Genomic DNA, 54,733 nt, shown 5'->3' with positions numbered 1-54,733 from the left:
CGTTCCCGCCGCGCTTTGCGCCCTCCTGGTCGCCGGCGCGGCTCTTCCCGCCAGCGCCGAGCCGTTCCATGGCGGCGGCTGGGGCCATGGCGGCTCCGGTTGGGACCATCATGGCTGGGGTCATCGCGGATGGGGCGCAGGAGGCGCGCTCGCCATCGGCGGCCTCGGCCTGGCGACCGGCGCGCTGATCGCCGACGCGTATGACCGGCCGGGCGTCTATGTCGGACCGAGCTGCGGCGAGACCGTGCGCACGCATTATGACGCCTATGGCCGCCTGGTGAAGGTCATCACCCAGACCCCGTGCTGAGCCGCCCGGAGGAGCGAGCGGCGGCTCCCGCCGCGCGGCGACCCTCTCGCCTTCGGCGCCGGCTCCGCCTCAGTAGATCCACTGCTCCGGCAGGGCGATCGTGACGGGGCCGGGGCAGGCGCGGCCGGCGCGCTCCACCGTGGCGACGAGGCCCCGCAGCCGCTTCGCGATCTTCGGGAAGCTCAGCTCGTCGCCGGGGCGCTCGGTGTGGCGGGCGATGGCGCGGCCGGCGATGCGGCAGGGCGCGTTCTGGCCTTCGACCACGATCACCGCGCCGCCCTCGAGGAACAGCCGCGTTCCCATCGGCAGGAAGGACAGCCGGGGCACGCCCGAGATCACCAGATTGGCGCCGATCCAACCGGCTTCGATCGGCGGCAGGCCCATCGCGTGACCGATCTCCCAGAGCTCCTCCGTGGAGACGACCGACAGCTGACGGCCGGAGCGGATTTCCGTTCCGCGGCGGTGCCAGGGCTCGCGCGCGCCGGCCGGGCGGGTGAAGCCGGCGTGCCGCTCCCCCGTCGCGCCGTCCAGCGCGAGCGCGAGCTCGGCGACCGCCGTGGTCTCGATCCCGTCGGGATCCAGGGTCGTGAGCGTCGCCGCGAGTTCGGCCGCAAGCCGCCGGCCGGGATGGATGACGACGGAATCGAGCAGGTGGCGCGTCATGGGAGGCCCCTGCGATGTCAGCGCCGCGTCGCCACCAGGAACAGGCGCGGGAAGCGGAGCAGCGCCTTGCCTGTGGCGCGTTCGGGATAGTACGCGCGCAGCCGCTCGACGTAGAGAGCGAGGAAGCGCTCGCGCTCGTCAGGATCCAGGGGATCGAGATAGGGGCGCAGCCCGGTCGCCCTGCACCAGCCGGCGATCGCCTCGGCGCCGTCGAGCGGGTGGACATAGGTCGTGCGCCAGACGTCGACCGTCGCATAAGGCGCGAGCAGGTCGAAATAGGCCTCCGCCGACAGGATCGCCGTCCGCTGCTCGCCGGCATGCGCGATGCGCGCCGCCCAGGCGCCGTCGCGCGCGACCTCGGCCATCGCGACATGGCTGGGCTCGGACAGGTTGTCCGGCATCTGGACTGCGAGCGCGCCGCCCGCGGCGACGGCGCGAAGGAGCCGCGGCATCAGCGTCTCGTGGTCGGGCAGCCATTGCAGCACGGCGTTGGCGAAGACGACGTCCGGGGCCGCGTCCGGCCGCCAGGACGCGATGTCGGCCTCGACGAAGCGGGCGTCCGGCATCCGCTCGCGGGCGGCGGCCAGCATGTCGGGGGAGGAGTCGACGCCAACGATCTCAGCCTCAGGAAAGCGCTTCGCGAGCAGCTCCGTCGAATTGCCCGGCCCGCAGCCGAGATCGACGACGCGGCGCGCGTCAGTGAGCGGCACCCGCGCGAGCAGGTCGGCCGCCGGCCGGGTGCGCTCCTCCTCGAAGCGCAGATAGGTCGCGGCTGACCAGTCCTCGCGCAGGCTCACGCCCAGATCACCGGCACGCCGTAATGCTCGAAGGCGCGGTCTCGCGTGATGATCGGCAGGCTCCGACGCTTGGCCTGCGCGATGATCATGCGATCGAACGGGTCGCGGTGATGCGGGGGAAGGGAGCCGGCAAGAACCGCGTCCTCGATATCGATGGTGATCAATGTGAGGCGATTGGACAGGAACGAAGGCCAGTCGAGCTCGACCTTCAATTTGCCGCTGCCGCGGCTGATTTCCAGTTCCCAGATCGACGCCAAACTGATGTGCAACTCGTCTGCGTCTTCGAGCGCGGCTGCAGCGGCGGGGGCCACGATGTCGAGATCGAGGCCCCAGAACAAGAAGGCGTTGCTATCGAGGAGCATCAAAATCCTCGGGCAGCACCTTTCCGTTCTCGAACAGGTTCGCGAGTTCGTCGTCCGGCTTCCACCAGTCCGGATCGACGATCTCGACCTTGCCCTTCAGGGCGCCCCTGAGGCGCATGCCGGGCGTGTTCTTCTCGCCCGCAGGAACCAGCGGCGGGGCGATCGGCACGATCCGCGCCACGGGCTTGCCGTTGCGCGCAATGATCGTCTCCTCGCCACGCTCGGCCGCTTCGACGAGCTTCGAAAGATTGGTCTTGGCGTTGTGGATGTTGACCGTGTTCACAGCAGCGCTCCGCGGTTAGCTAACCTAGCTAACACAAATCGCTGCAAAGGTCATCCCGCGACAGCGGCGACGTCATCGCCGGTCTCAGCGCGTGAACTGGCGGTACTTGATGCGCTTCGGCTCCACCGCGTCGGCGCCAAGGCGGCGCTTCTTGTCCTCCTCATAGTCCTGGAAGTTGCCCTCGAACCATTCGACGTGGCTGTCGCCTTCGAAGGACAGCATGTGCGTCGCGATGCGGTCGAGGAACATGCGGTCATGGCTGATGATGACCGCGCAGCCGGCGTAATCCTCGAGCGCCTCTTCCAGAGCCCGCAAGGTCTCGACGTCGAGGTCGTTGGTGGGCTCGTCGAGCAGCAGGACGTTCGCGCCCGATTTCAGCATCTTGGCGAGATGCACGCGGTTGCGCTCGCCGCCGGACAGGTCGCCGACCTTCTTCTGCTGCGCCGCGCCCTTGAAGTTGAAGGCGCCGACATAGGCGCGGGAGTTCACCTCGCGCTTGCCGAGATAGATCACGTCGGTACCGCCGGAGATCTCCTCCCAGACGTTCTTGTTCGGGTCGAGCGAATCGCGCGACTGGTCGACATAGCCGAGCTGCACGGTCTCGCCGACCTTGATCTCGCCCTTGTCGGGCTTGTCCTGGCCGGTGATCATGCGGAACAGGGTGGTCTTGCCGGCGCCGTTCGGGCCGATCACGCCGACGATGCCGCCGGGCGGCAGCTTGAAGGTCAGGTCCTCGATCAGCAGCTTGTCGCCAAAGCCCTTCGACATGTTCTCGAAGTCGACGACGTTCGAACCGAGCCGCTCCGCGATCGGGATGACGATCTGGGCGGTCGTCGGGCCGACCTCGGACGCCTTCTTCACGAGATCGTCGTAGCGCTGGATGCGGGCCTTGTTCTTCGCCTGCCGGGCTTTCGGGCTGTTGCCCATCCACTCCTGCTCGCGCTGGAGCGTACGCTGAAGCGCCTCCTCGACGCGGCCTTCCTGGATCATCCGCTTCTGCTTCTGGACCAGCCAGGACGAGTAGTTGCCCTCGTAGGGGATGCCGCGGCCGCGATCGAGCTCGAGGATCCAGCTCGTGACGTTGTCGAGGAAGTAGCGGTCATGGGTCACGATCAGGATCGCGCCCGGATAGTTCTTGAGGTGGTTTTCGAGCCACGCCACCGTCTCGGCGTCGAGATGGTTGGTGGGCTCGTCGAGAAGCAGCAGCTCGGGCTCCTCCAGCAGCAGCTTGCAGAGCGCGACGCGGCGCTTTTCGCCGCCCGAGAGCTTGTCGACGTTCCAGTCGTCCGGCGGGCAGCGCAGCGCGTTCATCGCCTGGTCGACCTTTGAATCCAGGTCCCACAGGCCAAGGGCCTCGATCTTGTCCTGGAGCTCCGTCATCTCGTCGGCGGTTTCGTCCGAGTAGTTCATGGCGAGCTCGTTGTAGCGCTCGAGGATCGCGGTCTTGTCCTTGACCCCCTCCATGACGTTCTCGCGGACGGTCTTGGTCGAATCGAGCGGCGGCTCCTGCTCGAGATAGCCGACGCGCGCGCCCTTCGCGGCCCAGGCCTCGCCGGTGTACTCCTTGTCGATCCCCGCCATGATCTTGAGCAGGGTGGACTTGCCGGAGCCGTTGACGCCCAGGATGCCGATCTTGGCGTCCGGGTAGAAGCTGAGGTGGATGTTGTCGAGCGTCTTCTTGCCGGCGCCGAACTGCTTCGACACGCCGCTCATGTGATAGATGAATTCGCGGTTGGCCATGGGTCCTGTCGCGCTCGCTCGGGGCGGCGCGGCGAGAAACAGGCCGGCGCGCCGCAGGAAATGATGGGGTCGGCGGCGTTGTAGCCCGGCGCGCGCGCAAGCGGCAAGGGCGGCGCGGGCGGGGACGGCGCGAAATCCGTCCGCCGAGGGCCCGACGCCGCTGCGCCGCACCCGGAGCTCCGCGATCACGTTCGCGCGGCGGCGCTTCCGTTCCGGCCCCGGGCGCGCTATGGCGCGGTCCGCGGACGGAGCCACGAGATGATGTCGAACGTCACCCTGCCGGCGGTGTTCGGCGCCGGCGCGCTAAGCTTCCTCAGCCCCTGCGTGCTGCCGCTGGTGCCGCCTTATCTGTGCTTCCTCGCCGGCACGACGCTCGAGAAGCTGACGTCGGAGAGCGCTCCGCGCGCCGTTACCGGGCGCACGCTCGGCGCCGCGCTGTTGTTCGTCGCCGGCTTCGCCACCGTGTTTGTGGCGCTCGGCGCCACCGCGTCGGCGGTCGGCGGTCTGTTGCTCCAGAACGCCCCTCTGCTCGCGACCGCCGCCGGGCTCGCGATCATCGTGATGGGGCTGCATTTTCTCGGCCTGTTCCGCATTCCGCTGCTGATGCGGGAAGCGAGGGTCGACGTCGAGAAGCCCGTCGGCCTGTGGGGCGCCTATGTCATGGGCCTCGCCTTCGCTTTCGGCTGGACGCCCTGCATCGGCCCGGTGCTCGCCGCCGTGCTCGCGGTCGCCGCCTCCGAGGCGACGGTCGCGAAGGGCGCGGGCCTGCTCGCGGTCTACGCCGCGGGCCTCGGCCTGCCCTTCCTGATCGCGGCGCTTGCGATGAAGCCCTTCGTCGTCTTCCTCAAGCGCTTCCGCGCCCATCTCGGCAGCGTCGAGAAGGTGATGGGCGGCCTGCTGGTGCTGACCGGGATCGCCTTCCTCACGGGCTGGACGACGACGGCGTCGTTCTGGCTGCTGGAGACCTTTCCGGCGCTGGCGACGCTGGGGTGAGAGGCGGGCACTGAACGAAAAACGTTACGTCTTCGCCCCATTCCCCCGTCACGCCTTCTTCAAAAACTCCGTTCGCAGCACGAGGCCCTTCACCTGCTTGGTGCTGCACTCGATCTCGTCGAGCTTGGCGGTAAGGCGGATGTTCTTCACGAGCGTGCCGCGCTTGATGGTCTCCGACGACCCCTTGACCTTGAGGTCCTTGATCAGCGTCACGCTGTCGCCGTCTTTCAGCTCCGCGCCGTTGCCGTCGCGGGTGATCTCTTCGTCGCTCACGGGCGACTCCCTTTCTGTCTTGCGGATCGCAGGCAAAGAAAAAGGCCCGCCTGACCGGCGGGCCTCGCTCGTGCGCCAGACGGCCGTTCACATGCCGAGCTGGGTGTAGCCGCCGTCCTTGAACTCGTAGAACGTGAAGCCGGCCACCGTCGGGTCGCCCTTGTCGTCGAACTTGATCGGCCCTGCGACCGTCTTGAATTCCTGCTTGTCCATCTCGGCCGCGACGTCCTCGGCCTCGGTGGATTTCGCAGCGTTCGCGGCGGCGGCCCAGATCTGCAGCGCGGCGTAGCTGTAGAGCGTGAAGCCTTCCGGCTTGATCTTCTTGGCGGCGAACTTCTTCACGACCTCGGCGGCCTCGGGAAGCTTGGTCTGGTCCGGCGGGAAGGTGAACAGCGTGCCTTCGCCGGTCTTGCCGGTGATGCCGAGGAACTCGCTCGACTGCAGCGCGTCGCCGCCCATCAACACCGCCTGCAGGCCCTGGTCGCGCATCTGGCGCACGATCAGGCCGGCCTGCTGGTAGTAGCCGCCGAAATAGACCACGTCCGCTCCGGCCTGCTTCAGCTTCGAGACGAGCGCCGAATAGTCCTTTTCGCCGGCTGTGATCGCCTCGACCAGCACCGGCTTGCCGCCGCCGGCCTCGAAGGTCTTCTGCGTCTCGTCGGCGAGGCCCTTGCCGTAAGAGGACTTGTCGTTGACGATCGCGACCTTCTTGCCGGCGTACTTCTCGAGGATGTACTTGCCGGCGATGCCGCCCTGCTGGTCGTCGCGGCCGCAGACGCGGTAGATCGTCTTGCCCGGGCGCTTGTCGGTGAAGGCGGGGTTTGTTGAAGCTGGCGAGATCTCGATGATGCCCTCTTCGGCGTAGACCGCGGAGGCCGGGATCGACGAGCCCGAGCAGTAGTGTCCGACCACGAGCTTCACGCCGTCGCCGGCGAGCTGGTTCGCGACGTTGACGGCCTGCTTGGGATCGCAAGCGTCGTCGCCGATCTTGATGACGAGCTTCTCGCCGTTGACGCCGCCGGCGGCGTTGATGTCCTCGACGGCCTGCGTCACGCCGTTCTTGATCTGCTCGCCGAAGATGGCGTTTTCGCCCGTCATCGGGCCAGCGACGCCGATCGTCACGTCCGCATAGGCCGGCGCCGCGAGCGCGAGGGCCAGTCCAAGGCCGAGACCGGCCGCAAGATGTCGCTTCACCATGGAAATCCCCATCAGTTGCCAATGACCAAGATGTTTCGTCGGCTCATGCGGGATGTTCCTCCCGCCTCGCCAATAGTCTTGTCCTGTCCGCCGCCGTCTGTCACGCCCCCGAACGCGGCCGCCAGGCGAACGGGCCGGCGCGCTCGTAGAGCCAGGCGTATTGCCGGACCATCGCCTTGGTGATCGCCTTGCGGTGGCCGAGATAAGCGAGAACCATAAGCGCCACGAGGTCGACGAGATAGAAGCGCGGCGTCAACAGGCTGCCCGAGAACAACGCGTAGTGGATGAAGCGCGCCGCGGCGGCGAGCGGGATCATCCAGGCGACCGCCTTCCAGGCCGGCTCCCAGGCCCGCCCGATCGCGCGGCCGGCGAGCCAGGCTCCGCCGCCGCCCAGAACGAGCGTCACGAAGGCGAATTCGGCGAGCGAGACCTCCCAGACAACGCCGAGCAGCGACTGGTTCAGCGCGCGATAGGCCGAGGTGATCGCGTCCATGTCAGCGGCCCCCTTCGAGATAGGCGGCGCGCACCTCTGGGCGCTCCAGCAATTCGCGGCCCGCGCCGCTCATGGTGATGGCGCCGTTGACCATGACGTAGCCGCGATGGGCGAGCTTGAGCGCGTGATAGGCGTTCTGCTCGACGAGGAAGACGGTGAGCCCCTCGCTCTCGTTGAGCTCCTTGACGACGGAGAAGATCTGCTTGGCGATCAGCGGGGCGAGCCCGAGCGACGGCTCGTCGAGCAGCAGCAGGCGCGGGCGGCTCATGAGCGCGCGGGCGATCGCGAGCATCTGCTGCTCGCCGCCCGACAGCGTGCCGCCGCGCTGGGCTGAGCGTTCCTTCAGGCGCGGGAAAATGTCGAAGACGCGGCGCAGATCCTCGTCGAAATGGGCGAACTGGGTGATCGCCGCGCCCATCTGAAGGTTCTCGAGCACGGTCATGCGCGGGAAGATGCGGCGCCCCTCGGGCGATTGCGCGATCTTCATCCGCGCGATCTCGTGGGTCGGCGTCCGCGTGATGTCGCGGCCGTCATAGACGATCGAGCCGTCGCGGGCCTGCGGGCTGCCGAAGATCGTCATCATCAGCGTCGACTTGCCGGCGCCGTTGGCGCCGATCAGCGTGACGATCTCGCCGCGGGCGACGTCGACGTCGACGCCCTTCAGCGCCGCGATCGCGCCGTAATAGGCGGTGACGCCGCGCAGCGTGAGCATGGCCTCGCTCACGTCGCGGCCCCTTCGATCTCGCGCTCGACCGTCTCGACCTCCTCGTCCTCGACGCCGAGATAGGCGGCGATCACCTTGGGGTCGTCGCGCACCGCCTGCGCGGAGCCGTCCGAGATCTTCTTGCCGTAGTCGAGCACCACGACGTGGTCGGAGAGCTCCATCACCACGCTCATGTCGTGCTCGATCAGCAGGATGGCCGCGCCGTCCTGCGCCCGGATCGAGCGCAGCAGGTCGTTGAGTTCGGCGCTCTCGCGCGGGTTGAGGCCGGCCGCCGGCTCGTCGAGGCAGAGCAAAGCGGGATCGGTGCACATGGCGCGGGCGATCTCGAGCCGGCGCTGGTCGCCATAGGGAAGGTCGGCCGCCGGATCGTCGGCGCGGTCGAGCAGGCCGATGCGGTCGAGCCAGCCGCGCGCCTTCTCGATCGCCGCCTTTTCCGCGTTCCGGAAGCCGCCGACGCCCAGCAGCCCGAGGACCGTCAGCCCCGAGGCCGCCATCAGCGGCGCGTGCTGGCCGACCAGAAGGTTTTCGAGCAGCGTCATGCCGCCGAACAGGCGGATGTTCTGGAAGGTGCGGGCGACGCCGGCGCGGCGGGAGATCTGGTGGTCGCGCAGGCGCTCCAGCAGCCAGACGTCGCCTTCGCCTTTCGCCAGGGTGAGGCGCCCCACGGTCGGCTTGTAGAAGCCGGTGATGCAGTTGAACACGGTGGTCTTGCCGGCGCCGTTCGGGCCGATCAGCGCGGTGATCTCGTCGCCGCGGACGTCGAAGGAGACGTCGTCGACGGCGACGAGCCCGCCGAAGCGCATGGTCAGATGCTCGACGCGCAGCATGACGCCGTCGGGCAGAAGCGGGGCGTCGGTCGGCTTGATCGTCACCCGTGGCCCTCCTGCACGAGGGCGCCGGAGATCGCCTTCTTCTCCTTCAGGAACACGGACGGCGTGCGCGAGGAGACCAGCCCGCGCGGCCGCCAGACCATGATCAGCACCATGACCAGGCCGAACACGATCATCCGGTAGTCCTTGAACTCGCGGAACAGCTCGAAGCCGCCGATCATCACGACGGCTGCGACCGCGACGCCGAACTGCGAGCCCATGCCGCCGAGCACGACGATCGCGAGGATCAGCGCGCTCTCCATGAACACGAAGCTCTCCGGGCTGATGAAGCCCTGGCGGGTGGCGAAGAACGAGCCCGCGAAGCCTGCGAACATCGCGCCGATGGCGAAGGCGGTGAGCTTGGTGTTGACGGTGTTGATGCCGAGCGAGCGGCAGGCGATCTCGTCCTCGCGCATCGCCTCCCAGGCGCGCCCGATCGGCAACCGGCGCAGGCGGATCGTCACGAAGTTCGTGAGAAGCGCCAGCGCGAGGATCAGGTAGTACATGAAGATGATGCGGTGAAGCCCCGAGAACTTCAGGCCAAAGGTCTGCGCGAAGCCGTCGGGGCCGGAGACGAAGTCGATCCCGAAGAAGCTCGGCTTCGGGATGCCGGTGATGCCGTTCGGGCCGCCGGTCACCCACCACCAGTTCAAGAGCACGATGCGGATGATCTCGCCGAAGGCGAGCGTCACGATCGCGAGATAGTCGCCGCGAAGCCGCAGCACGGGAAAGCCCAGGATCACGCCCCAGAACGCGGCGAGGATTCCGGCGAGCGGCAGGCAGATCCAGAACGACAGCCCGAAATGGGTCGAGAGCAGCGCGTAGGAATAGGCGCCGACGGCGTAGAAGGCGACGTAGCCGAGGTCGAGCAGGCCGGCGAGGCCAACCACGATGTTGAGCCCCCAGCCGAGCATGACATAGGTCAGGATCAGGATGCCGAGATCGACCTGGTAGCGCTCGACGCCGGGCAGGAAGGGCAGGGCGATCGCGATCGCGATCGCGGCCGGCGCGAGATAGCGCGCGAGCTTCATGAGCCGCGCTTCCATGCGCGGCGAGACCACGGTCTTCGGCTTGCGGACGCCGGGCCGCCACAGGGTCAGGTTCAGCACGAAGCGCCCGACGAACACGACGGCGACGGCGATCGCGACGCGGGGCCAGTGCGGCTCCAGGCCGAGCGACCCCGCGTCCTGCACCGTCACCAGACCCATCATCGGCAAGGCGAGGCCGAGCGCGATCAGGGCGGTGACGAGGGCGTCGCGAAGGGCTGCGGCGAGGGCCGAGGGTCCGGCTGAGGTCGAAGCGGCGGCGTCGGTCGCAGCCGCCATCAGACCTTCTCGACTTCCGGGCGGCCGAGCAGGCCGGAGGGCAGGAAGATCAGCACGACGATCAGCACCGAGAACGCCGCGACGTCCTTGTATTCGACCGAGAAATAGGCCGACCAGAAGGTCTCGATCAGCCCGATCAGCAAGCCGCCGATCATCGCCCCGGGCAACGAGCCGATGCCGCCCAGCACGGCGGCCGTGAAGGCTTTCACGCCGGCGACGAAGCCGATGTAGAAGTCGATCACGCCGTAATAGAGCAGGTACATCAGCCCCGCGACGGAGGCGAGCATGGCCCCCATCACGAAGGTGAGCGAGATCGTCCGGTCGACGTCGACGCCGAGCAGCGAGGCCATCCGGCGGTCCTGCTCGCAGGCGCGCTGGGCGCGTCCGAGCGGCGTCCGCGCGACGATCACCGAGAACAGCACCATCAGCGCGGTGGTGGTCAGCACGATGATGACCTGGACGTTCGAGACGTTGACGATGAAGCCGCCGTCGCCGCTCGACTGCCAGAAATAGCCCGTCACGATCGGCGGCAGCGGCTTGGCGCGCGCGCCTTGCGCGACCTGTGCGTAATTCTGCAGGAAGATCGACATGCCGATCGCCGAGATCAGCGGCGCCAGCCGGAACGAGCCGCGCAAGGGCCGATAGGCGATGCGCTCGACCGTCCAGCCGTAGAGCGCGGTCAGCGCCATCGCGACGACCAGCACGATCAGCAGCGCGAGCGGCACGAAGGTCACGCCGATCGCGACCAGCGCGAGATAGACGATCAAAGCGAGGAACGCGCCGATCATGAACACGTCGCCATGGGCGAAGTTGATCATGCCGATGATGCCGTAGACCATCGTGTAGCCGATGGCGATGAGCCCGTAGATCGAGCCGAGGGTGACGCCGTTGATGAGTTGCTGCGCGAAATACTCCATCCGCGGCGTCTGAGCTCCTCGATCGGGTCCGGGCGCGGCGCATGCGCCAAACGCCGTGGCGGAGGCGCTTTCGGCGGCGTCCCCCCGCTAGTCTTAGCAAGTGCGGCGCCGGGCCACAACGCAGGCGAGCGTCCGAAGGGCCTTCCTCTTGCGGCCTCGCCGCGCGAAGTTCGACGCGCTTGGCGTCCTCCCTCTGGCCCCACCATAATTTCGGCCCATCTGCACCCTTCACATGCCCGCGAGCCCGCCCGCCCGCACTTGTCTTGTGACCATGCCCGACCGAACGCTGACCTTCGCTCCCCTGAACCGCGCTCCGCCTTCGTCGAGCGCCGCGCCGCCGCGGCCGAAGGGCGTCGTCGCGCGGCGCGTGGAACGGGATGTTTTCGAGCGCCCTCGGCGTGCGGGCCGCCGCGGCCTGGCGGCGACGCGGGCGAGAGCGACGGCGGGCGCGGGAGGCTTGGCTTAGTCGGGCATGGCGAAGGGGGCGAAGTTTCTTATCCTGTCGGCGGTCGCCGCGGCGATCGCCGCCCCCGCGGGGCCCTTGCGCGCGCAGGGGCCGAACGATCTGCGCTCGGCTTTCGGCGAGGCTTTCGCAGGCGTCGAGGCCTGCGCCGCCTTGCGCGACGTCGCGCCCGGCGCCCAGGCGGCCCTGTCCGACGAAGCGGTCTGTGGCCGCCGGTTGCCGCCCTGCGCGACCTTCGACGTCGCGGCGACCGTGATCGCACTCGACCGAGGCGTCGCGCCGGACGCTCTCGCTCCGGTCAAGCGCAACCCGCCGGTCCAGGGCGACCCCCCGGACGGCGTCAACCTGCGCGACGCCATGCGGCAGCCCGTGCCTTGGGTCTATGAGGAGATCGCCCGCCGCATCGGCGCCGACGCCTTCGCCAAATCGCTCGGCGCGATGCGCTACGGCAACGCCGAATCCGGCGGCCCGCTGGAACGGATCGGTCGCGGAGGCGGCGGCCGGGCGCTGGCGCTGAGCGCGGTCGAGCAGCTCGATTTCCTCGCGCGCCTCAAGCGAGGAGAGCTTCCCACCAGCGCGGAATCACAGGCGCGCACGGTGGAGACCCTGCCGGTCGAGCGGGCGGGGGACGTCCCCGTCGTCCTGAAGACCGGGGCCTGCGACGGCGCGGCCTGGGCGATCGGCTGGGTGGAGCGCGGCGAGCGCAGCACACTGTTTGCGGTCGTGGAGAGCAATCCGGCGCCGGATTCCGCGAACGACGTCGCGGCGCGCACCCGCAAGCTGCTGCAGGATCTCGCGCTCACGCCTGCGGTCCCGCGCTGACGGCTCCCCGAGCGTCATTGTAGCCCGCGGCCCACGGCTCTATCTCTGAGCGGGATGAGCGCCCCCCACGCCGCAGACCCCGATCCGCTCGCCGTCGCCGAAGCCTGGGCGCGGGAAGGCCGCGCGCTCGCGCTGGCGACGGTCGTCGAGACGTGGGGCTCCGCGCCGCGGCCGGCCGGCAGCTGCCTGGTGATCGACGCCGACGGCCGGTTCGAGGGCTCGGTCTCCGGCGGCTGCGTCGAGGGCGCCGTGGTGGCGGAGGCCGCCGAGGTGATCGCCTCGGGCGCCCCGCGCCTGCTGGAGTTCGGCGTCGCCGACGAGACCGCCTGGCGGGTCGGCCTCTCCTGCGGCGGCCGCATCAAGGTGTTCGTCGAGCCGCTTGCATGAAGCTGTCCCTGCTCTCGGAACTGAACGCAGCCCGCGCCGCTCGCAAGGCCGCGACGGTCGCGACGAACCTGCCCGGCGGCGAGCAGCGTCTGATCCTCAATCCCGCGGGGGACCCGCTGGAGGAGCCGGTGCGCGCCGCGCTGAGAGCTGGCAAGAGCCGCACGATCGCGACGGCCGCGGGCGACGAGGTCTTCCTCGCGGTGCATATGCCGGCGCCCCGGCTGGTGATCGTCGGCGCGGTCCATGTCTCGCAGGCGCTGGCCCCGATGGCGGAGGCGCTCGGCCATCGCGTCGCGATCGTCGACCCGCGCACCGCCTTCGCGACGCCCGACCGCTTCCCTGAGATCGATCTGCGGGCCGAATGGCCGGAGGTCGCGCTGCCGGACCTGGTGCTCGACCCCTTCACGGCCTTCGCGGCGCTGACCCACGATCCCAAGATCGACGATCCCGGGCTGATCGAGGCGCTCCGCGCGGGCTGCTACTATGTCGGCGCGCTCGGCTCGCGGAAGACCCACGCGGCGCGGCGCGAGCGGCTGCTCGCCGCCGGCGTGCCGCCCGCCGAAATCGACCGCATCCGCGCCCCGATCGGGCTTCCCATCGGCGCCGCGTCGCCGGGCGAGATCGCGCTCTCGATCCTCGCCGAGATCACTGCGGCGCTCAGACTGCCGGGGCCCGCATGAAGTTCGGACCGATCCCGCTCTCGCAGGCGGAAGGCGCGGTCGCGGCGCACGCCGTGCGCGCGGACGGTTTCGTCCTGAAGAAGGGCGTGCGCGTCACCGCGGCGGACGTCGCGGCGCTCGCCCGCCGCGGCGTGACGGAGATCGTGGCCGCCGAGCTTGCCGACGACGACGTGCCGGAGAACGAAGCGGCGCACCGGATCGCCGTCGCGCTCGGGGGCGCGAATCTGCGCGTCGAGGCGCCCTTCACCGGTCGCGCGAACCTGTTCGCCGAGCGAGCCGGCGTGCTGCTGGTCGATCGCGCGGCGATCGAAGACCTCAACCGGATCGACGAATCCGTCACCTTCGCGACGCTTGCGGAATACGCGGCGGTCGTCGAGGGCGCGATGGCGGCGACCGTAAAGATCATCCCCTTCGCCGTGCCCGAGGCGGTCGTCGCCCGCGCCGAGGCGCTGGGGCGCGAGCGCGCGCCGCTGATCCGGATCGCGCCCTTCGCCCTGAAGCGGGTGGCTGCGGTGTCGACGCTGCTGCCGGGGCTCGATTCGAAGGTCGTGGACAAGACGATCGCCGTGCTCGAGAAGCGCCTCGCGTCAGCGGGCGCGCGTCTCGTCGCCGAGCGGCGCGTCGCGCATGACGCCGGTCGGCTGGCCTCAGCCTTGCGTGAGCTGGCGGCGGAGAAACCGGACCTCACCATCGTGTTCGGCGCCTCAGCGATCACCGATCGGCGGGATGTCGTGCCGGCGGCGATCGAGGCCTCGGGCGGGACGATCGACCGTCTCGGCATGCCGGTCGATCCCGGCAATCTGCTTCTGCTCGGCCGGCTCGACGGCAAGCCCGTTCTGGGCGCGCCGGGCTGCGCGCGCAGTCCCAAGGAGAACGGCTTCGACTGGGTGCTGAACCGGCTGCTCGCCGAGGTGCCGGTTCGCGACCGCGACGTGACCGCCATGGCGGTCGGAGGACTTCTGATGGAGATCGTCTCGCGGCCGCAGCCGCGCGACCGCCCCGACGCCGAGCCGCGGGCGCGCCGGCCGCGGGTCTCCGGGCTGGTGCTCGCCGCCGGCCGCTCGACGCGGATGGGCGGGCCGAACAAGCTTCTGGAGCTCCTCGAGGGCGCGCCGCTCGTGCGACACGCCGTCGACGCGGCGCTTGCGGCCGGACTGTCCGAGGTCGTGGTGGTCGTGGGCCATCAGCAGGCCGCGGTCGCCGCCGCGCTCGAAGGGCTGCCGGTGCGATTCGTCGTCAATGAGCGCTTCGCCGAAGGGCTTTCGACCTCGCTCGCGGCCGGCGTAAAGGCGCTGCGGCCGGACGCCGACGGCGCCGTCGTGCTGCTCGGCGACATGCCGCGCGTCGGGTCGACGCTGGTGCGGCGGCTGACGGACGCCTTCGCGCCGCAGACCGGCGGCCATGTCGTCGCGCCGGTGCGCGCCGGCCGGCGCGGCAATCCCGTGCTGTGGGGGCGCCGCTTCTTCGACGAGCTCATGCGGGTCGAGGGCGACGTCGGCGGCCGGCGCCTTCTCGAGATCTATCCCGACGCCGTCCGAGACGTCGAAGCCGACGACGAGGGCGCGCTGATCGACGTCGACACGCCGGAGGCGCTGGCCGCGCTGATCCGAGACGCCTGAGCCGCTTCGCTCCCGCCGTTCGTCGACGGGCGCGGCGTCCCGCGCGCCGCTATCGGGCGGCCGGTTTCTCCCGTGCGGCGCGACGACAGCGGTCCGAGCAGTAGCGGACCTCCGCCCAGTCTTTCCGCCATGCCTTCCGCCATGCGAACGGCCGTCCGCAGACGGCGCAGGCCTTGGTCGGGAGATCGGCCTTTGCGACGCGCTTCGGCATGTCTCGTCCATCCGAGTCCTGAACCGCGAGCGGTCGCCCGCCGTAGTCCTCCGAAACGGAGTCGTGATGGCCGGATCGATCCTGATCTACGGCGGCGGCGGCGCCGTCGGATCAACGCTTGCGCGCTTACCGGCGAGCTCGATGCGGGCTGGACCGGCGGTGACTTGAGGGCGACGCGATGGCGACGAAGGCGCTGCGGCTGATTCTGGGCGACCAGCTGACGCGCGGGCTGGCGTCCCTGAAGGATCTCGATCCCGCAATGGACGTGGTCCTCATGGCCGAGGTCATGGAGGAGGCGTCCTATGTCGCCCACCACAAGCAGAAGCTGGTCTTCGTGTTCTCCGCCATGCGCCGCTTCGCGCGGGAGCTGCGCGAGGAGGGGATCACGGTCGACTACGTCGCGCTCGACGCGCGGGAGAACGCGGGCTCGCTCGGCGGCGAGCTGAAGCGCGCGGTCGCGCGCCACGGCGCCGGCCGGGTCATCCTCACCGAACCCGGCGAATGGCGCGTGCGCGAGATGTTCGACGACTGGCGCGAGGAGCTCGACTGCGACGTGCTCATCCGTGAGGACGATCGCTTCATGTGCTCGCGCGCGACGTTCGAGGCCTGGGCGGGCGGTCGCAGGAGCCTCCGGATGGAGTTCTTCTACCGGGAGATGCGGCGCGCGACCGGCCTGCTGATGGACGCCGACCAGCCGGAGGGCGGGCGCTGGAACTTCGATCCCGAGAACCGCAAGAGCCTGCCCAAGGGGCACGCGCCGCCGCGACGCCGGCGCTTCGAGCCGGACGCCGCGACCCGCGAGGTGATGGCGATGGTGGAGACGCGCTTCCCCGACAATTTCGGGAGCCTGGAGGGGTACGGCTGGGCCGTCGGCCGGGTCGAGGCGCTCGAGGCGCTTCGGGAGTTCGTCGCCGACGCCCTGCCGGTCTTCGGCGATTATCAGGACGCGCTGAAGCAGGGCGCGCCGTTCCTCTATCACGGGCTGATCTCGCCCTATCTCAACGCCGGCCTTCTCGCGCCCCGGGAGGTCTGCGACGCCGCCGAGGCGGCCTATCGGGAGGGGGCCGCGCCCCTCAACGCCGTCGAAGGCTTCATCCGCCAGATCCTGGGCTGGCGCGAATATGTCCGCGGAATCTACTGGCTGAAGATGCCGGAATACCGCGAGATCAACCGTCTCGGGGCGGACCGCAGGCTGCCCGATTTCTACTGGACGGCCGAGACCGACATGAACTGCCTCGCCCAGTGCGTCGGAGACACGCGCGACCACGCCTACGCTCACCACATCCAGCGCCTGATGGTGCTCGGCAATTTCGCGCTGCTCGCGGGCCTCGCGCCGCGCGAAGTTCAGGACTGGTATCTGCTGGTCTACGCCGACGCCTATGAATGGGTGGAGCTGCCCAACGTCCACGGAATGGTCTTGTTCGCCGACGGCGGCCTGCTGGCCTCGAAGCCCTACGCCGCGTCCGGAGCCTATATCGACCGCATGTCGGACTATTGCGGGACGTGCCGTTACGACGTGAAGGCGAAGATCGGCGAGAACGCCTGCCCGTTCAATTATTTGTATTGGGATTTTCTGGCGCGGAACGAACAGGCGCTGGCGGGAAATCAACGCCTCGCCATGCCCTACCGCACGCTCGCGAAGATGGCGCCGGAGCGCGTGGAGGCGATCCGCCGGGACGCCGCGCGGTTCCTGGACGCGCTCCCGTCGACCTACGAGCGGTGATCCGCTGGGTCACGGCTGCTCGAACGTCGCCGGGAGCGGATGGAGGTGCTCCAGAACGACGCCGGTCAGCGCGGCCTCGACGCGTTCGGCGACCATCATGCGGTGGCAGTGCTCGGGTTCGCGCTCGAAGCAGAGCAGGCAGAGCTTGCGGCCGCCGCGCGCCAGTTCGATCAGGCCGGCCAGATCCTCCTGCGCGGCGTCGGTCTTGAGCTGCTCGGCGAAGATCGCCTTCATCTCGGCGTGCCGCCCGGCGCGGGCGGCGGCGCGGCCTTCCGCCGGCGTGCCGAGCGCGCGCAGATGGAGGTAGCCGAGCCCGCGCTCGTCCACGCTCGCCGCCAGCGCGCGCTTCGAGAAGCCCGGCCGGCGCGAATTCGCGACGGCGCGGACGTCGACCAGCACCTCGACGCCGGCCGTCGCCAGCGCGTCGCCGAGCGCGCGCGGCGTCGCGCCTTCATAGCCGATCGTGAAGAGGCGGTTCATTTCACCGGGCACGCCCACACCTTCCGCACCTTCGCCGCGAAACGGACCGCGGGGTAGCCGTCGAAGAAGGCGGGGATGACGAACACCCCTTCGCCGGCCGGCGGGACCAGCCCCGTGCCTGTGAAGCTGACCTCGTTGAGGTCCATGTTCTGCGCCGACACCTCGATCTTGGTGATCGCGCGGTCGGGGAACGGGTTCTTGAAATCCCAAATGAACACGTTGGACTGGACGTAGTAAGAGGCGGTTTCGCCGCGCAGCTTGCGCAGCTCGGCCAGCGAAAGCTCCTCGGCGCGGCAGTCCTTCACCTGGGCGTAGGCGCCGGTCTCGGTCATGGCGTCGCGAACCTCGGCCTCGCAGACCTCACGGCAGGTCCGCGCGGCGTCCTTGATCGCGATGTCGTCCGAGGTCGCGGCGATGCGGGAGCCCAGGCAGTCACGGAAGCAGGTGGCGTTCGCTGGGGCGACGCAGGCGACGACCGCGGCGAAAGCGAGAACGAGGCGCATGCGGCGTGACTCCCGGGTCGCGGCGTCTGACGCGCCGTCGACGATGGACATAGCGCGCCGCGGCCGGCCGCCACGCCCCGGACGACTTGCGTTTCGCACGGTCGCGCGCCTCAGACGGCTTGTCATTTGTTGGCACTCATCAGCATTGGCTGCCAACAAGCTGATCAGTAACACATTTTTAATGACGCAGGATTGTCATGAAGCTGTGAGGCGTCACAGACTGCACTGTACGGCGCATGGCGACTGCGCCGTCGATCAGCGATGGAGCGCGGGCATGAGCGGATGCGAGCTGACTTCTTCTGACAGGCCGACGAGCGACGCGGCGACGGTTTCCACGGACTTCAAGCGGCAGATCGAAGGCTACGGCCTGACCACGGCCGAAATCCTGTACCGCATGCCGGACCACCCGGCGCTGCTGCAGGCCTTCCTCTGGCAGCAATACGACCGGGCCCCGGACTACCCGCTGCTGCGCGGCTTCCTCGACTGGTGGCGGCGCGAGATCGAGGGCGTGCTGCATTCGGTGCGGGTCGGCCACAAGGCGCTGATCGGGCCGGCGGATTTCCAGCCGGTGCGCGCGCAGTTCCTGCTGAACTGACGAGCTCCCGGCCGGCGAAGCGAGCCGGCGCCGCGCTCAGGGACGGTAGTCGACGGTCGTCGACTTCAGCTCCTCGGCGTTCGGCCCCGTCATGATCTCCACGGGGCCGGCCGTCGCGCCGTAGGCCTGCGCGGACCGCCAATAGGCGAAGGTTTCGGGCGTCACCGCCATCTCGACCGTGCGGGCTTCGCCCGGCTGCAGCGTCACGCGCACGAAGCCGCGCAGCTCCTTCGCCGGCCGCGCGATCCGCGCCAGCTTCGGCCGGACGTAGAGCTGGACGACGGTCGTGCCCGCCCGCTTGCCGGTGTTTGCGACCACCACCGAGGCGACCGCCGTCTCGCCGTCGCGCAGCGCCGCGCGATCGAGCTTCGGCGCGTTGTAGGAGAAGTCGGCGTAGCCGAGCCCGAAGCCGAAGGGGTAGAGCGGCGTATAGGCTTCGTCGCGGTAACCGGTGGTGTAGGGGTCTTCCGGGTCGAAGGGGCGGCCCGTCGGGCGCATGTCGTGATGGATCGGGACCTGGCCGACTGCGCGCGGAAAGGTCATCGGCAGCCGGCCGCTCGGGTTGACGTCGCCGGTCAGCGTGCGCGCGAGCGCCGTCCCGCCCATGGAGCCCGGCTGCCAGGCGTAGAGGATCGCCGGCGCCTTGGCGGCGAGCTCCGTCAGCACCAAAGGCCGTCCGGCGAAGATCACGGCGACCGTCGGCTTGCCCAGCGCCAGCACGGCGGTCGCGAGCTTCATCTGGTCGCCGGCAAGTTCGAGATCGGCGCGGCTCGAGCCCTCGCCGGACTGGTCGAAGCGCTCGCCCAGCGCCAGCACGACCATGTCGGCGTCGCGCGCGCTCTCGACGGCCGCCGCGATCTCCTCGTCGCGCGAGCCGTCCGTCGTCCCGCCGGGCGTGAACGCGACCTCGACGTCCGGTCCGAGCCGGCGTTCCAGCCCCATCTTCAGCGTGACGGTCTCCTCCGGCTCGCCGCGGCCGGCCCAGGGGCCGAGCGTGTCTGCGGGCGAATTCCCGAGCGGCCCGATCAGCGCGAGCTTGCGGATGTCGGGCGAGAACGGCAGCACGCGTTTCTCGTTCTTCAGCAGCACGAAGCTCTGTTCGGCGAGCGCCTGCGCCGCCGCCATGTTCTCGGCCGCCGGAGGTCCGGCCGGCGCGTCCGGGCCGGCGCCGCGCATCGGATCGTCGAACAGGCCGAGCTCCGCTTTCAGCGTCAGCACGCGGCGCACCGCGGCGTCGAGGGCGGCCTCCTTCACGACGCCGTTCCGCACCAGATTCGGCAGCTCCTGCGCATAGGCGCTCGACTGCATGTCGATCTCGGCGCCGGCGGCAAAGGCGAGGCGCGCGGCGTCGCGCTGATCGGCGGCGTAGCCATGCGCGAGCAGTTCGTCGATCGCCTCGAAGTCGCTCATCACGACGCCGCCGAAGCCCCATTCGCCGCGCAGGATGTCGGTCAGCAGCCGGGGGTTCGCGATGCTGGGCACCCCGTCCGGCGCGTTGAAGGCCGCCATCATGCAGCGCGCGCCGGCGTCGACCGCGGCCTGGAACGGCGGCAGATAGGTCTCGCGGATGGCGCGTTCGGACAAGTCGGCCGCGGTGTAGTCGCGACCGCCCTCGACTGCGCCATTGGCCCCGAAATGCTTGACGCAGGCCACAGCGGCGTCTTTGGCGCGCAAGCCGTCGCCCTGGACGCCGGCGACCCGCGCCTCGGCGATGCGTGAGGCGAGGAAGGCGGATTCTCCGACGCCCTCCACGACCCGACCCCAGCGGGCGTCGCGGGTGACGTCGAGCATGGGGGTGAGCAGCATGTTGACGCCGTCGGCTGTGGCCTCCGAGGCCGCGATCCGCTCGGCGCGGCGGATCGCCTCCATGTCGAAGCTCGCGGCCTGCGCGAGCGGCGTCGGGAAGATCGCGCGGTAGCCGTGCACGACGTCGAGCGCGAGAAACAGCGGGATCTTCAGACGGCTCTCGCCGGCGCGCTCCTGCATCCGACGCGCGGTTTCGAGGCCGTGGACGTTGAAGAGGCCGCCGATCGTCCCGTCTTTCAGGCCTTTCGCGATGGGCTCGAAGCTCGTCTCGTGCGTGGGCACGAAGGAGACCATGTTGAGCTGGCCGACCTTCTCCTCAAGCGTCATCTGCGCGATCAGCGCCTCGACCCGCTCGTTCCGCGCAGGCTCGCCATGGGCGCCTCCGCCCCAGAGGCAGGCGAGCGCGAGAGCGGCGAGATGGACGCGACGCAGGGGCATGGGTCGGCGGTCTCCGGACATGCGGGGGGAGGGCGGTCGTTTGGCGACAGCTAGCACGGCGGGGCGTGGAGGCGAGAGGCCGTCGCCGGGAACGCTGGCCGATCAGACGGCGTCCTGGCGCTCTGCGCCGCGCCTTGCGCATCCAAGCGGCGGCACGCGATAAACGTGGCCCGAAAAGCCCGGAGCGTCTTCATGACCCGTCTCGCCCTCCTCGGAACCGGCCTGATGGGGGCGCCGATGGCGCGGCGCCTGCTCGGCGGCGGCTTCCCCGTCGCCGTCTGGAACCGGACGCTCGAGAAGGCCGAGGCGCTCGCGGCCGACGGGGCGACGGTCGCGACCACCGCAGCGGCGGCAGTCGCGGGCGCCGACGTCGCGATCACGATGCTCTCCGACGGCGCGGCGGTCGAGGACGCGCTGTTCGGCGCAGGCGGCGTCGCGGCCGCGCTCGCGCCCGGCGCGCTCGTCGTCGACATGAGCTCGATTCCCCCGGCGACCGCCCGCGACCACGCCGCCCGTCTCGCCGCCATGGGGCTCCGCCATCTGGACGCGCCGGTCTCCGGCGGCACGCGCGGCGCGGCGGAGGGGACGCTCGCGATCATGGTCGGCGGCGATCTCGCCGCCTTCGACGAGGCCGCCCCGGTCTTCGCGCCGATGGGGCGCGCGCTGCGCGTCGGTCCGTCGGGCGCGGGACAGCTCGCGAAGCTCGCGAACCAGGTGATCGTCGGCGTCACCATCGGCGCGGTCGCGGAGGCTCTGCTGCTCGCGGCCGCCGGCGGGGCCGATCCGGCCGCGGTGCGCGAGGCGATCCGCGGAGGCTTCGCCGGCAGCCGCATTCTGGAGGAGCACGGCCGCCGCATGATCGAGCGCGACTTCCGTCCCGGCGGCAAGGTGAAGACCCAGGTCAAGGATCTCGAGACCGCGCTCGCCGCCGCCGCCGAAAGCGGCGTCACGCTGCCCCTGACCCAGGACGCCCGCGACCGCTTCGTGACGTTGCGCGACGCCCTCGGCGGCGCCGACTACGACCACGCCGCGCTTCTGCTGCAGCTGGAGGCGGCGGCGGGCGGCGCTCGGGTGGGGACGGCGCAGGACACGCTGCCGACGTAGGCCCCGCGCCGCTTGCCGGCGCTACCGCGCGTTGTATGCTCGGGAGAGCCGGTCAGCCGCGACCATCGCCGCCGCCGGGGCCTGGGGGGAACCGTGCTGGCGTTTTTTCGCGGCGTGACGCTCTTCATCGTCGGCGGCGCGGCGGCGCTCGCCTGGCCCGTTCTGGCCGCGGAGAACGCGGCGCCGCAGAGCAAGCCGAACATCCTCTTCGTCATCCTGGATGATCTCGGGATCGATCAGCTGGCCACATTCGGTCATGGCGGCGTGAACCCGCCCAAGACGCCTAATATCGATCTGCTCGCCGAGCGCGGCGTCAAGTTCACCAATGTCTGGGCGATGCCCGAATGCTCGCCGAGCCGGGCGGCCATGTTCACCGGACGCTACCCGGCCCGGACGGGCGTCGAGGCGGCGATCATGGAGAACCATCTGCCGCAGTCCTACATGTCATCCTTCGAAGCGACGCTGCCGCGGGTGCTGGAGAAGGCCGGCTACGCAAGCGCGCTGGTCGGAAAGTACCATCTCGGCAATGAGCAGGATCCGGCGCAGGACTGCGCGCCCTCGAGCCGGGGCTGGTCGTTCTTCCAGGGCGCCATGACGGCCGGGCTGCCCTCGGTGGACGTCACCGCGGGCGGCATGGATCCGAGCGGGGCGCAGGCCTGCGGCTATTTCCAGACCTCGGCATCCGGCGCCTGCTACTCCCGGCCGCTGCGGCCGAAGCTCTGCGAGTTTATCACGCCGGCGACGGCCGATCCCGGCGCGAGCCCTTCGCGCACCTGCCTGCAGCGGGGCGGCCTGTTCTCGCCCAACGAAGCCTGCGGCGCCCGCCAGCCGACGGCGGCCGATTTCGAGCGGCTCAACGGCTACTATGTGTGGCCGAAGACGACGATCACCGAGGCTCGCGATCCGCTCTACGTGGACACGGCGGATGCCTGTCCGTCCGAGATCGACCGCGCCTACGTCACCAGCGAACAGCGCATGGACGCGATCCGCTGGTGGATACGGCAGGACGGGCCCCGGATGCTGACGCTCAGCTTCAACGCCATGCATACGCCCTTCCAGAAGGCGCCCACCAGCGTGGTTCCCGATCCGCTGGACCGCCGGTCGAGCTGCAGCAACAGCCAGCCGCCCCGCGAACTCCTGAACAACGTGCTGGAAGGAGCCGACGCGGAGATCGGCCGCGCCGTGGCCAGGATGGGTCTCGGCCAGTTGGCGGCGGACGGGCGGACGCTCAAGTCGCTCGACCTCGCCGACACGGTCCTCGTTCTGATCGGCGACAACGGCAGCCAGGGCCCCGCCGTCCGCGCCGCGGACGGCTTCGACCCGACGCGCGCGAAGACCTCCGTCTACCAGACGGGCGTCTGGGTGCCGCTGATCGTCGCCGGGCCGGTGGTCGCCGCCCCCGGCCGCAGCGTCGACGCGCTCGTCAACGCAGCCGATCTGTTCCAGCTGTTCGGCGACATCGCCGGCGTCAAGGTGGCTGAGATCGTGCCGCCGAGCCGGCCTTTGGACAGCAAGCCGCTGCTTCCCTACCTGAGCTCGCCGGACGCGGCCCCGATCCGCACGACCAATTTCACGCAGAACGGCGCGGCGACCTTCACCTCCGATCCGGAGGAGCGCAGCTGGCCGTGCCGCATCGGCAATTTCTGCAATGACTCGCTGTTCGACAGCGCCGAGTTCTGCGCCGACAATGGCGGCGTCTGGTACGGGCCGGGCGCGGAGACCCAGCTGTCATCCTGCTGCGCGGTGAAGGCTGCGGTCGGCGACGACGTGACGATCGCTCCCGTCCGGCAGCGCGCGGCGCGCGACGTCCGCTACAAGCTCGTCGAGGCGGAGCGCTTCGACTGCTCGGCGCCGGTGCCGGCCAACGCCAAGGGGGCCGTACCCTGGGCCGATTTCAAGACCCGGCTGGAGCGGGAGTTCTATGATCTCCAGCCGACCAAGACGAACCCGAACGGCGTCGACTTCGCCGGCCTCGACCTGCTCAAGGATTGCCCGGCCGGCCAGGCCCCAAAGACCTGCCTGAAGACGAAGGTCGAGCGAGCGGCCTTCATCGCGCTTTCGGCCGAAGTCCTGTCGATCAAAAGGGCCGGCGCGGCGCAGGAGGCCTGCCGCAAGAAGGGCGACGGCGATCTCGACATGCGGGTCACCCGCGCCGATCTCAGGGGCTGGCGCGCCTTCTCCGGCGCCGGCCCCAGCGTCTACGACATCAATCTCGACGGACTGACCGACGCGGGCGACCGGGCGATCATCGCCGCCAATCTCGGCGTCGACTGCATGGACCGCTGCGTCCGCGCGGACCTCGACCGGAACGGCCGCGTCGGCGCCGAGGATCAAGCCATCCTGAACGCGCAGACCGGGCCGTGCGACGACCCGGCGCTCTGCGGAGGGGACCTCAACGGCGACGGCGCGGTCGGTCCGGCCGATGTCAAGCTGATGACGACCGCCCGCCGGACCTGCGCCGCCTTGTGAGCGCGGCCCGGACGAGCTTGTCCGGCCCGCTCAGTTCGGTTTCGGGCCGGGGCCGCGCAGTACGGTGCGGAAGCCGACATGGGAGGCGCCGAGATCGGCCTCCTGCGGCTGACGGGCGGTCGGCCGGTAGCGGAGGCAGAAATTGGGCGAGCACAGCCAGGATCCGCCCTTGATGACGTGCGACGGCCCGCCCGCCGTCGGCGCCGGCTGATCCGGGCCTGTCGGACCGCGCTGGCCCTCCGCGAAGCGGTGGTTCGGCAGGTACCAGTCCGTCGCCCACTCCCAGACATTGCCGATCATGTCGTAGAGGCCGTAGCCGTTGGCGGGAAAGCACCCGACCGGAGCCGTGCCGTGATGGCCGTCCGCGCCGTCGTCCTTAAACGGGAAAAACCCCTGCCAGGTGTTCGCCATCCATTCGCCGCCGGGCGTCGGCTCGTCGCCCCAGGCGAACTCGCCCTCCGGCGCGCCGCCGCGCGACGCGAACTCCCATTCGGCCTCCGTCGGAAGCGAGCGGCCCCGCCAGGCGGCGTAGGCCTGCGCGTCCGCATAGGTGACCTCGACGACCGGGTGGTTCTCCTTGCCCGCGATCGAGCTTCCCGGTCCGGTCGGGCTCCACCAGTTCGCGCCCGGCACGTAACGCCACCATTCGCCCATTTCGCCGCGCGCCTCGGACCCCTTCGGCTCGAAGAACACCATCGCGCCCGGCACCAGCGCGGCCGGCGGCAGGTTGGGATAGTCCTCCGCGCGCAGGCCGCGCTCGGCGACCGTCCGGTAGCCGGTGGCGGCGACGAAGGCCGCGAACTGCGCGTTGGTGACCTCGTGGCGATCCATCCAGAAGCCGTCCACCGTCGCCGCCCGGCGCGGCCCCTCTTCGGGATAGGCCGTGTCGGACCCCATCAGGAAGCGGCCGCCGGGGATCCACGCCATGCCTTCCGGTCCGCGGGAGCCCGCATCGGATGCAGGCAATCCGGAATATCCCGCGCAGAGCCGCTCTGACCTGGCGGCCGCGGCCGGGCCGGCCCCCGGCCCCGCCTGGGCGGCGACGCCGGACGCGAGCGCCTGGGCGCCCAAGATGAAGGCCGCCATCACAGGCAGGGCGCGAAGCGGGCGCGTGTCTCTGGCCATAGGATCGCCGCGAAGGAGGCGCGAAGCGCGTCGGCGTACAGATTGTTGACCGGCCGCCGCGTCACATGAGGTCGTCGTGATAGATCGGCGTTCCGCCGAGGTCGGCGCGCGTAATGTCCTCGACGTCGGCGTGGAGCAGCCTGATCGAGCCATAGGCGTTGAACACCGTTCCGAAGCCGCCGAGGTCAAGCACATTGCCGACGGTGACGACGACCGCATCGCCGACCTGCTCCAGCGATGCGACGAGGTCGTTGATCCCGTGCATGCGGATCACGTCCACGCCGTGCCGGACGTCGGCGATGGTTCCGAACGCTCCCTCGTGGTCCGTCGACAGGGTGAAGTCGAACACGTCGCGGCCGGCGCCGCCCACGGCGTAGTCCGCCCCCTGGCCGGCGACGAAGACCAGCAGGTCGTCGCCGCTTCCGCCGTCGAGGCGGTCGACGCCCGCGCCGCCGCGCAACTCGTCGTTCCCGACGCCGCCCAGGAGCGTGTCGGCGCCGGCCGCTCCTTCGAGCAGGTTCGCACGGGGGTCGCCGGTCAGCGTGTCGCCATACTTGCTTCCGACCAGGTTCTCGATGGAGGTATAGGTGTCGCCCTTGGCGTCGTATGTGTTCTTCGAAGGCGCGGCGAGGTGGACGACCACGCCGTGCGTCGCGCCGGCGTAGCTCGCCGTGTCGACGCCGGTCCCGCCGAACAGCTGGTCCGGGCCCACGCCGCCGATCAAGACGTCGTTCCCGGCGCCGCCTTCGAGCCTGTCGACGTTTTGGCCGCCGTCGAGCGTGTCGTTTCCGGCGTCGCCGTACAATTCGTCACGGGCCGCGCCCGAGGTCAGACGGTCGCGGCCGTCGCCGCCGGCGAGACGGTTGGCCCCGTCCGTGTCCGTGAGGATGTCGTCGCCGGCGTCGCCATAAAGGGAGTCGCGGCCGAGGCCGCCGAAGAGCTGGTCGGCCCCGCCGCGGCCGTACAGGCTGTCATCGCCGCCATTGCCGTGGACGACGTCCGTCACCGTGCTGCCGCGCACCGTGTTCGCGAAATTGTCGGTCGAGACGTCCCAGGTGCTGCGCCCGTAGGAAAACAGCGTCACGGTCTCGATGTTGGCGAGCTCCGCCGCCGACACGATTCCTGTGGGATAAATGCCGGTGAATTCGACCGGGTTATAGGCGACGGTCAGCCGGACCGTGTCGTTCCCGCCGTCGGCGGCCTCGACCACCTTGTCGCGCACATAGACCGTCTCCGGCTCGCCGGTGTCGGTCCCGATGTCGGGCGGATAGCTGACGTAGTCGAACAGCCTCAGCGTGTAGCTGTCGTTTCCGCGCAATCCGACAAGCTGGAAGGCTTCGTCGCCCGAGCCCGCCAACGTGTCTGCGTGTGGCGTCCCGCGCCGTACTTCCATCACATCGCCCCACGTGACCAGTACGCACGAAGGCTAACACCTCTTCCGGCGCGATTCCACGACGCCGCGACGCCCGGACCAAGGCGAGCAGGCGGTCAGGCCGATCTGATCAATCGCGAAGTCCGCCATGCGGTCGCCCGTCTTGCACGGCGCCGGGGCCGCGCCTAGGGTCCCGCGCCTTCAACACCCCTTCTCGGAGCCGCTCCATGGCCTTCCTCGCCGACGCCCTCTCGCGGGTCAAACCCTCGGCCACCATCGCCGTCTCGCAGAAGGCGCGCGAGCTGAAGGCGGCGGGGCGGGACGTGATCGGGCTCGGCGCGGGCGAGCCGGATTTCGACACGCCGCAGAACATCAAGGACGCCGCGATCGACGCCATAAGGCGCGGCGAGACCAAATATCCGCCGGTCTCCGGCATCGCGCCGCTGCGCGAGGCGGTCGCGCAGAAGTTCAAGCGCGAGAACGGGCTCGACTACAAGGCGTCGCAGACCATTGTCGGCACCGGCGGCAAGCAGATCCTCTACAACGCCTTCGTCGCGACGCTGAACCCCGGCGACGAGGTCATCATCCCCGCGCCCTACTGGGTCAGCTATCCCGAAATGGTGGCGCTGAACGGCGGCACGCCGGTCATCGTGAACACGACGCTCGAGGGCGGGTTCAAGGTGACGCCGGAGGCGCTCGAAGCCGCCATCACGCCGCGCACGAAGTGGGTGCTGCTGAACTCGCCGTCCAATCCCTCGGGCGCGGCCTATTCCCGCGCCGAGATCAAGGGCCTGACGGACGTGCTCATGCGGCACGAGCACGTCTGGATCCTGACCGACGACATGTATGAGCACCTTGTCTTCGGGGGCTTCGAGTTCACGACGCCGGCCCAGGTCGAGCCCGGCCTCTACGACCGCACGCTCACCATGAACGGCGTCTCCAAGGCCTATTGCATGACGGGCTGGCGCATCGGCTACGCGGCGGGGCCGGAGGCGCTGATCAAGGCGATGGACATGGTCCAGGGCCAGCAGACCTCGGGCGCCTGCACCATCGCGCAGTGGGCGGCGCTCGAAGCGCTGAACGGTCCGCAGGATTTCCTGCCGGGCTTCCGCGCGGCCTTCGAGCGCCGGCGCGACCTCGTGGTGTCGATGCTGAACCAGGCGAAGGGGCTGGCTTGTCCGAGCCCGGAAGGCGCCTTCTACGTCTACCCCTCCTGCGCCGGCGCGATCGGCCGGACCGCGCCCTCCGGCAAGACCATCGAGAGCGATGTCGACTTCGTCTCCGAACTGCTGGAGGCCGAAGGTGTCGCGGTGGTGCAGGGCTCGGCCTTCGGGCTCGGGCCGAACTTCCGCATCTCCTACGCTGCGGCGGACGCGACGCTGGAGGAGGCCTGCCGCCGCATCCAACGCTTCGCCGGAAGCCTTCGTTAGACCGCGTTCTGTACAACCTGAGGGGAGGGACCCTCGACCGTCATCCCGGGCTTGCCCCGAGATCCATTTCCGCTGCCTGCGCCATGCCTTTAAAGACACAGTGGAAGTGGGTTCCGGGACAAGCCCGGAACGACGGGGGAGGTTGCGCGCTGAACCCGTTCCCCATGATGCGATCCCGCTTCAAACGGTCCCCGCGCAGGGAAAGCCGTAACCTTGCGTAAAGGAGTGTGACGGGCGGGCCGAAACGAAAGTCGAAGGCTCGCGTTGTCGTTGCGCAACGACACATCGGGAGACCTGACATGTCCATCCGGCTCAAAGCCGCCGTCCTCGCAGGCGCGATGGTCGCGTCGAGCGGCGCGATGGCCGCCGACGCGGCGCATCCCGACGTCGTCATCGCCAAGGGGCGCTATGTGGCCCAGTCCGGCTTCCAGGTCGGCACCCTGCGCTGCTCCACGCCGGGCGGCATCGGCTACATCCTCGGCTCGCGCCGGGAGGTGTCCTGCGAGTACAGGCCGCGCGCCGGGCGCCATGCGGTCGACCTCTATATGGGCCGGTTCGACAAGCTTGGCGTCGACGTCGGCGCGACCGGTCCGAGCGTGCTGGCCTGGGCGGTGATCGCCCATTCCGACGACCTCGGCCCCGGCGACCTCGCCGGCAAGTACCGCGGCGCTTCGGCCAGCGTGACCGCGCTGATCGGCGGCGGCGCCAACGTGCTGGTCGGCGGCTCCGACATCACCGTGTCGCTGCAGCCGCTCAGCGTCGAAGGCCAGACGGGGCTCTCGGTCGCCGCTGGCCTGTCCGAGCTCCGGCTCGATCCGATCTGAACAGCGACGGCCCGCGCCGCGCGCGGGAGAAGACGCTGCAAAATCACCTGCGATCGGCCGGCCATCCAGGTGGCCGGCCGATCGCGCGTTCGGACGCCGGACGCCGAGCCCGTCAGGTCCAGGTCCGTCGGCTTTCGCATGAAAGCGCGTTACGGCGAAGGTTCGTCTTGGCATTCTTTTGGATCGGACTATCGTCTCTCTTCACGCTCGCGCGAGGCGGCGCGCGGCTGATCGGGGGACGAGGCGATGCCCTATTACGGCAATGAAAGCGACGAGACGCTCTCGGAGAACAATCAGCTCAACTTCCTGTCCTATTACGGGGCAGGCGGCCGGGATCTGATCCTGTTCGGCAACAAGACCGGAGACCCGATCGGGCTCTACGCCGTCTACATCGACGGCGGAACCGGCAACGACGTCATCACCGGCAACATCAACGGCGACCAGCTCTACGCCGGCAGCGGCGACGACATCGCCTACGGCAATGGCGGTGACGACGAGGTCTATGGCGGCGGCGGAAATGACGCGCTCACCGGCAATGAGGGCGATGACTCGCTGTCGGGCGGCTACGGGAACGACACGCTCCTGGGCGGTTCCGGGACGAACTACCTCGACGGCGGTTTCGGCGACGACACGCTCTACGCCGACACGGGCGGCCGCGAGTTCATGTTCGGCGGCGGCGGCTCGGACCTGGTCTCCTATGAAAACGCGTCCGCGGCCATCAAGCTCAATCTGACGAACGGCAATCTGAACGAGGGAACGGCCGAGGCCGACATCTTCAACTCGATCGAGCGGTTCAAGGGATCCGCTTTCGGAGACCGCATGACCGGCGACGGGACGGAGAACGTCTTCGACGGCCACTTCGGCGCCGACACCCTCACGGGGCTCGGCGGCGCCGATCAGCTGTTCGGCGATTCTGGCGCGGACAACCTCCTGGGCGGCGTCGGCAACGACTATGTCGACGGCGAGTCCGGGGCGGACACGATCGTCGGCGGCGCCGGAAAGGACTACATGCTCGGCGGCGCCGACGCGGACGTGTTCCGCTATGTCGCCCTGTCGGACAGCACGGTGGCCCAGAACGGTCGCGACCAGATCGCCGATTTCGCTGCGGGCGACCGGATCGACCTGTCGCTGATCGACGCCAACGCGGCTGTCACGGGCAACCAGACCTTCGCGCTGGACACCGGCGGCGCCTTCGCCGTGGGCGAGATCCGGGTCCGACCGCTCGACGGCGGCGGCGTCGTGGTGTTCGCCAACACCAAGGGCGACGCTGTCCCCGAGATGGCGATCACGGTCTTTGACGTGAGCGCGCTCGCCAAGGCTGATTTCATCCTTTGACGCAGCTGCAAAGGGACTTGCCGGATTTGTGAGTGGCGCGGCGTAACCATCCGGGCCGCGACGACGTATGTCGTGGATATGGAACGGGGAACCGGAGCCCGACAATGCTGATCCGCCGCACAGCCGCGTGGTCGATGCCTGAGTCCCAGGCGACCCCCGAGCATCTCGCTTTTAACCGGCGCCGCGTGCTCGGCGCCGCCGTCGCGGCCGGCGCCGCGTTCGCGCCGGGCGCCGCCCAGGCCGGGATCTTCGACTTCCTCGGGAAGAAGGAGGCGCCCAAACCGCAGCCGCCGGACCCCTCCGCCGGCCTTTACCCCGTCAAGCGCAACGAGGCCTATACGCTCGACCGGCCGGTGACGCCCGAGGCGATCAATCTCGGCTACAACAATTTCTACGAGTTCGGGACCGACAAATACATCGCCGCGGCCGCGCAGGCGCTGCCGATCCGCCCCTGGACGATCAAGATCGGAGGCCTGGTCGAAAGCCCGCGCGAGATCGGCATCGACGACCTCTTGAAGGCGCTGCCCCCCGAGGAGCGGCTCTACCGGCACCGCTGCGTCGAGGCGTGGTCGATGGCGCTGCCGTGGTCGGGCATTCCGCTGAAGGACTTCGTCGCCTTCGCCAAGCCGCTCGGCTCGGCGAAATACGTCGTGATGAAGACCTTCCTGAACCCGGACGTCGCCGACGGCCAGGCGAGCCCGCTCTACGACTGGCCCTACACCGAGGGCCTCACGATCGAGGAGGCGACGAGCGAGTTGCCCTTCCTCGCGACCGGAGCCTACGGCAAGCCGCTCGCCCGCCAGATGGGCGCGCCGATCCGGCTGGCGGTTCCCTGGAAATACGGCTTCAAATCGGTGAAGTCGATCGTCTCGATCGACTTCACCGAGCAGAGGCCCAAGACGTTGTGGCAGGTCGCCGGACCGCGCGAATACGGCTTCTGGGCGAACGTCAATCCCGACGTCGCCCACCCCCGCTGGAGCCAGGCGCGCGAGCGGGTGATCGGGACGGGCGAGATCCGGCCGACTTTGCTGTTCAACGGCTACGCCGAGCAGGTCGCCCACCTCTACAAGGGCCTCGAGCGCGAGCCGCTCTACATGTGAGCCGGCGAGCGCCGCGGCTTCCGGTCCCCAAACGCCGCGCCGGGCCGGGCTTCGGGCGCATCCCTTCTCCGGAGGAAGGTCGTCCGTGCCCGCCGCGCGGCGCGGACGATGGTCAGACGATCGTTCGGCGATACAGGCGCCAGGTCGCGTGGCCGAGCACCGGCATGACGACGATCAGCCCGAGCAGCAGCGGCAGCGAACCCAAGACGAGCCCGGCCGTCACGATCATTCCCCACAGCAGCATCGGCCCAGGGTTCTCGCGCACCGCCCGGACCGAAGCTGACATCGCGGTCGAGACCCGCACCTTGCGGTCGAGCAGCAGCGGGAAGGAGATCACGCTGATGGCGAAGGCCGTCAGCGCGAAAACCGCGCCGGCCGCGCAGCCGAGGACCGTCATCAGCCGCCCGCCGGGCGTCGTCAGCACGTCGGTCAGGAAGCTGACGATCGTCGCGGACGGAGCGAGCGGCTCCATGGTCGCGGCGTGGATGAGCATCGCGACGACGAGCCAGGCGACGAACAGGGCGGTGAGGATCAGTCCGAGGCCCCAGATCGCGCCGGCCGCGGGCGACGCGAAGGCCGCAGCAGACGTGGCCCATGACACCTCCATCCCGGCTTCGCGCCGCCGGCTGGCCTCGTAGAGGCCAAGCGCGAGGAAGGGCCCGACGATCGCGAAGCCTGCGACCAGCGGAAACAGCAGCGGCGCGAGCGAGGCGTTCAGGGTGGCGTAGGCCAGCGCGAGCCCGGCGAAGGGGTAGATCAGGCAGATCGCCAGCACGTCGCTGCGACAGGCGACGAAGTCGTCGAAGCCTTGGCTCAAGGCGTAGCCCACGTCGGAGTACGCGAGGCGGCGGACGCGCGGCGTCTGGGCTTCGAACTCGGCTGCCGGGCGGCGCATGTCGTGATTGGCGGCGCGCACGGCCCCGATCGCGTCGTCCACCTGGGACGCGCCCCATTCCACGGGGTTTCGGATCATCATGGTCATCGGCTCCTCCCGAACCTTGTCGTTCGAGAGATCGCGGCGATCGGAACCTGGGCGCCACGCCGGGCGAAGAACAAGGCGGGCGCGCCGCAACCTGTCGTGACGGGAAGCATACGCCGATCCGGGGCGCTGTCACGCGGGCGTCGCCCGGCTGGAACCAATCCGGCCTCCCGCCGTTTCGTGGCGGGACGCGTGCGGCGTCGCTCGGTCGGCCGATGGCCCCGAGGCGCCTGCGAACGCGAGCGACGATTATGCGTGCGATATGGCTGGCTTTCGCCGTGGGCGCTTTTCTGGGCGGCCTTCGAGCGGTGCTTGGCAGGATTGATACTCCGCCGCCCGATGCGGACGGCGTTCGGCCGTTGATCGCGGAGACGAGCCGGTTCGGTCTCGCCTATGGAGCGATCGTCTTTGCGGTGATCCAGGGCTGGACCCTGGCGGTCGCCGCGGGGGGCGGGTGACGGGCCGGGCGGCGCGGAACCTCAGGCCGGCGGCCGCGTTGGCTCCTTGAGGGCGAAATAAAGAGCGGCGTCACCGCCGCCATGCTCGCGACTCTTCGACGGGCCATACGTCTCGGTCCCTGCGCACGCGCTCCCGGGCCGAGCGTTCGTCGACAGGTCGTGCGCGACTTCGAGGAGACCACCGATGAAACGCAAGGAACTGCAGACCCTCGTCCGCCACTTCCGCCGGGCGGGTCCCCCCGCGCTCCTGGCCGCGTGCCTCGCCGCTGGCGCCGCTCAGGCGCAGTCGAGCACCACGACCGTGACGACGGGCGAGCCGTCCGTCTCCTCCGAGACGACGAAGACCAAGATCAAGGAGCATAATGACGGGACGGTCACGAAGAAGACCGTGACGAAGAGCGACGACGGCGACACGGTGGTGAAGCGCAAGTCGACCACCGTCGATGAGCCCGCCCCGTCCTCGACGACGGTGATCCAGACCCGCTGACGTCGGGGAACGTCGGCCACCTGACCACTCAGTCGAACCAACGACGCCCGGCCTCTCGGCCGGGCGTTTTGCGTCGCGCGCAGGGCTCGCCTTCCGTTCCGCCAGGCGCTAGGTCGAGCACGACCTTCCCAAGACGAGGACGCGCCAATGGCCTATGCGACGATCGACCCGACATCCCTGACCGTGTTCGTGACCGGCGCGACCTCCGGGTTTGGCGCCGCGATCGCCCGCCGCTTCATCGGCGCGGGCGCCAGGGTGGTCGCGACCGGGCGGCGGGTCGAGCGCCTCGACGCGCTGAAGGCCGAACTGGGCGACAACCTTCATGTGGCGGCGCATGACGTGCGCGACTTCGCGGCGACCGAGGCGCTGGTCGCTGGGTTGCCGGAGCCCTTCCGGGATCTCGACGTCGTCGTCGCCAACGCCGGCCTCGCCCTCGGGCTCAAGCCGGGCCAGGAGGTCGACATCTCCGATTGGCATACGATGATCGACACCAACGTGACCGGCTTCGTGAACACCGTCCGGGCCACCCTTCCGGGGCTCGTCTCCCGTGGTCGGGGTCATGTGTTCTCCATCGGTTCGGTCGCCGGCGACTACCCCTATCCCGGCGGCAACGCCTATGGCGGAACCAAGGCCTTCGTGAAGCAGTTCTGTCTCTCGTTGCGTTCGGACCTTCTGGGGAAGAACGTGCGCGTCACCAACATCGAGCCGGGCATGGTCGAGACCGAATTCTCGCTGGTCCGTTTCAAGGGCGATGAGGGCAAGGCTTCGACGGTGTACGACAACCTGCGCGGCATGTCCGCGGACGACGTCGCGGAGACGATCTACTGGTGCGCGACGCTCCCGGAGCACGTGAACGTGAACAGGCTCCAAGTGATGCCCACCGACCAAGCGTTCTCGGCCTTCGCGGTGCACCGCGGAACATGAGGCGCGCGCGTCGATCGATCGAGGCTTCTTTGAGAAGACCTTCGATTGATCGTCGAAACCAAATGGTAGGTCTGGTGGGTTATACCGGATGCGGCCTTTAGGGCCGAAAGGGAGTTTGGCCTTGCAGCCATTGGGCCTGAGGCTTGCCGGGATCGCGGCGCTGGCGGCCCTCTACGGGGCCGGCCTGAGCGCCGTGTTGATCTTCGGGCAGGCCGACGGCGTTGCGGTCGTCGTTCGGCCGATGAACGCGCTCGCGATCGGCGCGCTCGCGCTCATGGGCCGCTCGGTCGCCTGGCCCGAGATCGCGGCCCTCGTGGTCATCAGCGCGCTCTGCCAGATCGCTCTCGGCGCGGACGCGTCAGAGGCGGTGGTGCTCGCCGCGGCGGCTGGCGCGCATATCAGCTTCGCAGGCTGGCTGCTGCGCCGCGCAGGACTGACCCCCAACGCTCCAGCCCGGCCCAGGAGCGTCGTCAACCTCCTTATTGTGGCCGTGATCGCGCCGATCCCGGGCGCCCTGATCGCCGGCTTGACGACGGTGGACGCGCCATCGGAACTGGCCGTCCAAGCGGCCGTGCGATGGCTGCTGCAGGCGGTCAGTTTCCTGATCCTCACGCCTCCCTTCCTGTTCTGGCGCAACCGCGCCTACCGCGAAGCGGCGGTGGATTTCCGCCGGCGAACCTTCGGCGAGGCGTCGCGGCGCGCGCGCATCGCGGAGATCGCGGTCGCGTCCGCCGCTCTCCTTGCCGCCGGCGTGATCGTGCCGATGACCGGGCAGATCGTGCTGATCGAACTGTCGGCCACGGTCCTGCTGTGGTTCGCTTTGCGCTTCGGCATGTTCATCACGTCCCTCGCCGCAGCGATCTTCGCGGGCTGCGTGGTCGGCGCGGCGTTGATCGGGTTCTGGCCGGGCTCCGACGAAGCGGCCCGCGCCGCGATCCTTCTCCCGCTGCAGGCGACGCTCGCTCTGACCACCCTGCCGGCTCTGCTCGTCGCCTCGATCATGTCGCAGCGCGAACATGCGCGCCGTATGCTGCACGCCGACGCGACCCGTCTCGCCTACGCGCTCCAAGGCGCGAATGACGGCATGTGGGACTGGGACGTGCCAAGCGGCGCCAGCTTCTTCAGCGAGCGCGCGGCGCGCATGTTCGGCTACGAGCCGGCCGAATTCACGCGCGCCGTGTCGAGCTGGGAGGCGCTGCTGCATCCGGACGACGCCGGGCCGGCTCGCGCGGCGTTCGAGGCCCATATGCGCGGCGACACCCCATTCTACGAGGCGGAGATCCGGTGCCGGAGCCGGGATGGCGACTGGATCTGGGTGCACGACCGCGGCAAGGTCGTCGAACGCGATTCCGACGGAAGAGCCCTTCGCGCGGTCGGCACCTACACGGACATTTCCGAGCGTAAGCGCCTCGAAGGCGCGCTCGAGCATCTCGCCACGCATGATTCGCTCACAGGCCTCGCCAACCGCGGCGTGTTCGAACGCGGCCTTCACCGCGCCGCCGCGCGCCTTGAGCGATTTGGCGGCCGGGTCGCGGTGCTGCTGATCGACGTCGATCACTTCAAGTCGGTCAACGACACCTACGGCCACGCGGCGGGCGACATCCTGCTTGCGACCGTCGCGGGGCGGCTGCGCGACGCGACGCGCACGGACGACCTCGTCGCGCGCCTCGGGGGCGACGAGTTCGCGATTATCGCGAGCGGCCAGAGCGCAGCGGAGTTCGACGTCCTCGCCGCGCGGCTCATCGACTGTCTGGCGGAGCCGATCACGCTCGACGACCGCACGCTGACGCAGACGGTGTCGGTGGGAATCGCGGTCGCTTCCACGGGGGCGCATGTCGGCGAAGACCTCGTGGCGCGCGCCGATCGCGCGCTTTACGCCGCCAAGCACGCAGGGCGCGGCACTTGGCGCTTCTTCGGCGGCGGCGCGGGCAAGGTCGTGAACTCAGGCTGATCGCGGGTCGATTCGGGGGACGTGAACGATCCCCCGTCCCGGCGCTCAACGTGGAGCGCAGCCGCCTCATCTACGCAATGAAGCCCAGAACTTCGACGCCAAGTTCGGCGTCCTCCAGCCGTTCGACCGCCGCCGTGAAATAGGGCTCGTCGGAGGGGGCGGCGACGATCAGCACCCCATAGGGCGCGCCGCCGGCCGCGCCGAGCGAGCCGGCGACGATGCCAAGGTCGAAACCGAGTTCGCGCGCCACGTAGGTCAGCACCGGCCTCGTCGCTGAAGGACCTTCGAAGGCCAGCCGTATCAGCGCCTGTCCGCCGGGCGTCGCCGTGTCGGAGAGTTTGCCGGCGATGAACGGCGGCAGGGTCGCGCCGGTCGCCGCCGCGGCGAAGCGCCGTGTGACGGCGTGAGCCGGCCGCGCGAACACCCGCGCCGTGGGGCCTTCCTCCACGATCCGTCCCTGATGCAGCACTGCCACCCGCGAGGCGAGCGCGGTGACCGCCGTCATGTCGTGGGTGATCAGCAGCACGGTGAGCCGCGCCTCGGCGTTGAGACGCGCGAGCGCGGTGAGAAACGTCCCCGCGATCTCCGGATCCAGGGCCGAGGTCGCCTCATCGAGAATGAGCAGGCGCGGCTCTCCGGCAAGCGCGCGCGCGAGGGCTGCGCGGCGACGATGGCCGGCCGACAGTTCGCAGGCCGGCCGATCGGCGTCGCCCTCGAGATCGAGCAGCTCGAACAGGCGCTCGAGCGCGCCGGGGGTCGCAGCAGCGCCGAGAGCGTCGCGCCGCTCGACCACGATGTCGCGCACGCTGCGGGTGGGCGGCAGGTCGGGATCCGGACCGAGGACGGCGATCGCGCGGCGCAGCTTCGCGCCGCCCGCCTCATAATCCACGCCGTCGAGCGCGACCTGCCCGGCGGTCGGTCGCTCCAGCCCGGCCGCCAGCAGGCCGAGGGTCGACTTTCCTGAATCGGACGAGCCGATCAGGCCAAGAATTTCGCCATGGCGGAGTTCGATCGACACGCCGTCGAGCGCGACGCGCGTCTCGCCGGTCAAGGCCGTAAAGGTCTTGTGGACGTCGGACAGACGGAGCAGCGACTCGGCGGGAGCCAAGGGGGAGGCGGGGGACGGCGCGGCGCGCAGCTGGGCGTTCATGACGGCCTCCGAACGATGGGCCCAGGGCGGGACGCGCCCGAAGCGAAGCAACGAAGCGGAACAGGCTATCGGGACGCGCGGCGAAAGCCGACGTCAGGAACGCCGCTGTTTCATACGCCCGCCATCTCCTGTCTCTCGAATCCGGCTATCAAATGGCGCCGACGGACGAAACAGCGATCCGATGGAATCTTTGTCGCGAGGACACAAGTATCGTTCGGTCTAGCGAACGTGTCAAGGCGCGGACGCGCGCCGCGCCGCTGTCCGACGGTTAAGAGATTTACAATAAGCCCATTGCGTTAAATGACATACCGATGAATGCTTTCGCTGCCGTTCGCTTTCGCGGCGCCGGCCTTCGCCGCCGCGAAAGCAGATCGAATCGTTCTATTTAAAGAACGGATGGCCCCGATCCGACTCAATCCGATCTTTTCCGAGCTGCCGGTCACCGTCTTCGAGGCGATGTCGCGTCTCGCCCGCGAGACCGGCGCCGTCAATCTCGGTCAAGGCTTTCCGGACGATCCGGGACCGGAGGACGTTCGCCGCAAGGCGGCGGAGGCCGTCCTCCACGGCTCGAACCAATATCCGCCGATGATGGGCCTCCCCGAGCTTCGGCGCGCGGTCTCCGACCATTACGCCCGCTGGCAAGGCGTCGCGCTCGATCCGGAGACGCAGGTGATGGTCACCTCCGGAGCGACCGAGGCGGTCGCCGGGGCGCTCTTCGCGCTAATCGAACCCGGCGACGAGGTCGTGCTGCTGCAGCCGATCTACGACGCCTATCTGCCGCTCGTCCGGCGGGCCGGCGGAATTCCGCGCTTCGTGAACCTGGCGACGCCCGGCTGGCGCTTCGACGCCGACGCGATCCGCGCCGCGCTCGGCCCGAAGACGAAGGCGGTCCTGCTCAACAATCCGCTCAATCCCTCGGGCACGGCGTTCGGCCGCGCGGACCTGGAGGTGTTGGCCGAGGCGCTCGCCGACAGCGACGCCGTCGTGCTGGCGGACGAGGTCTGGGAGCACGTCCTGTTCGACGGCCGGGAGCATGTCTCGGCGCTCTCCGTGCCCGGGCTCGCCGAGCGCACGATCAAGATCGGCTCCGCCGGCAAGATCTTCGGGCTGACGGGGTGGAAGGTCGGATTCGTCTGCGCGCCGCCCGACATCCTGCGCGTGCTCGCCAAGGCGCACCAGTTCCTCACCTTCACGACGCCGCCGAACCTGCAGACGGCGGTCGCCTACGGGCTCGGCAAGGACGAGGCCTGGTTCCGGCAGATGCGCGCAGGGCTGGAGGCGAAGCGCGACCGGTTCGCGGCGGGGCTCGCCGCCGCGGGCTTCGCGCCGCTGCCGAGCGACGGCACCTATTTCCTCAACGTCGACCTCGCCCCGCTCGGCGTCGCCGACGACGTCGCCTTCTGCGAGCGCCTGCTGCGCGAGGCTGGCGTCGCCGCGATCCCGGTCTCGGCCTTCTACGCCGAACGCAAGGTGACCACCGTCGCGCGCTTCTGCTTCGCCAAACACGACGCGACGCTTGACGCCGCCATCGCCCGGCTCGCCGCGTTCATGCGCGCCTGACGGGCGCCGGGCTGGGGCTCCTGGAAAAACGCATGGCGCTTTGAACCTCGGCGTTGCAGGCGGCGACAGACGGTCGTCAGGGCCGGATGGCGGCCCTCAAACTCCGAGGAGACGACCATGTTCAAGCTGATTTCGTCCAAGTCCGGCCTCGCCGCCCTGGCCGTGGCGGCGCTCGCGATCGGAGCGTCCGCCGGCGTCTCGACCCCGGCCGCCGCCAAGGGTTGGGGAGGCGGCCACGGCGGCGGGCACGGGCATTGGGGCGGGCATGGCGGCGGCCATGGACACTGGGGCGGCCACGGGCCGCGCTTCGGCTACCACGGCTATTATGGGCCGCGCCGCGTCTACGTCCGCGACTGCTACCGGGTCTGGCGGCGCGTGTTCATTCCTGGCGAGGGCTATGTGAAGACGCGCGTCAGGGTCTGCGATTGAACGCTTCCGGCTCCGGGCTTCCCAACGCCCGGAGACCCGCCCTCGCGGCGGCGTTGGATGACGGCGGCCGACCCGCTGGGGACGCGGTGCAGGTCGGCCGCCTCATCGCGCGCGCTAAAACGCGCGCGATCCCGGTGTTTCAAGTCGTTCCGGCCGCTTCCGTCTGGAAGGCGCGGAAGAGGTGGGACGGCCGCGCTGGGCTTGCTTCGATCATCGTCCGTCCCCGCCGAACCAGATCCCGGCGAGTCGCTCCGACACGTCCCACAGCCGCGCCGCGACGGCGGCGTCCAGCGCCTGCGACGGCGTCCGGGCGGGGGCCGGGGGGCCGCGCAACTCGTTGAAGCGCGCGGCGCCGTAGTAGCCGCCCGGCTTGGCGTCCGGCGCAGTCGCGGCGTAAAGGCTCGGCAGCGCGGCCTGCGCCGCTGGCTGGAACAGGAATCCAAGCCGTCTTCGCAGGAAGCCGGCGACGCTACGCTCGCCTGCTCCGTTCCGGATGAGGTCGGTCGCCGCCACGCCCGGATGGGCCGCGATCGCCTCGACGCCCCAGCCGTCTGCGGCGCTCCGTCGCTGGAGCTCGAAGGCGAACAGCAGGTTGGCGAGCTTTGACTGTGCATAAGCGCGCATCGGCGCGTAGGAGCGCTCCGATTGCAGGTCGGCGAAATGGATTGCGCCCCTCCGCGCTGCGATGCTCGACACGCACACGACGCGAGAATTCCGGGCCTTCCGAAGCAGCGGAAGCAGGGCGGAGGTCAGGGCGAAATGACCGAGATGGTTGACGCCGAACTGGAGCTCCAGGCCGTCGGCGGTGACGCGCCGCCGGGGCGGCGCCATCACGCCGGCGTTGTTGACGAGGATGTCGAGACCCTCCCGCTGGCCGCGCAACCGGTCGCCGAAGGCTTCGATCGATCTCAGGCGCGCGAGGTCGAGCGCTTCGAACCGCGCCTCCGCGCCTTGAGCTTGGCGGTTGATGGCGGCGATCGCCGCCGCGCCCCGCGACGGGTCGCGGCCTGCGAGAATCACCTCAGCGCCCGCGGCGGCCAGCGCCAGAGCGGTCTCGAAGCCTATTCCGCCCGGCCCCGTGACGACGGCGGAGCGCCCACGGAGCGACGGAATGTCGAGGAGTCCCCAGTCCGCCATCCCATCCCCCGCCCCGACGAAAAACCGCACTTCGTGCAATTCGGTATTGCACGAAGTGTGATAATTCAAGGCGCGCCAATCCGTGCCAGGATCAATCGATGGTGAACGAGCCGCAAAAGATCGAAGGGCTGCGGCAGCGGAAGCGCCGCGAGACGCTGCGGCGGATCGCCGACCGGGCGCTCGACCTGTTCATCGCCGACGGCTACGAGGCGACGACGCTCGACGCCGTCGCGGCCGCCGCCGGCATTTCGCGGCGCACGTTCTTCTATTACTTCAAGTCCAAGGAAGAGATTCTGCTCGCCTGGCAGAACGGCTTCGGAGAGTTGTTCCGCGAGGCGATTCTGCGGGAAGGGGCGAACGGCCCGCCCATCGACGTGGTGCGCGACGCTCTGACAAAGCTGATCTCGCGCTACACCACCGACGAGATGATCGCGATCGACCGGCTGATGCGGTCGCACCCGACCCTCATGGCCCGCAAGCAGGCCAAATATGTCGAGCAGGAAGGCGCGGTGTTCGAAGCGCTCTGCGCCCTCTGGCCGGATCCGAACCGCCGCGTCGGGCTGCGCCTCGTCGCGATGGCCTCGCTCGGCGCGCTCAGGCTCGCGATCGAAGCCTGGAGCGCGCAAGGAAGCGTGCGGGCGCCGGCCTGCTATCTCGAAGAGGCGTTCGCCGCGCTGAAGACGGAGATCTGACGGCCGGCGAGTTGCGGTCCTCCGGCGCGCGAGCCACCTTCAGTCCGCGGCGACCGGGCGTTCGGACGCGAACCATGCCGCGCGGGGTGGAGGAGATCGGATGACGCAGGACGACGAGGAGGCCTCGGGCCGAATCGCACGCCGCATCGAGCAGGGCCGGGGGGTGGAGCTCGCCGACCTCGTCATCAAGGGCGCGCGCGTGCTCGACGTCGTGACCGCCACCCTGTTCGAGAGCGACGTCGCGATCTGCGGCGACACGATCGTCGGGACGTTCGCCGAGTATGACGGCGTGCAGACGATCGACGGGCGCGGCCTCACCGTCGTGCCGGGCTTCGTCGACGCGCACCTCCATATCGAGAGCTCGATGCTCACCCCGTTCGAGTTCGAGCGTTGCGTGCTGCCGCACGGCGTGACGACCGCGATCTGGGATCCGCACGAGATCGCGAACGTGCTGGGCGCCGCGGGGATCGACTATGCGCTGCGCGCGGCCGAAGCCGCGATCATGGACATCCGCGTCAATCTCTCCTCCTGCGTGCCGGCCTCGCCGCTAGAGACGTCGGGCGCGCGACTCGAGGTCGACGACCTCACGCCGTTCCGCGACCACCCCAAGGTGATCGGTCTCGCGGAATTCATGAACTTCCCCGGCGTGCTCGCGCGCGATCCCGGCTGCCTCGCCAAGCTCGCCGCGTTCCGGAGCGGTCATATCGACGGCCATGCCCCGCTGCTGCGCGGCAAGGACCTCAACGGCTATCTCGCGGCGGGCATCCGCACCGACCACGAAGCCAACAACTACGACGAGGCCTTCGAGAAGCTCCGCAAGGGCATGAGCGTGCTGATCCGCGAGAGTTCGATCGCCAAGGATCTGCACGCGCTCTGGCCCCTGATCACGCCGGAGACCTCCGCCTTCATCGGCTTCTGCACCGACGACCGGAACCCGGTCGAGATCGCGGCGGAAGGCCATATCGACCACATGATCCGCTGGACCATCGCGCAAGGCGTTCCCCCGGCGCATGTCTACCGCGTCGCGAGCTGGTCCGGCGCCAACGCCTTCGGCCTGCGCGACCGCGGCCTGATCGCGCCCGGCAAGCGGGCCGACCTGGCGCTGCTTTCCGATTACGAAGGGTGCCAGGTCCGCCATGTCATCGCGGGCGGCAGGCTGGTGACGCCCGAGGCGTTCGCCTCGCGGCGGACGACCGCTCCGGTCGGCCTGCGCAGCATGAAGGCCGAGCAGGTCTCCGCCGGAGACCTGCTGCTCAAGGGCAAAGGCGGTCCGCGGCCGGTGATCGGCGTCATCCCGGACAAGATCGTCACCGACAGCCTGACGCTCGACCTCGCCGAGGCCGGGGGCTTCGTCGCGCCCGATCTCCGTCAGGACGCGCTCGCCGTGGCGGTCGTGGCGCGCCACGGCGTCAACCGGAATATCGGCCGCGGCTTCGTGAAGGGTTTCGGGCTGCGCGAAGGCGCGATCGCCTCGTCGGTCGGCCACGATAGCCACAACATCTGCGTCGTCGGCGCCGACGCCTCCGACATGGCGACGGCCGTGAACCGGGTGATCGAGCTCGGCGGCGGCTTCGTCGTGGCGTCGGCGGGCGCGGTTCGCGCCGAACTCGCGCTCCCTCTCGCGGGCCTCATGAGCCTGGAGCCCCACGAGACGGTGCGCGAGCGGCTCGTTGGGCTGCGCGCGGCGGCCGCGGGGCTCGGCTGCGTGCTGTCGGAACCCTTCTTGCAGGTCGCCTTCCTGCCGCTCGCAGTGATCCCGCACCTCAAGATCACCGACTACGGAATGGTCGACGTGGACCGGTTCGAGGTCATCGAGGGCTGAGCTTTCCCGTCGCCGTCGGAGTCGATCTCTCGCTTAATTCGCCGGCATGGCTTGAAACCCGCCGCGCGGAGATCGAAAAGGCGCGCTGCCGCCCCGCGCGGCGGTCCGACGGGTCTGGCGCATGCGGCGACGAAAGAGCGAGGACTGGCTGGCCGGCCTGCCGGCGCGGCGGGTGCTCGTCGTGTCCGACCGCTATCCGCCCGACGATGTCGGCGGGGCGGAGCTCAGCCTGCATCTGCTGTTGCGCGAGCCGGTCCTGCGGGACCAGGTGTTGGTGGCGACCTTCGATCAGACGCTCGCCGAGCCCGAGCGCCGCGTCGTGGACGGCGTCGACGTGATCGCCCTGCCGGCTCCGGCCGCGTGGCCGCTGCATCGGCTGTCCCAACATGAGGTCGAGCGTCTCAAGACCAGGCCGTTCCTGCTGAAGTGGCTCAGCTTCGTCGGCGAGGCGGTCGCGTGCGCGGTGCGCGATCCGAAGGCGCATGGGCCGGCTCTGCTGCTGCGAATCGCGCGGGCGACGCCGCCGGGCGGCATGCGGATGGCGCATTCGACCGTCCCGGAAAGCCGCAGCCCCGCCGACATCCGCGCCATCCTGGACCGGCTGAATCCCGCGCTCGTCCACGCCGACAACGCCCGCTCCATCATGAAGGCGGCGACCGCGCTCGAGGGGCTCGCCACGCCGCTCGTGGCGCTCGTGCGCGATCACCGGTTCACCCGCCTGCGCTTCGATCAGACGGCGGCGCCGTCGGATGGCGCGCCGCCGGATTGGCGCAAGCGCGTCGAGCTCCGCTGCGCCCGCCAGGCGCTCGCCTTCCGCCAGGCGATGCTGCAGCGCGCGACGCGGGTGATCGCGACGAGCGGCTACCTCCAGCGCACCCTCTCCGAGGTGGTCGCGCCGGACAGGCTGACGCGCGTCGCGCTCGTGCCGATCGCCCCTGGCCCGACGGCGCCGCGCGCCCCCACGGCGACCGGCGCCTTCCGCATCCTGCTCGTCGGCTCGCTCACGCCGAACAAGGGACAGACGCATCTGCTCGAAGGCTGGGACGAACTGAGCGCCCGCATTCCCGACGTGGAGCTCGATCTTGCCGGAAGGGGACCGGCGCGCGACGACATACTTCGCCTCGTCCGCGCGAAGGGGGCGGCCTCGAAGGTGCGCCTCCATGGCCGGGTGTCGCCGGCGGAGGTGGCCGAACTCTACGCCGCCTGCGACGTCGTGGCGCTGCCGACGCTGTGGGACGAGCCGTTCGGCCGCGTGTCGCTCGAGGCCGGCGCCGCAGGCAAGCCCGTCGTGGCCTATGCCTCCGGTTGGCTCGCAAACACGGTCGTCGACGGCGTCACCGGCAGGCTTGCGCCCGTCGGCGACCGCGCCGCGCTGATCGACGCGCTGGGCGAGCTGGCGGCCGACCCGGCGCTCAGGGCGCGCATGGGGGTGGCCGGCCGCGAGGCTGCCGCCGCCCATGCGCCGGACAAGCTGGCGCGGCGGCTGCTCTGGATCTGGGACGACGCCGCGCGGAGGCGGTGAACGGTCTGCGTTCGCGCGGCGCGCGTGTCGGTGTATGGGAAGGCCATGACCGGCCTCGCCGACCTCGTCGTCGTCTCCTCGCCCCTGCAATATGTCAACGCCGCCGAATGGCGCCGACGCCGCGCGGGCGGCGTTGCGGACCTCGTTCTTCTGGGCGACAGGGCGGGCGGGGCGGCGGCGATCGACGCGCTCATCGCGCGCGATCCGTCGCTGTGGCGCCGGATCGTCCGCCATCCCGGACGGCCGCAGGGGGCGGGGCCGCGCATGCTGCGGGACGCAGCCGATCTCCGCCATCGCCGCAGCCTGGAGGCGCTGGCGCGAGAGCTCGGCGAGCGCGACGCCGTCGCCTTCGGCGACTTCCGCAACGTCTCGCATCGCGCCTTAGTCGCAAGCGTCCGGCATCGCGAGCTCGTGCTGCTCGACGACGGCTCGGTGGCGCCGCAGGTGGCGGCCGCGCGCCGGGATCCGGCGACCGCGCCGGCCCCGGAGCGCTTCCAGCCGGGCTGGTTCCGCACGGCGCTCGCCCGCGCCGCGTTCGGCGAGCGGGCGCCTCCGGACCCTCCGTCGCTCACCTTCTTCACCGTCTATGGATCGCTGATCGGACCAACCATGCTCTCAGGCGACCGGCTGGAGCGTCACGCCTATGAAGGTTGGCGCAGCCGGTCGGCGGCGGCTCCGCGCGGCGGGGATGTCTGGCTCCTGGGTTCAAACCACGCGGAGGCCGGAATCTGCTCGCCCGACGCCTATCGCGCGCTGATCGTCGACGGCGTCGCCGCCCTGCGCCGGGCCGGTCACGCCGGGCCGGTCGTCTACCGCCCGCATCGCGGAGAGCGCGCGGATCGCGCGCAGACGCTCGCCCGCGAGGCGGGATTGACGCTCGGCGGCGGCGACGGCCTGCCGGTCGAGATCGCCTATCTCGACGCCGCCGTCCGGCCGGCGCGCGTCGTCGTGATCGCCTCGTCGGCCGCCGACACGCTGTCGGTGATCGATCCGGAGCTGCCGATCGCCCGTTTGGCGCTGCCCGACGGCTATCTCCGGCGCCAGCGCGAGCACATCCTGGCGGTCGTCGCAGGCCATGACGCTTTCAACCCGCGCCTGGTTGTCCTAAAGCCTGCCGCCGCGTCACCTTGGACGAATTCCATTTCATGAGCACCGCTTCCGCCGATACGCCCGAGCGCAAGGGCCGCTTTGCAGGCCGCCGCGTGCTCGCGCTCGGCACCTTCGACAGTTTCGTCAAGACCGCCGCCGTGATCGGGCGGATGTTCGAGTCCGAAGGCGCGAGCCTCAAAATCCTGGCGTTGTCGGCCTCCGAGGGCCAGCTCACGACGCGCCAGCTCGAGGCCAACGGGGTGTTCGAGAGCGTCGACGTCGTGGCGGCCGAGACGCTGGTGAAGTCCAGGCTGTTCCGCGATGCCCATGTCGTGATCGCCGTCGTCGACGGCGGACGCGCGCGAGAGCTCTTTCTTGCGCTTGCGACCGCCGATCTGTCCCGCGAGCCGGCCCGGCCGATCGTGGTGGTGGCCTCGCCCGGCGTCGTGCTCGCCGACCATCTCGCGGGCTTCATGAGCCGGGCTCCGGCCGACGTGCTGTGCTTCAACACCGAGGGCGACCGCGATCTCTATCGGGCGGCCGCCGCCGAACTCGGGCTCGATTCGACCAATGCGCTCGTCACCGGGCTGCTCGGGCTCGACAGGAGGCCGTGGTCGCCGCCGGTAAAAAAGGCGATCGTGTTCTTCGAGCAGCCGGTCATTCCGGCGATCCGCATCCAGCGCACCCACCTGCTCGCGAGCCTGATCGATCTCGCGACGCGGTTCCCCGACACCGACGTGCTGATCAAGCTGCGGCACGCGCGGGACGAACGGGCGCATCACTCGGCGCGGTTCCACCTCGAGGATCTCGCTCGCGAGCTGTTCGCCCGCTCCCGGCGGCCGGCGAACCTGCAATTCACCCATGAGCCCGCCCAGCAGCTGGTCGACCGCGCCTCGCTGGTCGCGACGGTGAGCTCCACCATCGCCGTCGAAGCCATGGCGCGGGGCGCGCCCACCCGAATCATCTCGGATTTCGGCGTCTCCGAGGCGCTCGGCACGACCTATTTCGTGGGCTCCGGCTGCTTCGCCACCCTCCGCGAGCTCACGCCCGAGATGGGCTCGGCGGTCGAGCCTGTGTGGCTTGTGGCCCGCTCCGGCGCCGCGGCGCGCCCGGAGCCGATGCTCGACCAGGTCGAGGCGCTGCTCGCGGGTCAGGACCGGCTCGAAGCCGCGCTGCCTTTGCGGCCGCTGACGCCGGCCTACGGCTCGTCCGACTGGATGGCCTTCGCGCTCGGCCGCGGCGGCCCCGCCGCGGTGCACGCCCCGCATCTCGTGGAGAAGCCGCGCCGGGGCCTCGGCATGGTCGCGGCGGTCGCGAGGCGCCTGCGCCAGGTCCGCCGTCCGGCGCCGCGCGGCTGATAGGCCCCCTTGGTACCAATCGGCCGCGAAGTCCTTTAGCCTGCGCTGCACCAACGGAGTTCTGCATGGTCAAGATCGTCGCCGAGATCGGCTGCAATCACATGGGCGAAATCGAGATCGCCAAGCGCATGATCTCGGTCGCGGCGAGCGAGTGCAAAGCCGACGTCGCCAAGTTCCAGAAGCGCAACAACCGGGAGCTGCTGTCGCCGAAGCAGTATGGCGATCCCCATCCGAACCCCGCCAACTCCTATGGCGACACCTATGGGGCGCATCGCGAGGCGCTGGAGTTTACGGCCGAGCAGCACGCCGAGCTCAAGGCCTTCTGCGAAAGCGTAGGCGTGGCCTATGCGACGTCGGTCTGGGACCTGACGTCCGCCCGCGAGATCGCGGCGCTCGACCCCGCGCTGATCAAGATTCCTTCCGCGACCAACCTCAATTTCGAGCTGCAGGGCTGGCTCTGTGATCATTACGGCGGCGAGATCCACGTCTCGACCGGCATGACGACGCGCGCCGAGATCGGCCGGATCGTCGCCTTCTACGGGGAGCGCGGCCGATCGGGGGATCTCGTGCTCTACGCCTGCACCTCCGGCTATCCCGTGGCCTTCGACGAGCTGTGCCTGCGGGAGGTCGAGCGTCTCAGGGCGGACTTCGACGGGCGCGTGAAGGCGATCGGCTTCTCCGGCCACCATCTCGGCATCGCGGCCGACGTCGCCGCGCTGACGCTCGGCGCCGCCTGGATCGAACGGCACTTCACGCTCGACCGCACCTGGAAGGGCACCGACCACGCCGCCTCGCTCGAGCCTGACGGGCTCAGGCGCCTGTGCCGCGATCTCCGGAACGTCGAAAAGGCGCTCACCTTCAAGTCCAAGGACGTCCTCGACGTCGAGGAGGAGCAGCGCAAGAAGCTCAAATGGCAGCCCGGCCTCCGCGCCGTCAGCTGAGCGAGCGGGGAGAGCTCCATGCGTTGCGTCGCGGTGATCCCGGCGCGCGGCGGCTCCAAGGGCCTGCCGCGCAAGAATCTGCGCCCGCTGGGAGGCCTGCCGCTCGTCGCGCGCACGATCGCCGCCGCCAAGGCGGCGCGGCGCGTCGACGCCGTCTACGTCTCGACCGACGACGCTGAGATCGCCGCGGCGGCGCGGGCCGCAGGCGCCGGGATCATTGAGCGCCCCGCGGAGATCTCCGGCGACGCCGCCTCTTCGGAGGCCGCGCTGCTGCACGCGCTCGACGTCCTCGAAGGGGGCGGCTCCGGCGCAGTCGGGACGCTCGTCTTCCTGCAATGCACGTCGCCCTTCACCGGCGCCGACGAGATCGACGCCTGCGTCGCCGCGCTTGGATCGGAGGGCGTGGTCTGCAGCTTCACCGCGGCTCCCGACCACGGCTTTCTCTGGACGACGGGCGCCGCGGGCGAAGCCGTCGGCGTCAACCACGACCACACGGCCCCCCGAAAGCGGCGGCAGGACCTGCCGCCCCAGTTCCGCGAGACCGGCGCCGTCTACGCCATGGACGCCGCGGCGTTCCGGGCCGCCGGCAGCCGCTTCTGCGGCAAGGCTGCGATCGTTCCGACAGGCGGGCCGCCGATCGAGATCGACGACGCGGCCGATCTCGCATTGGCCACGGCGATCCTTCGGTCGCGGACGGAGTCCGCGGACGACGTCCCTCGCGGCGTGAAAGCGCTGGTGATGGATTTCGACGGCGTCTTCACCGACGACCGCGTGCTGGTCGACGAGACGGGCCGCGAGGCGGTGTTCGCCAGCCGCTCCGACGGCATGGGACTGACCCGTCTCCAGAAGCTGACCGACATAAGGCTGCTCATCCTGTCGAAGGAGCCGAACCCGGTCGTCTCCGCCCGCGGGCGGAAGCTGAAGATTGAGGTGCGCCAGGGCATCGACGACAAGCTGCCGGAGCTCGACCGCTGGCTCGCAGAGCACCGTCTCGCGCGCGCGGACGCCGCTTATATCGGCAATGACGTCAACGATCTCGCCTGCATGGAGGCGGTGGGCTTCCCCGTCGCCCCGGCCGACGCCCGCCCGGAGGCGCTCGCGATCGCTCGCTACGTCACGGCCAAGCCCGGAGGGCAGGGCGCCCTGCGCGAACTCTGCGAAAAGCTGATCGAGGCTGCGGCTCGGGACCGCTGACGCCGTCCGCGTCGCGGCGCGGAAATTGCGTAGCCCTCGCAACGAACATCGGCGGCCTAGCGTTTCAACAGGCATTCCGCGCAGCGCCGCGACGGCGTGCAGAGGACAGCAGCATCATGCCCACGTCAGACCCCGCCTGCGTTCCGGCGGATCGGTTTCGCTCATGAAGATCCGCATCGGCTTCGAGATCGTCCACACCTTTCCGCAGCCCACGCCGCTTCTCGCGATGCTGAACGTGCATCCGGCGCGCGACCGCGACCTGCTGACGCCGGATCGCGTGGTCTCATGGCCGCAGGTGCCGATCTCCACTTACATCGACGACTTCGGCAACATCTGCAGCCGCATGACCGCGCCGGCCGGCGACTTCACGTTGTCGACCGACGCCGTGGTGATGGACAGCGGCGCGCCTGACGTAGTGTCGCCCGACGCGCCTCAGCACGCGATCGAAGATCTGCCGAACAACGTGCTCATCTATCTTCTCGGCAGCCGTTACTGCGAGACGGATCGGCTGGTCGGCGACGCCTGGAGTCTGTTCGGCGCCGCGCCGTTCGGCTGGGCCCGGGTGCAGGCGATCGTCGAGTTCGTCCACAATCATCTGACCTTCGGCTACCAGCACGCGCGGGCGACCAAATCCGCCTACGAGGCCTACCAGGAACGCCAGGGCGTCTGCCGCGACTTCGCCCATCTTGCGATCACGCTGTGCCGCTGCATGAACATTCCCGCCCGCTACGCCACCGGCTATCTCGGCGACATCGGCGTGCCGGTCGACCCGGCGCCGATGGATTTTTCGGCCTGGATGGAAGTCTATCTCGGCGGCCGCTGGCACACGTTCGACGCCCGGCACAACCGACCGCGCATCGGGCGCATCGTCATGGGCCGCGGCCGCGACGCCTCCGACGTCGCGCTCACCAACGTCTTCGGCCCGAACACGCTGAAGAGTTTCAAGGTCTGGACCGACGAGGTCAGGGATTAGCGGCCTCCGGCCGCAGCTTCAGCAATTGGTCGATAGTTCATTAACACCTCTCGGGGATGGTCTCTGCCGTCCCGGCGGCGAGGCGGCGTGCGTGCGCGTCTCCACGATCCCGCGCCATCGCGCTGATGCGCGTCGCGTGTCTGCGCGGTCGGGACGCGTGGACGTCGGGCGTGCGTGAGGTGGTATGTTTCCGAAACCCGAATACCCGCTGACCCCCAACAGCCTCGGCTATGAAACGACGCCGCTGGTCAGCGCCAACGGCTTCCGGGAATATGACGCGCGGTGGCTGTTCGGCCCCGAGCTCAACCTGATGGGCGTCCAGGCCGTCGGCATTGGACTGGGCACGCTGATACACGAACTCGGCGTTCGGCCGGAGATCGTGGTCGGCCATGATTTCCGGAGCTATTCCTCCTCGATCAAGATGGCGCTCGCGCTCGGCCTCATGGCTGCAGGAATCCGCGTCCGCGACATCGGCCTCGCGCTCTCGCCGATGGCCTATTTCGCCCAGTTCGAGCTCGACGCCCCCTGCGTCGCGATGGTCACCGCCTCGCACAACGAGAACGGCTGGACGGGCGTCAAGATGGGCGTCGAACGGCCGTTGACCTTCGGGCCGACGGAGATGAGCCGGCTTAAGGAGATCGTGCTGGGCGGAGCCTTCATTCTCAAGGATGGCGGCGCCTACGCCTACGAGACCGATTTCCCGGAGCGCTATCTGAAGAACCTGCTCGACCGGCCGAAGCTGAAGCGCCGCATCAAGGTGGTCGCCGCCTGCGGCAACGGCACAGCCGGGGCCTTCGCGCCGGAGGCGCTGGAGCGGCTCGGCTGCGAGGTGGTGCCGCTGGACGCGGAGCTCGACCACGCCTTCCCCAAGTACAATCCGAATCCCGAAGACCTGAAGATGCTGCACGCCATGCGTGACGCGACGCTCGAGCATGGCGCCGATGTCGGGTTCGGCTTCGACGGCGACGGCGATCGCTGCGGCGTGGTCGACAATGAGGGCGAGGAGATCTTCGCCGACAAGGTCGGGGTGATGCTGGCGCGCGACCTCTCGGCGGTTTATCCCGACGCCCGCTTCGTGGTCGACGTGAAGTCGACGGGACTCTACATGACCGATCCCGTCCTCATCGCGAACGGCGCGGTCACGGACTACTGGAAGACCGGTCATTCCTACATCAAGCGCCGCGTGAGCGAGCTGAACGCCCTGGTCGGGTTCGAAAAGTCCGGCCATTACTTCTTCAACCGTCCGATCGGGCTGGGCTACGACGACGGGCTGCTGTCGGCCTTCGCCGTCTGCGACATGCTCGACCGCAATCCGGACCTGTCGATGGCCGATCTCAGGCGGTCGCTGCCGAAGACCTGGGGCACGCCGACCATGTCGCCGCACTGCGCGGACGACGTGAAATACGGCGTCGTCGAACAGGTCACCGCAGCCTTCCAGGACAGGATGGCGCGGGGCGAGCCGGTCGCCGGCCAGCCGATCCGCGACCTCGTCACGGTGAACGGCGTGCGGGTGACGACGCAGGACGGCACCTGGGGCCTGGTGCGGGCCTCCTCGAACAAGCCGGAGCTCGTCGTGGTGGTCGAGAGCCCCGTGTCGGAGGCGCGCATGCGCGAAATGTTCCATGCGGTCGACGCGGCGCTGCGCGAGCACCCGCAGGTCGGCGCTTACAACCAGACGATCTGACGCCATGGCTCAAACCAAGATCATCCCGATCATTCTGTGCGGCGGCGCCGGCGAGCGGCTGTGGCCATCCTCGCGGGCAAGCTACCCCAAACAGTTCCTGCCGCTGTCGGGGGACCGGACCCTGCTTCAGGACACCGCGCTGCGCGTGTCGGATCCCGATCGATTCGAGGATCCGATCGTAATCGCGAGCGAGGCCCACCGCTTCATCGTGGCGGAGCTGCTCGAACAGATCGGGGTCAACGCCACGATCGTGCTCGAGCCCTGCCGGCGCGACAGCGCCGCGGCGATCGCGGCCGGCGCCCGCCTCGCCGAAATGCGCGATCCGGACGCCGCGGTGCTGGTGCTCGCCTCCGATCACGTCATCCGCGATCCTCAGGCGTTCCTCACCGCAGTCGACGCCGGCCTCGCCGCGGCCCTGCAGGGCCGGATCGTCACCTTCGGGATCGAGCCGACGGAGCCCACCTCGAAATACGGCTACATCCGGCCCGGAGCGGCGATCGAGGGCGCGCCCGGCGTCGAGATCGTCGACGCCTTCATCGAGAAGCCGGATCGGGCCACGGCCGAGCGGTTGGTCGCGGAAGGCTGCTGCTGGAACTCGGGCAACTTCCTCAGCCTGGCGCGGACGCTGCTGGGCGAGCTGAAAGCGCTCGCGCCGGCGATCGAGGGCCCCGCCGTCGCGGCGGCCGAGACCGCGACGCCCGACCTCGCCTTCCTGCGCCTGGACCCCGCGAGCTTCGCCAGGGCCGAAGCCCGGTCGATCGACTACGCCGTCATGGAGAAGACGCCGCGCGCGGCGGTCGCGCGCGCCGCCTTCGGCTGGTCCGACGTCGGCAGCTGGTCGGCGCTCTGGGACATCGCCGAGCACGATTCCGACGGCAACGCCCTGATCGGGCCCGCGGCCGCGGTCGGCAGCTCGAACTGCTACGTGCGCTCCGAGAAGCATCTGACGGCGGTCGTCGGCGTCCACGACGCCGTCGTCGTGACCACCCAGGACGCCGTGCTCGTGACCACCCGGGACAACGCCGACAGGGTGAAGGAGATGGTCGCCGCGCTGAAGGCGAAGGGCGAGCCCATGGCGACCGAGGCGTCGCTCTCCCATCGTCCGTGGGGCTCCTACCAGATCATCGACCAGGGCGGCCGCTTCCAGGTCAAGCGCATCACGGTCAAGCCGAAGCGCAAGCTGTCGCTGCAGAGCCACGTGCACCGGTCGGAGCACTGGATCGTGGTGCAGGGCACCGCCCGCGTGACCATCGACGCGGACGTGACGATCGTGGGCGAGAACCAGTCCGTCTACATCCCGCTCGGCGCGGTGCATCGGCTGGAGAATCCGGGCGTCATCCCGCTGCATCTGATCGAAGTTCAGTCCGGCCCCTATCTCGGCGAGGACGACATCGTTCGTTACGAGGACGACTACCGCCGCGAGTGAGCGGGCCATCCGGCCGCGCCGCGGTGCGTCTTAGCTCTTCTGAAACGGCGCTCCGGTAGGCCATTGTCAGGCGCCTTTCGCGCGGAACATGAGGTTCGGGTGACGAACGACGCGGGCTCCGCCGGACTAGCCATCGTGGGCTGCGGCTACGTCGCGGACTCCTATCGGCGGTGCCTCCGGCTCCACGACGGCGAACTGCGCCTCGTCGGCGTCTACGACCGCGACCCCAAGCGCCTCGCGGCCTTCGCCGCCTGCTGGGGCGACCGGACCTACGCCTCCCTCGACGCCGCCCTCGCGGATCCCGACGTCCGGATCGTCGTCAACCTGACGACGCCGGAGAGCCACGCCGACGTCACCGCCGCCGCGATCGCGGCCGGCAAGCATGTCTATTCCGAAAAGCCGCTCGGCATGACGGTCGGAGAGGCTGAAAACATGCGCGACCAGGCGCGCGCGGCGGGCGTCCGGCTCGCGGCCGCCCCGTGCAGCATGCTCGGCGAAAGCGCGCAGACGCTGTGGGCGGCGGTGCGGCGCGGCGCCGTGGGCCGCGTCGCGCTCGCCTATGCGGAGCTCGACGACGGCATGGTGCACCGCGCGAACTACCGCGACTGGAAGAGCCGCAGCGGCCGCGTCTGGCCGGCCCGCGGCGAGTTCGAGACCGGCTGCACCTTCGAGCACGCCGGCTACGCCATCACCCTGTTCGCCGCGATGTTCGGGCCGGTGCGCCGTGTGACGGCGTTCTCCGCGCTGCTGATCCCCGACAAGCGCACCGATCCCCCGCTGCCCCATCCCGCGCCGGACTTCTCGGTCGGCTGCCTTGAGTTCGACGGCGGCGTGGTCGCCCGCATCACCAACTCGGTCGTCGCCCCCTACGACCACCGCATGCGGGTGGTCGGCGAGGACGGCGTCCTCGAGCTCCGGGAGCCGTGGGACTACGCCTCTCCCGTGCGGCTTCGCCGCGCCTCGCAGAGCCGCCTTGCGCGCCTCATAGAGCGCAAGTTCGGGTCGCTCGGCGCAAGCCGCGTGACGCCGGCCAGGAAGACGCCGTTTCGTGGCGGGCGCGGCGAGCCGACGATGGACTTCATGCGCGGCGTGGCCGAGCTTGCGGAGTCGATCCGGACCGGCCGGCCCTGCCGCCTCGACGAAGATTTCGCGGTCCACGTCACCGAGGTGACCGAGATGCTCCAGCATCCGGATCGCTTCGACCGTCCCGCCGTGGTGCGATCGAGCTTCGCCCCGATCGCGCCGATGGACTGGGCGGCATGACCGAACCGTCTCCGCTCACCGCCCGGCTCAGCACCTGCTCGTTCCGAGGAGATTTCGAGGCCTGCCGGGCGTTGTGCGAGAGCGTCGACCGCTTCGTCCCCGAGACGATCGAGCACTGGCTGATCGTGCCGACGAAGGACCTCGACCTGTTCGGCGGACTGGCCGGCGGCCGGCGCCGTATCGTGGCGGAGGATGAATTTCTGCCGCGCGGCTTCGTCAAGGCGCCCATGCCGTCGCCCGCCGTGCGGAAGCTGCTGCGGCTCCC

Annotated in this window: 52 protein-coding genes (2 of these 52 only partly in view); 31 read left to right on the top strand and 21 right to left on the bottom strand. The window is 69.7% G+C overall.

The window, feature by feature from the left end:
* A protein-coding gene (locus ACO2RJ_RS09225) for a hypothetical protein (protein WP_423267700.1) crosses the window boundary here: on the top strand, nucleotides 1-307 show its 3' portion. 20 nt of this gene lie to the left of the window's left edge; 307 of the gene's 327 nt are visible here — the last part of the coding sequence; its start codon lies off the left edge, out of view; the stop codon is at nucleotides 305-307.
* 69 nt (nucleotides 308-376) lie between these two features.
* On the opposite strand, the gene ACO2RJ_RS09220 is transcribed toward ACO2RJ_RS09225, so the two are convergent.
* From ACO2RJ_RS09220 to ettA, 5 genes are all read right to left on the bottom strand, one after another.
* Entirely contained in the window at nucleotides 377-970 is a 594-nt protein-coding gene (locus ACO2RJ_RS09220; protein WP_423267699.1) for an MOSC domain-containing protein, read from the bottom strand.
* Nucleotides 971-987: 17 nt separating this feature from the next.
* A complete protein-coding gene (gene tam, locus ACO2RJ_RS09215; protein WP_423267698.1) occupies nucleotides 988-1,767 on the bottom strand; it encodes a trans-aconitate 2-methyltransferase in 780 nt (259 codons plus the stop codon).
* Nucleotides 1,764-2,129 carry a type II toxin-antitoxin system VapC family toxin gene (locus ACO2RJ_RS09210; protein WP_423267697.1) on the bottom strand — a complete coding sequence of 122 codons (366 nt, stop codon included), beginning with the start codon at nucleotides 2,127-2,129 and terminating at the stop codon, nucleotides 1,764-1,766. Before ACO2RJ_RS09210 ends, tam begins: the two co-directional genes overlap by 4 nt.
* On the bottom strand, nucleotides 2,116-2,412 hold the full coding sequence (locus tag ACO2RJ_RS09205) for a type II toxin-antitoxin system Phd/YefM family antitoxin (RefSeq protein ID WP_423267696.1): 297 nt from the start codon (nucleotides 2,410-2,412) through the stop codon (nucleotides 2,116-2,118). Before ACO2RJ_RS09205 ends, ACO2RJ_RS09210 begins: the two co-directional genes overlap by 14 nt.
* A gap of 84 nt (nucleotides 2,413-2,496) precedes the next feature.
* On the bottom strand, nucleotides 2,497-4,152 hold the full coding sequence (gene ettA, locus ACO2RJ_RS09200) for an energy-dependent translational throttle protein EttA (RefSeq protein WP_423267695.1): 1,656 nt from the start codon (nucleotides 4,150-4,152) through the stop codon (nucleotides 2,497-2,499).
* Nucleotides 4,153-4,410: 258 nt separating this feature from the next.
* Between ettA and ACO2RJ_RS09195 the strand changes: the two genes are divergently transcribed.
* On the top strand, nucleotides 4,411-5,145 hold the full coding sequence (locus tag ACO2RJ_RS09195) for a cytochrome c biogenesis CcdA family protein (RefSeq protein WP_423267694.1): 735 nt from the start codon (nucleotides 4,411-4,413) through the stop codon (nucleotides 5,143-5,145).
* A 48-nt stretch (nucleotides 5,146-5,193) separates the two neighbouring features.
* Here ACO2RJ_RS09195 and ACO2RJ_RS09190 read toward each other — a convergent pair whose 3' ends face one another.
* The 7 genes from ACO2RJ_RS09190 to ACO2RJ_RS09160 all read right to left on the bottom strand — a co-directional run bounded on the left by ACO2RJ_RS09190 (nucleotide 5,194) and on the right by ACO2RJ_RS09160 (nucleotide 10,943).
* The gene (locus ACO2RJ_RS09190; protein WP_423267693.1) at nucleotides 5,194-5,418 is read right to left on the bottom strand and encodes an alkylphosphonate utilization protein; all 225 of its coding nucleotides are present in this window, start codon (nucleotides 5,416-5,418) and stop codon (nucleotides 5,194-5,196) included.
* Nucleotides 5,419-5,505: 87 nt separating this feature from the next.
* Nucleotides 5,506-6,612, bottom strand: a complete 1,107-nt coding sequence (locus tag ACO2RJ_RS09185; RefSeq protein WP_423268945.1) for a branched-chain amino acid ABC transporter substrate-binding protein — start codon at nucleotides 6,610-6,612, stop codon at nucleotides 5,506-5,508.
* Nucleotides 6,613-6,715: 103 nt separating this feature from the next.
* A complete protein-coding gene (locus ACO2RJ_RS09180) occupies nucleotides 6,716-7,108 on the bottom strand; it encodes a DUF6867 family protein (protein ID WP_423267692.1) in 393 nt (130 codons plus the stop codon).
* 1 nt (nucleotide 7,109) lies between these two features.
* Nucleotides 7,110-7,820 carry an ABC transporter ATP-binding protein gene (locus tag ACO2RJ_RS09175; protein ID WP_423268944.1) on the bottom strand — a complete coding sequence of 237 codons (711 nt, stop codon included), beginning with the start codon at nucleotides 7,818-7,820 and terminating at the stop codon, nucleotides 7,110-7,112.
* Nucleotides 7,821-7,828: 8 nt separating this feature from the next.
* A complete protein-coding gene (locus tag ACO2RJ_RS09170; protein WP_423268943.1) occupies nucleotides 7,829-8,659 on the bottom strand; it encodes an ABC transporter ATP-binding protein in 831 nt (276 codons plus the stop codon).
* A 41-nt stretch (nucleotides 8,660-8,700) separates the two neighbouring features.
* The gene (gene livM, locus ACO2RJ_RS09165; protein WP_423267691.1) at nucleotides 8,701-10,026 is read right to left on the bottom strand and encodes a high-affinity branched-chain amino acid ABC transporter permease LivM; all 1,326 of its coding nucleotides are present in this window, start codon (nucleotides 10,024-10,026) and stop codon (nucleotides 8,701-8,703) included.
* Nucleotides 10,026-10,943, bottom strand: coding sequence for an ABC transporter permease subunit (locus ACO2RJ_RS09160; protein ID WP_423267690.1), 918 nt, complete (start codon nucleotides 10,941-10,943; stop codon nucleotides 10,026-10,028). Before ACO2RJ_RS09160 ends, livM begins: the two co-directional genes overlap by 1 nt.
* Before the next feature lie 472 nt (nucleotides 10,944-11,415).
* Here ACO2RJ_RS09160 and ACO2RJ_RS09155 point away from each other — a divergent pair, with 472 nt between their 5' ends.
* From ACO2RJ_RS09155 to ACO2RJ_RS09140, 4 genes are read left to right on the top strand one after another with little or no spacing between them, the layout of a single operon-like run.
* The gene (locus tag ACO2RJ_RS09155; RefSeq protein ID WP_423267689.1) at nucleotides 11,416-12,228 is read left to right on the top strand and encodes a penicillin-binding transpeptidase domain-containing protein; all 813 of its coding nucleotides are present in this window, start codon (nucleotides 11,416-11,418) and stop codon (nucleotides 12,226-12,228) included.
* A gap of 54 nt (nucleotides 12,229-12,282) precedes the next feature.
* Nucleotides 12,283-12,615, top strand: coding sequence for an XdhC family protein (locus ACO2RJ_RS09150; RefSeq protein ID WP_423267688.1), 333 nt, complete (start codon nucleotides 12,283-12,285; stop codon nucleotides 12,613-12,615).
* On the top strand, nucleotides 12,612-13,295 hold the full coding sequence (locus ACO2RJ_RS09145; RefSeq protein WP_423267687.1) for an XdhC family protein: 684 nt from the start codon (nucleotides 12,612-12,614) through the stop codon (nucleotides 13,293-13,295). The genes ACO2RJ_RS09150 and ACO2RJ_RS09145 overlap by 4 nt, the downstream gene beginning before the upstream one ends.
* Nucleotides 13,292-14,914: an NTP transferase domain-containing protein gene (locus ACO2RJ_RS09140; protein WP_423267686.1), complete on the top strand. Its 1,623-nt coding sequence runs from the start codon at nucleotides 13,292-13,294 to the stop codon at nucleotides 14,912-14,914. Before ACO2RJ_RS09145 ends, ACO2RJ_RS09140 begins: the two co-directional genes overlap by 4 nt.
* A gap of 49 nt (nucleotides 14,915-14,963) precedes the next feature.
* Here ACO2RJ_RS09140 and ACO2RJ_RS09135 read toward each other — a convergent pair whose 3' ends face one another.
* Nucleotides 14,964-15,125 carry a DUF2256 domain-containing protein gene (locus tag ACO2RJ_RS09135; RefSeq protein ID WP_423267685.1) on the bottom strand — a complete coding sequence of 54 codons (162 nt, stop codon included), beginning with the start codon at nucleotides 15,123-15,125 and terminating at the stop codon, nucleotides 14,964-14,966.
* A gap of 178 nt (nucleotides 15,126-15,303) precedes the next feature.
* Between ACO2RJ_RS09135 and ACO2RJ_RS09130 the strand changes: the two genes are divergently transcribed.
* Nucleotides 15,304-16,848: a cryptochrome/photolyase family protein gene (locus ACO2RJ_RS09130; RefSeq protein ID WP_423267684.1), complete on the top strand. Its 1,545-nt coding sequence runs from the start codon at nucleotides 15,304-15,306 to the stop codon at nucleotides 16,846-16,848.
* A 9-nt stretch (nucleotides 16,849-16,857) separates the two neighbouring features.
* Here the strand turns inward: ACO2RJ_RS09130 and ACO2RJ_RS09125 are convergent, their stop codons facing one another.
* A complete protein-coding gene (locus tag ACO2RJ_RS09125; RefSeq protein WP_423267683.1) occupies nucleotides 16,858-17,328 on the bottom strand; it encodes a DUF488 family protein in 471 nt (156 codons plus the stop codon).
* Complete coding sequence (locus ACO2RJ_RS09120; RefSeq protein ID WP_423267682.1) at nucleotides 17,325-17,831, bottom strand: hypothetical protein; 507 nt, start codon at nucleotides 17,829-17,831, stop codon at nucleotides 17,325-17,327. Before ACO2RJ_RS09120 ends, ACO2RJ_RS09125 begins: the two co-directional genes overlap by 4 nt.
* A gap of 274 nt (nucleotides 17,832-18,105) precedes the next feature.
* Between ACO2RJ_RS09120 and ACO2RJ_RS09115 the strand changes: the two genes are divergently transcribed.
* Entirely contained in the window at nucleotides 18,106-18,426 is a 321-nt protein-coding gene (locus ACO2RJ_RS09115) for an usg protein (RefSeq protein ID WP_423267681.1), read from the top strand.
* A 36-nt stretch (nucleotides 18,427-18,462) separates the two neighbouring features.
* On the opposite strand, the gene ACO2RJ_RS09110 is transcribed toward ACO2RJ_RS09115, so the two are convergent.
* A complete protein-coding gene (locus ACO2RJ_RS09110) occupies nucleotides 18,463-20,670 on the bottom strand; it encodes a glycoside hydrolase family 3 N-terminal domain-containing protein (protein ID WP_423267680.1) in 2,208 nt (735 codons plus the stop codon).
* A gap of 192 nt (nucleotides 20,671-20,862) precedes the next feature.
* On the opposite strand from ACO2RJ_RS09110, the gene ACO2RJ_RS09105 reads away from it, so the two are divergent.
* Together ACO2RJ_RS09105 and ACO2RJ_RS09100 are read left to right on the top strand one after the other, a co-directional pair.
* On the top strand, nucleotides 20,863-21,774 hold the full coding sequence (locus ACO2RJ_RS09105) for an NAD(P)-dependent oxidoreductase (protein WP_423267679.1): 912 nt from the start codon (nucleotides 20,863-20,865) through the stop codon (nucleotides 21,772-21,774).
* 114 nt (nucleotides 21,775-21,888) lie between these two features.
* A complete protein-coding gene (locus ACO2RJ_RS09100) occupies nucleotides 21,889-24,243 on the top strand; it encodes a sulfatase-like hydrolase/transferase (protein ID WP_423267678.1) in 2,355 nt (784 codons plus the stop codon).
* Between the two features lie 30 nt (nucleotides 24,244-24,273).
* Here the strand turns inward: ACO2RJ_RS09100 and ACO2RJ_RS09095 are convergent, their stop codons facing one another.
* Both ACO2RJ_RS09095 and ACO2RJ_RS09090 read right to left on the bottom strand, forming a co-directional pair.
* Complete coding sequence (locus ACO2RJ_RS09095) at nucleotides 24,274-25,170, bottom strand: formylglycine-generating enzyme family protein (RefSeq protein WP_423267677.1); 897 nt, start codon at nucleotides 25,168-25,170, stop codon at nucleotides 24,274-24,276.
* 259 nt (nucleotides 25,171-25,429) lie between these two features.
* Entirely contained in the window at nucleotides 25,430-26,761 is a 1,332-nt protein-coding gene (locus tag ACO2RJ_RS09090) for a calcium-binding protein (RefSeq protein ID WP_423267676.1), read from the bottom strand.
* Between the two features lie 206 nt (nucleotides 26,762-26,967).
* Between ACO2RJ_RS09090 and ACO2RJ_RS09085 the strand changes: the two genes are divergently transcribed.
* From ACO2RJ_RS09085 to msrP, 4 genes are all read left to right on the top strand, one after another.
* Entirely contained in the window at nucleotides 26,968-28,170 is a 1,203-nt protein-coding gene (locus ACO2RJ_RS09085) for a pyridoxal phosphate-dependent aminotransferase (protein ID WP_423267675.1), read from the top strand.
* A 299-nt stretch (nucleotides 28,171-28,469) separates the two neighbouring features.
* Nucleotides 28,470-28,994, top strand: a complete 525-nt coding sequence (locus ACO2RJ_RS09080; RefSeq protein WP_423267674.1) for a DUF992 domain-containing protein — start codon at nucleotides 28,470-28,472, stop codon at nucleotides 28,992-28,994.
* A 246-nt stretch (nucleotides 28,995-29,240) separates the two neighbouring features.
* Nucleotides 29,241-30,329 carry a calcium-binding protein gene (locus tag ACO2RJ_RS09075; protein WP_423267673.1) on the top strand — a complete coding sequence of 363 codons (1,089 nt, stop codon included), beginning with the start codon at nucleotides 29,241-29,243 and terminating at the stop codon, nucleotides 30,327-30,329.
* 104 nt (nucleotides 30,330-30,433) lie between these two features.
* A complete protein-coding gene (msrP, locus tag ACO2RJ_RS09070; protein WP_423267672.1) occupies nucleotides 30,434-31,429 on the top strand; it encodes a protein-methionine-sulfoxide reductase catalytic subunit MsrP in 996 nt (331 codons plus the stop codon).
* Between the two features lie 112 nt (nucleotides 31,430-31,541).
* On the opposite strand, the gene ACO2RJ_RS09065 is transcribed toward msrP, so the two are convergent.
* On the bottom strand, nucleotides 31,542-32,411 hold the full coding sequence (locus ACO2RJ_RS09065) for a DUF2189 domain-containing protein (RefSeq protein ID WP_423267671.1): 870 nt from the start codon (nucleotides 32,409-32,411) through the stop codon (nucleotides 31,542-31,544).
* Between the two features lie 639 nt (nucleotides 32,412-33,050).
* On the opposite strand from ACO2RJ_RS09065, the gene ACO2RJ_RS09060 reads away from it, so the two are divergent.
* From ACO2RJ_RS09060 to ACO2RJ_RS09050, 3 genes are all read left to right on the top strand, one after another.
* Nucleotides 33,051-33,353, top strand: a complete 303-nt coding sequence (locus ACO2RJ_RS09060) for a hypothetical protein (RefSeq protein WP_423267670.1) — start codon at nucleotides 33,051-33,053, stop codon at nucleotides 33,351-33,353.
* Nucleotides 33,354-33,500: 147 nt separating this feature from the next.
* On the top strand, nucleotides 33,501-34,277 hold the full coding sequence (locus ACO2RJ_RS09055; protein ID WP_423267669.1) for an SDR family NAD(P)-dependent oxidoreductase: 777 nt from the start codon (nucleotides 33,501-33,503) through the stop codon (nucleotides 34,275-34,277).
* A 121-nt stretch (nucleotides 34,278-34,398) separates the two neighbouring features.
* Nucleotides 34,399-36,228 carry a diguanylate cyclase domain-containing protein gene (locus tag ACO2RJ_RS09050; RefSeq protein ID WP_423267668.1) on the top strand — a complete coding sequence of 610 codons (1,830 nt, stop codon included), beginning with the start codon at nucleotides 34,399-34,401 and terminating at the stop codon, nucleotides 36,226-36,228.
* A 70-nt stretch (nucleotides 36,229-36,298) separates the two neighbouring features.
* Here ACO2RJ_RS09050 and ACO2RJ_RS09045 read toward each other — a convergent pair whose 3' ends face one another.
* Complete coding sequence (locus tag ACO2RJ_RS09045; protein WP_423267667.1) at nucleotides 36,299-37,378, bottom strand: ATP-binding cassette domain-containing protein; 1,080 nt, start codon at nucleotides 37,376-37,378, stop codon at nucleotides 36,299-36,301.
* A gap of 396 nt (nucleotides 37,379-37,774) precedes the next feature.
* On the opposite strand from ACO2RJ_RS09045, the gene ACO2RJ_RS09040 reads away from it, so the two are divergent.
* The gene (locus tag ACO2RJ_RS09040) at nucleotides 37,775-38,938 is read left to right on the top strand and encodes an aminotransferase (RefSeq protein WP_423267666.1); all 1,164 of its coding nucleotides are present in this window, start codon (nucleotides 37,775-37,777) and stop codon (nucleotides 38,936-38,938) included.
* 117 nt (nucleotides 38,939-39,055) lie between these two features.
* Nucleotides 39,056-39,367, top strand: a complete 312-nt coding sequence (locus tag ACO2RJ_RS09035) for a hypothetical protein (protein WP_423267665.1) — start codon at nucleotides 39,056-39,058, stop codon at nucleotides 39,365-39,367.
* 210 nt (nucleotides 39,368-39,577) lie between these two features.
* On the opposite strand, the gene ACO2RJ_RS09030 is transcribed toward ACO2RJ_RS09035, so the two are convergent.
* A complete protein-coding gene (locus ACO2RJ_RS09030) occupies nucleotides 39,578-40,504 on the bottom strand; it encodes an SDR family oxidoreductase (RefSeq protein ID WP_423267664.1) in 927 nt (308 codons plus the stop codon).
* Between the two features lie 98 nt (nucleotides 40,505-40,602).
* Here ACO2RJ_RS09030 and ACO2RJ_RS09025 point away from each other — a divergent pair, with 98 nt between their 5' ends.
* From ACO2RJ_RS09025 to ACO2RJ_RS08970, 12 genes are all read left to right on the top strand, one after another.
* Nucleotides 40,603-41,196, top strand: coding sequence for a TetR/AcrR family transcriptional regulator (locus tag ACO2RJ_RS09025; RefSeq protein ID WP_423267663.1), 594 nt, complete (start codon nucleotides 40,603-40,605; stop codon nucleotides 41,194-41,196).
* Nucleotides 41,197-41,296: 100 nt separating this feature from the next.
* Nucleotides 41,297-43,018, top strand: coding sequence for an adenine deaminase (ade, locus tag ACO2RJ_RS09020; RefSeq protein WP_423267662.1), 1,722 nt, complete (start codon nucleotides 41,297-41,299; stop codon nucleotides 43,016-43,018).
* Between the two features lie 121 nt (nucleotides 43,019-43,139).
* Nucleotides 43,140-44,540, top strand: coding sequence for a glycosyltransferase family 4 protein (locus ACO2RJ_RS09015; RefSeq protein ID WP_423267661.1), 1,401 nt, complete (start codon nucleotides 43,140-43,142; stop codon nucleotides 44,538-44,540).
* 45 nt (nucleotides 44,541-44,585) lie between these two features.
* Complete coding sequence (locus ACO2RJ_RS09010) at nucleotides 44,586-45,689, top strand: hypothetical protein (protein WP_423267660.1); 1,104 nt, start codon at nucleotides 44,586-44,588, stop codon at nucleotides 45,687-45,689.
* Complete coding sequence (locus tag ACO2RJ_RS09005) at nucleotides 45,686-46,987, top strand: DUF6716 putative glycosyltransferase (protein WP_423267659.1); 1,302 nt, start codon at nucleotides 45,686-45,688, stop codon at nucleotides 46,985-46,987. Before ACO2RJ_RS09010 ends, ACO2RJ_RS09005 begins: the two co-directional genes overlap by 4 nt.
* Nucleotides 46,988-47,052: 65 nt before the next feature.
* Nucleotides 47,053-47,928: an N-acetylneuraminate synthase family protein gene (locus tag ACO2RJ_RS09000; RefSeq protein WP_423267658.1), complete on the top strand. Its 876-nt coding sequence runs from the start codon at nucleotides 47,053-47,055 to the stop codon at nucleotides 47,926-47,928.
* Nucleotides 47,929-47,946: 18 nt separating this feature from the next.
* Nucleotides 47,947-49,122 carry a cytidylyltransferase domain-containing protein gene (locus tag ACO2RJ_RS08995; protein WP_423267657.1) on the top strand — a complete coding sequence of 392 codons (1,176 nt, stop codon included), beginning with the start codon at nucleotides 47,947-47,949 and terminating at the stop codon, nucleotides 49,120-49,122.
* Nucleotides 49,123-49,285: 163 nt separating this feature from the next.
* Nucleotides 49,286-50,095 (top strand): transglutaminase-like domain-containing protein, encoded by an 810-nt coding sequence (locus tag ACO2RJ_RS08990; protein WP_423267656.1) that lies wholly within the window; start codon nucleotides 49,286-49,288, stop codon nucleotides 50,093-50,095.
* A gap of 184 nt (nucleotides 50,096-50,279) precedes the next feature.
* A complete protein-coding gene (locus tag ACO2RJ_RS08985; RefSeq protein ID WP_423267655.1) occupies nucleotides 50,280-51,779 on the top strand; it encodes a phosphomannomutase/phosphoglucomutase in 1,500 nt (499 codons plus the stop codon).
* Between the two features lie 4 nt (nucleotides 51,780-51,783).
* On the top strand, nucleotides 51,784-53,205 hold the full coding sequence (locus tag ACO2RJ_RS08980) for a mannose-1-phosphate guanylyltransferase/mannose-6-phosphate isomerase (protein ID WP_423267654.1): 1,422 nt from the start codon (nucleotides 51,784-51,786) through the stop codon (nucleotides 53,203-53,205).
* Between the two features lie 99 nt (nucleotides 53,206-53,304).
* On the top strand, nucleotides 53,305-54,468 hold the full coding sequence (locus tag ACO2RJ_RS08975) for a Gfo/Idh/MocA family oxidoreductase (RefSeq protein ID WP_423267653.1): 1,164 nt from the start codon (nucleotides 53,305-53,307) through the stop codon (nucleotides 54,466-54,468).
* Nucleotides 54,465-54,733: the 5' portion of a DUF6492 family protein gene (locus ACO2RJ_RS08970; RefSeq protein WP_423267652.1), read on the top strand. 670 nt of this gene lie beyond the right edge of the window; 269 of the gene's 939 nt are visible here — the first part of the coding sequence; the start codon lies at nucleotides 54,465-54,467; the stop codon falls past the right edge of the window. The genes ACO2RJ_RS08975 and ACO2RJ_RS08970 overlap by 4 nt, the downstream gene beginning before the upstream one ends.

It is taken from the genome of Hansschlegelia sp. KR7-227 (genome assembly GCF_049446035.1).
Taxonomy (GTDB): Bacteria; Pseudomonadota; Alphaproteobacteria; order Rhizobiales; family Methylopilaceae; genus Methylopila.
This window is presented reverse-complemented; position numbering and strand designations above follow the sequence as displayed.

Bases quoted from the DNA above. Each gene is read 5' to 3' on its own strand.
- ACO2RJ_RS09220 (WP_423267699.1), bottom strand. From the start codon at position 970: ATGACGCGCCACCTGCTCGATTCCGTCGTCATCCATCCCGGCCGGCGG.
- ACO2RJ_RS09210 (WP_423267697.1), bottom strand. From the start codon at position 2,129: ATGCTCCTCGATAGCAACGCCTTCTTGTTCTGGGGCCTCGATCTCGAC.
- ettA (WP_423267695.1), bottom strand. From the start codon at position 4,152: ATGGCCAACCGCGAATTCATCTATCACATGAGCGGCGTGTCGAAGCAG.
- ACO2RJ_RS09195 (WP_423267694.1), top strand. From the start codon at position 4,411: ATGATGTCGAACGTCACCCTGCCGGCGGTGTTCGGCGCCGGCGCGCTA.
- ACO2RJ_RS09180 (WP_423267692.1), bottom strand. From the start codon at position 7,108: ATGGACGCGATCACCTCGGCCTATCGCGCGCTGAACCAGTCGCTGCTC.
- ACO2RJ_RS09175 (WP_423268944.1), bottom strand. From the start codon at position 7,820: ATGCTCACGCTGCGCGGCGTCACCGCCTATTACGGCGCGATCGCGGCG.
- ACO2RJ_RS09170 (WP_423268943.1), bottom strand. From the start codon at position 8,659: ATGCTGCGCGTCGAGCATCTGACCATGCGCTTCGGCGGGCTCGTCGCC.
- livM (WP_423267691.1), bottom strand. From the start codon at position 10,026: ATGGCGGCTGCGACCGACGCCGCCGCTTCGACCTCAGCCGGACCCTCG.
- ACO2RJ_RS09160 (WP_423267690.1), bottom strand. From the start codon at position 10,943: ATGGAGTATTTCGCGCAGCAACTCATCAACGGCGTCACCCTCGGCTCG.
- ACO2RJ_RS09155 (WP_423267689.1), top strand. From the start codon at position 11,416: ATGGCGAAGGGGGCGAAGTTTCTTATCCTGTCGGCGGTCGCCGCGGCG.
- ACO2RJ_RS09150 (WP_423267688.1), top strand. From the start codon at position 12,283: ATGAGCGCCCCCCACGCCGCAGACCCCGATCCGCTCGCCGTCGCCGAA.
- ACO2RJ_RS09145 (WP_423267687.1), top strand. From the start codon at position 12,612: ATGAAGCTGTCCCTGCTCTCGGAACTGAACGCAGCCCGCGCCGCTCGC.
- ACO2RJ_RS09140 (WP_423267686.1), top strand. From the start codon at position 13,292: ATGAAGTTCGGACCGATCCCGCTCTCGCAGGCGGAAGGCGCGGTCGCG.
- ACO2RJ_RS09135 (WP_423267685.1), bottom strand. From the start codon at position 15,125: ATGCCGAAGCGCGTCGCAAAGGCCGATCTCCCGACCAAGGCCTGCGCC.
- ACO2RJ_RS09130 (WP_423267684.1), top strand. From the start codon at position 15,304: ATGGCGACGAAGGCGCTGCGGCTGATTCTGGGCGACCAGCTGACGCGC.
- ACO2RJ_RS09125 (WP_423267683.1), bottom strand. From the start codon at position 17,328: ATGAACCGCCTCTTCACGATCGGCTATGAAGGCGCGACGCCGCGCGCG.
- ACO2RJ_RS09120 (WP_423267682.1), bottom strand. From the start codon at position 17,831: ATGCGCCTCGTTCTCGCTTTCGCCGCGGTCGTCGCCTGCGTCGCCCCA.
- ACO2RJ_RS09115 (WP_423267681.1), top strand. From the start codon at position 18,106: ATGAGCGGATGCGAGCTGACTTCTTCTGACAGGCCGACGAGCGACGCG.
- ACO2RJ_RS09110 (WP_423267680.1), bottom strand. From the start codon at position 20,670: ATGCCCCTGCGTCGCGTCCATCTCGCCGCTCTCGCGCTCGCCTGCCTC.
- ACO2RJ_RS09105 (WP_423267679.1), top strand. From the start codon at position 20,863: ATGACCCGTCTCGCCCTCCTCGGAACCGGCCTGATGGGGGCGCCGATG.
- ACO2RJ_RS09095 (WP_423267677.1), bottom strand. From the start codon at position 25,170: ATGGCGTGGATCCCCGGCGGCCGCTTCCTGATGGGGTCCGACACGGCC.
- ACO2RJ_RS09090 (WP_423267676.1), bottom strand. From the start codon at position 26,761: ATGGAAGTACGGCGCGGGACGCCACACGCAGACACGTTGGCGGGCTCG.
- ACO2RJ_RS09085 (WP_423267675.1), top strand. From the start codon at position 26,968: ATGGCCTTCCTCGCCGACGCCCTCTCGCGGGTCAAACCCTCGGCCACC.
- ACO2RJ_RS09080 (WP_423267674.1), top strand. From the start codon at position 28,470: ATGTCCATCCGGCTCAAAGCCGCCGTCCTCGCAGGCGCGATGGTCGCG.
- ACO2RJ_RS09075 (WP_423267673.1), top strand. From the start codon at position 29,241: ATGCCCTATTACGGCAATGAAAGCGACGAGACGCTCTCGGAGAACAAT.
- msrP (WP_423267672.1), top strand. From the start codon at position 30,434: ATGCTGATCCGCCGCACAGCCGCGTGGTCGATGCCTGAGTCCCAGGCG.
- ACO2RJ_RS09065 (WP_423267671.1), bottom strand. From the start codon at position 32,411: ATGACCATGATGATCCGAAACCCCGTGGAATGGGGCGCGTCCCAGGTG.
- ACO2RJ_RS09060 (WP_423267670.1), top strand. From the start codon at position 33,051: ATGAAACGCAAGGAACTGCAGACCCTCGTCCGCCACTTCCGCCGGGCG.
- ACO2RJ_RS09055 (WP_423267669.1), top strand. From the start codon at position 33,501: ATGGCCTATGCGACGATCGACCCGACATCCCTGACCGTGTTCGTGACC.
- ACO2RJ_RS09045 (WP_423267667.1), bottom strand. From the start codon at position 37,378: ATGAACGCCCAGCTGCGCGCCGCGCCGTCCCCCGCCTCCCCCTTGGCT.
- ACO2RJ_RS09040 (WP_423267666.1), top strand. From the start codon at position 37,775: ATGGCCCCGATCCGACTCAATCCGATCTTTTCCGAGCTGCCGGTCACC.
- ACO2RJ_RS09035 (WP_423267665.1), top strand. From the start codon at position 39,056: ATGTTCAAGCTGATTTCGTCCAAGTCCGGCCTCGCCGCCCTGGCCGTG.
- ACO2RJ_RS09030 (WP_423267664.1), bottom strand. From the start codon at position 40,504: ATGGCGGACTGGGGACTCCTCGACATTCCGTCGCTCCGTGGGCGCTCC.
- ACO2RJ_RS09025 (WP_423267663.1), top strand. From the start codon at position 40,603: ATGGTGAACGAGCCGCAAAAGATCGAAGGGCTGCGGCAGCGGAAGCGC.
- ade (WP_423267662.1), top strand. From the start codon at position 41,297: ATGACGCAGGACGACGAGGAGGCCTCGGGCCGAATCGCACGCCGCATC.
- ACO2RJ_RS09015 (WP_423267661.1), top strand. From the start codon at position 43,140: ATGCGGCGACGAAAGAGCGAGGACTGGCTGGCCGGCCTGCCGGCGCGG.
- ACO2RJ_RS09010 (WP_423267660.1), top strand. From the start codon at position 44,586: ATGACCGGCCTCGCCGACCTCGTCGTCGTCTCCTCGCCCCTGCAATAT.
- ACO2RJ_RS09005 (WP_423267659.1), top strand. From the start codon at position 45,686: ATGAGCACCGCTTCCGCCGATACGCCCGAGCGCAAGGGCCGCTTTGCA.
- ACO2RJ_RS09000 (WP_423267658.1), top strand. From the start codon at position 47,053: ATGGTCAAGATCGTCGCCGAGATCGGCTGCAATCACATGGGCGAAATC.
- ACO2RJ_RS08995 (WP_423267657.1), top strand. From the start codon at position 47,947: ATGCGTTGCGTCGCGGTGATCCCGGCGCGCGGCGGCTCCAAGGGCCTG.
- ACO2RJ_RS08990 (WP_423267656.1), top strand. From the start codon at position 49,286: ATGAAGATCCGCATCGGCTTCGAGATCGTCCACACCTTTCCGCAGCCC.
- ACO2RJ_RS08985 (WP_423267655.1), top strand. From the start codon at position 50,280: ATGTTTCCGAAACCCGAATACCCGCTGACCCCCAACAGCCTCGGCTAT.
- ACO2RJ_RS08980 (WP_423267654.1), top strand. From the start codon at position 51,784: ATGGCTCAAACCAAGATCATCCCGATCATTCTGTGCGGCGGCGCCGGC.